Raw genomic sequence first — 41,356 nt, 5'->3', positions numbered from 1 at the left:
GCGGCGGCCGTCGCCCCTCAGCCTCGCAGTGCCGAGCGCCGGAGACGGAATCGGCCCGCCCCGTCTCCCGGAGGACCCATGGACATCGACCGCCTCGCCACCCGCTACGAGATCGCCCTGCCCGCCTGGATCGGTGACGCCCTCCGCGACGTCCCCGAGGTCCTCCCGAGCCTCGAGGACCGGATGGCCCTCGTGCACGCGCTCGCCGACCGCAACTTCCGCGAGGGGAACGGCGGCCCGTTCGCGGCGATCGTCGTCGAGCGCGACTCCGGTCGTCTCGTCTCGGTCGGAGTGAACGTCGTCCTCGGCAGCGGGGTCTCGTCCGGCCACGCCGAGGTGACGGCGCTCGGTCTCGCGCAGACCGCGCTCGGCACCTGGGACCTCGGCGGCGAGGGCCTCCCCGCGCACGACCTGGTCGTCAACTGGCGCCCGTGCGTGCAGTGCTACGGAGCGACGATGTGGTCGGGGGTGCGCCGCCTGGTCGTCGCGGGCTCCGGCCCCGAGCTCGAGGAGATCAGCACCTTCGACGAGGGCCCGATGCGCGAGGACTGGGCCGCGCAGTTCGAGGCCCGCGGCATCGAGGTCGTCGACGGCGTGCTCCGCGACGAGGCCCTCGACGTGTTCCGCGCCTACCGCGCCTCCGTCGACTCCGGCGAGGTGCTCGTCTACAACGCCCGCGCCGACTCCTGATACCGCGGCGGGTCCGGTCCTCGCATCGGTTCCGCGCCGGACGCACGGGAGCCCTGCCTCAGCGGGGCCCCGTGCGGTCCTGAGCTGCCGGCCGCTGGAAGCGGTCAGCGGCGGCTCAGCGCCACCAGTCGTCGAACATCGACAGCGGCACCTGGCGCTTGTGCTCGGTCGCGGCGTACCGCGCCTCGATCGCCTCGGCGACGGCCCGGTCGACCTCGCCGCCCTCGAGGTACGTGTCGAGGTCGGCGTAGGTGAGCCCGAGGTTCGTCTCGTCGGTCTGGCCGGGGTTGTCGTCGAGCAGGTCCGCCGTCGGCGCCTTCTCGTAGAGCCGGGCCGGTGCGTCCAGGTGCTCGAGGAGCGAGCGCCCCTGCCGCTTGGTGAGGCCGGTGAGCGGGAGGACGTCGGCGCCGCCGTCGCCGTACTTCGTGAAGAAGCCGGTGACCGCCTCGGCCGCGTGGTCGGTCCCGACGACGAGCATCCCGGCCTGGCCGGCGATCGCGTACTGCGCGATCATCCGCATCCGCGCCTTCACGTTGCCCTTCACGAAGTCGCTGATCGGCTCGTCGACCGCGTCGCCGAATGCTGCGGCCACGCCGTCGACGCCCTGGTGGATGTCGAAGACGACCTGGCGGTCCGGGCGGATGAACGTGAGGGCGAGCTGGGCGTCCTCCTCGTCGGCCTGCACCTTGTACGGCAGGCGGACCGCGATGAAGGAGGCGTCGCCGCCGCTCGCGCGGACCTGCTCGACCGCGAGCTGGCAGAGGCGCCCGGCGAGGCTCGAGTCCTGGCCGCCGCTGATGCCGAGGACGAGGCCCTTCGCGCCGGTGCTGCGGAGGTAGTCGGCGAGGAATCCGCTGCGCCGTTCGACCTCGACGGCCGGATCGACGGCGGGGGAGACGTGGAGCTCGGAGATGATCTGCTGTTGGACGTCGCGCACGGCTTCACGCTACTCCGGATGCTCCCCGGCGGCCCCTCCTCGCCGCGGACGCGCAGGCTCCCGACGCCTCCCCGAAACAGGGTCCGCCCGCCGCGTCCGACTGGCGCGGCGCCTACCCGCGCTCGGCGACGATGCGGGCGATGCGCGCCGGGACGGTGTCGTCCTGGAGGCTCGTCACGTCTCCGAGCGGGCGGCCGTCGCGGATGTCGCCGAGCAGCCGCCGCATGATCTTGCCGGAGCGGGTCTTGGGCAGATCCGGCACCACCACCACGTCGCGCGGCTTGGCGATCGGACCGATCGCGACCGCCACGTGGTCGCGCAGGAGCGCCGAGAGCGTCGTGCCGAGCGCGGCCCAGTAGGCCGGGTCCTCCTCGGCGCGGTCGACGGCCTCGTCGGAGGGGATGACGAACGCCGCGATGGCCTGGCCGGTCGTCGCGTCGGCGACTCCGACGACTCCGGCCTCGCCGACGGCCGGATGGGCGACGAGTGCCGACTCGATCTCGATCGTGGACAGGCGGTGCCCGGAGACGTTGATGACGTCGTCGACGCGGCCGAGCACCCAGACGTCGCCGTCGGCGTCGTACTTCGCGCCGTCCCCGGAGAAGAACCACCCCTGGGACGCGTAGCGGGCCCAGTAGGAGTCGCGGTACCGCTCCGGGTCGCCCCACACGGTGCGGGCGAGCGCCGGCCCGGTCCGGTCGACCACGAGGTAGCCGCCGGAGCCGTTCGGCACCCGCTCGCCGTGCTCGTCCACCACGAGGACGCCGAGCCCGGGCAGGGCTCCGAGCGACGAGCCCGGCTTGAGGGTCGAGACGCCCGGCAGCGGGCACATCACCGCGGCGCCGGTCTCGGACTGCCACCAGGTGTCGACGATCGGGCAGCGTCCGCCGCCGATCGCCTCGTGGAACCAGACCCAGGCCTCGGGGTTGATGGACTCGCCGACGGTGCCGAGCAGGCGCAGGCTCGACAGGTCGTACCGGGCGGGCACGCCCTCGGGGAACCAGGTCATCAGCGTTCGGATCAGCGTCGGCGCCGTGTAGTAGACGGTCACCCCGTACCGCTCGATGATCTCGAAGTGCCGGGCGGTGTGCGGGGTGCTCGGGGTGCCCTCGTAGATCACCTGGGTGAGCCCGTTCGAGAGCGGTCCGTAGATCTCGTAGGTGTGCGCGGTGACCCAGGCGAGGTCGGCGGTGCACCAGTGCACGTCGTCCGGCTTCGCGTCGAACGCGGCCCAGTGCGTCCAGGAGGCCTGCGTGAGGTAGCCGCCGCTGGTGTGCACCAGCCCCTTGGGCTTCCCGGTCGTGCCGGAGGTGTAGATGATGAACAGCGGCGTCTCGGAGTCGAAGGCCTCGGCCTCGTGGACGTCGCTCTGCGCGTCGACCAGCTCGTGCCACCAGACGTCGCGGCCCGGGGTCCACGGGACGTCGGTCTCATCGGTGCGGCGGACGACGAGGACGTGCTCGATCGACGCGACGCCCTCGACCGCCCGGTCGGCGCTCGCCTTGACCGGCACCGCCGCTCCGCGCCGGAACTGCCCGTCCGTGGTGACCAGGAGCTTCGCGCCGGTGTCCTCCACGCGGAACCGCACCGCCTCGGCGGAGAAGCCGCCGAAGACGAGCGAGTGGATCGCTCCGATCCGCGCGATCGCGAGCGTGATGACGATGGTCTCGGGGATCACCGGGAGATAGACGACGACGCGGTCGCCCTTACCGATCCCGAGCGCGGTCAGCGCGTTCGCGGCGCGGGAGACCTCGCGCTGGAGCTCGGCGTAGGTGATCGACCGCCGGTCGCCGCGCTCGCCCTCGAAGTGGAGGGCGGTCTTCCCGCCGCGTCCCGCGTCCACGTGGCGGTCGACGCAGTTGACGGCCACGTTCAGCCGTCCGCCCTCGAACCAGGTCGTGCGCGGCACCGAGAGCGAGCCGTCGGGCAGCGGAGCGGCAGGCTCCCAGCTGTGGGCGGTGTGCCACGGCTCCGCCCACTCGAGGCGGCGGGCCGCCTCCTCCCAGAACGCGACCGGATCGGCGGCGGCGCGCGAGTACTCCTCCGCGCCCGCGTTCGCCTGCGCGGCGAAGGCTGCGGGCGGGGGGAACCGGCGGTGCTCGTCGAGCAGGTTGGCGATCGTCCCGCTCACGCTCGGAGCTCCCTCCCCGGCGCTCACGCCCACTTCCTCACGGCGTAGCGCTGGAACACGCCGACGACGGCATCGGTGAGCTTGCCCAGCACGGCCAGCAGGACGATCGCCAGGAACACCCGGTCGATCCGGCCGTTGTTCTGGCTGTCGATGAGGCGGAAGCCGAGGCCCATCGAGGAGGCGATGAGCTCGGAGGCGACCAGGAACAGCCACGACTGGGCGAGCGCGAGGCGCAGCCCGGAGATCACGGACGGGATCACCGCGGGCAGCTGCACCGTCGTGAAGAGCCGGACGCCCGAGAGGCCGAAGGCGCGGCCCGCCTCGACGAGGTGCCGGTCGACGTGGCCGAGCGCCGTGGCCACCGTGGTGAAGACGGGGAAGAACGCGCCGATCGTGATCAGGGTGATCTTCGACTCCTCGCCGATGCCCATCCAGAGCAGCAGCAGCGGGACCCAGGCCAGCGACGGGACCGCCCGGATCGCGCCGAGCGTCGGTCCGAGGATGACCTCCCAGACGCGGGAGAGCCCGAAGAGCGCGCCGACCACGAGCCCGAGCGCCGAGCCGAGCGCGAACCCGATGAGCACGCGCTGCGTCGAGATGGCGACGTCCTGGCCGAGGTCGCCGCGCTGGGCGAGGTCGACGCCGGCCGCCCAGACCATCGCGGGCGAGGGGAAGACCGCCACCGAGACCATCCCGGTCGTCGTCGCGATCTGCCAGGCGGCGAGCAGCAGCACGGGCAGGATCGCGCCTCCCGCGACCACGAACCACCGTCGCGTGGTGAGCGGGTGGGAGCGGTCCTCGCGGAGGCGGCGCTGGGAGGCCGCGACCGACGGGCCCGCCGTCACGAGTCCGGGCTCACCCGGCATCGGCGCGGACAGCGCGCTCCGCCGCAGCACATCGGCGTCGGTCGCGGTGTCGTCGTCGCGGATCGTCATCGTCGGTCTCCTCGGATCACGGGGTCGGGGGCGGAGGGCCGGACCCTCAGGCGCCGATGGCGCTCGGGTCGGCCGCCGAGGCGTAGGTGTCGTCGAGCAGCGAGTCGAGCGCGTCGTCGACCTGCTGCTGCGAGGCGACGTCGCCGTTCTCGACGAAGATCGGGCCGATCACGGCGAGCACGTCGGTCTGCGCGGAGCCGGGGACGTTGTCGACGTCGAGGTTGCTGCGCTCGGTGATGACCGTCGTCGCCACCGCCACGTCGAGGCCGGCGACGGAGGCGAGGATGCTCGCCGTCTCGTCCTGGTTCTCGAGCGCCCAGGCGCGGGCGTGCTCGTACGCGTTCACGACGGTCTGCGCGAGGTCCGGCTTCTCGGCGAGGAAGCTCTCGGTCGCGTTGAGCAGGCCGTAGGAGTTGAAGTCGACGTTGCGGTAGAGCAGGGTCGCCCCGGCCGCCTCGGCGCCGGCCATGATCGGGTCCAGGCCCGCCCAGGCGTCGACGGAGCCGTTCTGCAGCGCCGCCCAGCCGTCGGCGTGCTGCAGGTTCTGCACCGTCACGTCGCCGATGCCCAGGCCGGCGGCCTCGAGCGCCTGCACCAGGAAGAAGTACGGGTCGGTGCCCTTGGTGGCCGCGATCTGCTTGCCCTTGAGCTGCTCGACCGACGTGATCGCCGAGCCGGCGGGGACGACGAGGGCCGACCACTCCGGCTGCGAGAAGATGTCGATCGTCCTGATCGGCGAGCCGTTCGAGCGGGCGAGCAGTGCGGCCGAGCCGGCGGTGGAGCCGACGTCGATCGCTCCGGCGCGCAGGGCCTCGTTGGCCTTGTTGGAGCCGGCCGACTGCACCCAGGCGACGGTGACCTGCTGCTCGGCGAGGGCGGCCTCGAGCCAGCCCTTCTCCTTGATGACCAGGCTCAGCGGGTTGTACGTCGCGAAGTCGAGCGTGAGCGTGCCGCCCTGAGTTCCTCCGGAGGCGGCGTCGGCGGTCGCGGCCGCCGCTCCTCCTCCGCCCTCGCCCTGCACGCAGCCCGCGAGGAGCGGGACGGCGGCGGCGGTGAGCAGACCGGCGAGAGCGGTGCGGCGGGTGAGCGGGGAGCTGGTGAACGACATGGGGGCCTCGGCTTCGGGGATGCGGTGACAGCGAGTGTGGACGCTGCAGGGGAGGGGCGGTGCGGGGAGGTGCTCGTGCGGTGGAGAGCGGGAGGAGGAGGCGGCTGGGGAGGGAGGTCGTGCCGCCCGGACCGTGCCGCCCGGGTGGAGGGATGCGGGTCGATCCGCCCGGGGTCAGTGCCGCTCGATGCCCAGCCCCGCGAGGAGCTCGGCCCGGTGCTCGGCGAGCTCCGCCGAGCCGCGGTCGCGCGGCCGCGCTCCGGGGACGGCGACGATCCGCTGGATGCGCGAGACGCCTCCGGGCTCGTCGCGCCCGAGGAGCACGATGCGGTCGGCCAGCTGGAGGGCCTCGTCGACGTCGTGGGTGACGAGCAGGATCGTCGCCGGAGCCGCCGCGTGCACGTCGAGCAGCAGGTCCTGCATCCGCAGGCGGGTCAGCGCGTCGAGCGCCCCGAAGGGCTCGTCCAGGAGGAGCACGCCGGGGTTCCGGGCGAGGGCGCGGGCGAGGGAGGCGCGCTGGGCCATCCCTCCGGACACCTCGCGAGGCCGCGAGCGGGCGTGCGCGGTGAGGCCGACCAGCGAGAGCAGCTCGTCGACGGCGGCGCGGGCCGCCGGGCGCGGGGTGCCGCGCGGCAGGCCGAGCGCGACGTTGTCGGCGATGCTCCGCCAGGGCAGCAGCCGCGGCTCCTGGAACGCCACCGCGCAGCGCGGGTCGATGCCGGAGACGGGGGCGCCGTCGATGAGGACGGACCCCTCGGAGGCGGTGTCCAGGCCCGCCGCGATGCGCAGCAGCGTCGACTTGCCGCAGCCGCTCGGGCCGAGGATCGCGATGACCTCGCCCGCGGCGGCCTCGAGCGTCACGTCGGTCAGCACGGGGGACCCGGGCGCGAAGGTGCGGCCGACCCCCTCGAAGCGCACGGGGAACGCCGACTGGCCGAGCTCGGCGTCGAAGGCCAGGCTCGTGCGGGCGGCGGGGGTGGCGGGCATGTCTCTCCGGGCAGCGGGACGGGCGGGCGGATCGTCCGATCGTACGGAGAGGCTCCCGGCGGCACAGCGGGGACCGACACGGGGAGTAACACAGGGGGTGGGACGCGGAAGGCCTCCCCGGTCCGCGGACGGGGGAGGCCTTCCGCCGGAGGGCTACGCCTGGACGAGCACGAGCTCCTCGAGGGGCAGGCGGGTGCGCGGCGCGGTCTCGCGCTCGCGGAGGGTCTCGTTCGCCAGCGCGTCGGCGTCGGCCGCGACTCCCACCGCGGCGATCGTCACCGGGTCGAAGCGCTCGTCGACGCCGAACGCGGCGCGGACGGCGTCCTTGTCGAAGCCGGCCATCTGGTGCACGTGCAGGCCCTCGTGGTGCGCCTGGACGCTGAGGTGGGCGATCGACTGGCCGAGGTCGTAGACGGCCCAGGGGCGCGGCTTCCCCTCGGAGTCGACGGTCTCGGCGAGCGCGACGACGAGGACGGCGGCGGAGCCGGCCCAGGCGCCGTTGAAGCCGGCGAGCGTCGCGACGATGCGGTCGAACCCGTCGGTTCCGCGGCGGGCGACGATGAAGCGCCACGGCTGCGAGTTGCTGGCGGACGGGGACCAGCGCGCGGCCTCGAGGAGGGACGCGAGGGTCTCGTCGGAGACGGTCGCGGACGCGTCGTAGGAGCGGGGGCTCCAGCGCTCCGCGAGGACGTCGAGGATCGGGGCGCTGGTGCTGGCGGTGCGGGAGGCGGTGGCGGACATCGCGGGGCTTCTTCCGTGCGGGGGACTGGGGGAGGGGCTCCGTCGCCCGTGGAGCCCAACCGTCCCCGCCCCGCGGGCATTCCCGCGCGTGCACGGCAGGCGCCCGCACGCGCGTTCGCCCACGGAGGAGCGGGCCGCCTCCGAGCCCCGGAACGGTACGGTGGGAGACGGCGTGGTCACCCCGCGCACCACCATCCACGACTCTGGAGGATCATCCATGGCCCAGCACTTCGACGTCGTCGTCCTGGGGGCAGGCCCCGGCGGATACGTGGCCGCGATCCGCGCCGCCCAGCTCGGCAAGTCCGTCGCCGTCGTCGAGAAGCAGTACTGGGGCGGTGTCTGCCTTAACGTCGGCTGCATCCCGTCCAAGGCGCTGCTGCGCAACGCGGAGCTCGCCCACCTCTTCCACACCCAGGCGAAGCAGTTCGGCATCTCGGGCGACGTCTCGTTCGACTTCGGTGCGGCGTTCGACCGCAGCCGCTCGGTCGCGGACGGCCGCACCAAGGGCGTCCACTTCCTGATGAAGAAGAACAAGATCGCCGAGTTCGACGGCGTCGGCTCCTTCACCGGCCCGCAGGGCCTCGACGTGCAGCTGAGCAAGGGCGGCACGGAGTCGCTGACCTTCGACGACGCGATCATCGCGACCGGCGCGAGCGTCCGCCTCCTCCCCGGCGTCGAGCTCTCCGAGAACGTCGTCACCTACGAGACCCAGATCATGACCCGCGAGCTCCCCGACACGATGGCCATCGTGGGCGCGGGCGCCATCGGCATGGAGTTCGCCTACGTCCTCAAGAACTACGGCGTCGACGTGACGATCATCGAGTTCATGGACCGCGCCCTCCCCAACGAGGACCCGGACGTCTCCAAGGAGATCCAGAAGCAGTACAAGAAGCTCGGCGTCGAGATCCTGACCTCGACCAAGGTCGAGTCGGTCGTCGACAAGGACGGCTACGTCACGGTCACCTACACCGCGAAGGACGGCACGCAGTCGACCCTCGAGGTCGACAAGGTGCTCATGTCGATCGGCTGGGTCCCCCGCACCGAGGGCTTCGGCCTCGAGAAGACGGGCGTCGAGCTCACCGAGCGCGGCGCGATCGCGATCGACGACCACATGCGCACCAACGTGCCGCACATCTACGCCATCGGCGACGTCACCGCGAAGCTGCAGCTCGCGCACGTCGCGGAGGCGCAGGGCGTCGTCGCCGCCGAGACCCTCGCCGGTGCCGAGACCCAGACCCTGGGCGACTACCGGATGATGCCGCGCGCGACGTTCTGCCAGCCGCAGATCGCCTCCTTCGGCCTCACCGAGAAGCAGGCGACGGACGAGGGACACGAGATCACCGTCTCGACCTTCCCCTTCATGGCGAACGGCAAGGCCCACGGCCTCGGCGAGCCCACCGGCTTCGTGAAGCTCATCGCGAGCAAGAAGTACGGCGAGCTCCTCGGCGCCCACATGATCGGCCCGGACGTCTCGGAGCTGCTCCCCGAGCTCACGCTCGCCCAGAAGTGGGACCTCACCGCGACCGAGCTGGCCCGCAACGTGCACACCCACCCGACGCTGTCGGAGGCGCTGCAGGAGGGCTTCCACGGCCTCAAGGGGCACATGATCAACATGTAGGGCTCGTCCCTCCACGGCCTCCGGCCCGCAGGATCCCGCTCGGCTCGTCCGCGGCGGATCCGGCGGGCCGGAGCCGTCTCCGGGGGTGCCCGCCGGGCTCCGGCGCCGCTCCCGCTACCGTGGCCCGATGGATCCGCGCCTGCTCGACCGCCTCGCCGCCGACGCCTGGCCCGCGCTCGTGCGGCGCCCCCTCGGCGCGTGGGAGCTGCGCGCCTCCGCAGGGGTCACCAAGCGCGCGAACTCGGTGCTCGCGTCCGGCGACGTCGTCGACCAGGGGGCGGCCCTCGACGCGGCGGAGGCGTTCGCCCGCGAGCACGGGATCGCACCCCTCGTGCAGATCGGCCCGCCGAGCCCCGCCGGTCTGACCGGGCTGCTCGCCGAGCGGGGCGCCGCGCCGATCGATCGGACGCTCGTGCTGACCGGATCGGTGCAGGAGGCGCTCGCCGCCCTGCCCGCGACGTCGAGGCCCGCGCCGCCGATATCCGCGCCGCGACCTCGCGTCCGGCTCGCCCCGGCTCCAGACGAGGACTGGCTCGCCCTCTGGTGGTCGGTGGACGGTCGCGGTGGAGCGGAGGAGCGTGCGGTCGCCGAGCGCATCCTCGCGGGCTGCCCCTCCTCCTACGCTCTCGCCGTCGACGGGGACGGCCCGGCCGCGACCGGCCGCCTCGCGCTCGTCACGGCGCCGGACGGCGAGCTCTGGGGCGGCCTCTTCGCCCTGGCGACCCGCCCGGACGCCCGGCGCCGCGGGCTCGCCTCCGCCGTGGTCCGCGCCCTCCTCGAGGACGCGTCCGGCCGGGGCGTCGCGCGCTTCTGGCTCCAGGTGCTCGCCGAGAACGCCGGCGCCCGCCGCCTCTACGCGTCCCTCGGCTGCCGCGAGTCGTCCTGGTACGAGTACTGGCGCTGACCCGCTCGCGGAGGAGGAGCGGGGCGCCGCGGGTCAGGCGTTCGCGAGCACGGCGCGGGCGACGGCCTCGGCCTTCGCCGCGTCGCCGGTGACGGTCACGCGCCACCACACGTCGTCGGCCAGCGCGTCGATCTCGCAGACGCCCGCCGCGCAGCCGGTGAGGGCCTTCTCGCCGAAGCCGTCGAGCGGCTCGAGCGGGATCGCCAGGCCCGAGGTCAGCGAGAGGTTCCGCCAGCCGTCGTCGCCGTTCGGGAGCGCGTCGACCGTCACGCCCGAGTAGGCGGCGCTGGAGGCGTCGCTCCAGCTGCAGGAGGCGTACCCGGCCCGGGCGGCGGCAGCGGCCGACGCGGTGGTCGGCGTCCCGGTCCCCGTCCCCGCGGTCGCCTGCGCGAGACCGGCGGCACCGGACAGCTGCTCGGCCGTCAGGACCTCGGTGCAGACGGGCGCCGTCGCGGTGACCGGCTCGTCGAGACTGCCGAGCGCGGCGGAGGCGGTGCCGGTCGCCAGCGCGGCGAGGTCGACCGCGGCGGGGGCGCCGCGCAGCTGCAGCGTCACCCAGGTGGCGCCGGCGAGCAGGTCCAGGTCGCAGCTGCCGTCGGTGCAGGAGCCGTAGGCCTCGACGCCGGTCTCGAGGCGCGGGCCCGGACGGCCGGCGAAGGCCTCGGCGGCGTCGTCGACCGCCGCCGCGGTGATCGAGGCGTCCTCGTCGTACCAGGCGCAGCGGAGCACTCCGCCGTTCTCCTCCGCGGCCTCGCGGATCAGCTCGCCCGAGGAGCGCGTCGTCACCTCGCGGCTGCCCTCGAGAGCGCTGCGGGAGACCCCCAGCGCCGAGGCCGCCCGCGTGGCGGGGAGGAGGGAGTCGCAGCCCAGGCGGGTCGAGGCCGTGGGCGAGGGCGTCGGAGTCGCGGAGGGAGTCGGAGCGGCGGTCTCGGACGCCGACGGGGTGGCCGCGACGTCCGAGCGCTCGGCCGACGTGCAGCCCGTCAGCGCGACGAGAACGGCGAGCGCGGCGGCGACCGTCGCCAGGCGCGGGAGGCGGGCCCTCACGCGGCCAGCTCGCGCTCGATCGCGGCCGTGAACGCGTCGATGTCGTCCTCCGTCGTGTCGAAGGAGCAGACCCAGCGGACCTCGCCGGTCGCCGGGTTCCAGTCGTAGAAGCGGTAGGCGGTGCGGAGCCGGTCCGCGACTCCGGGCGGCAGCGTCGCGAACACCGCGTTCGCCTGGGTCTGCTGCGTGAACTCGAGCCCGGTGATCCGGCCGGCGGCGATCGCCTCCTCGAGCCCCGAGCGCAGGCGCGCCGCCATGGCGTTCGCGTGCCGGGCCGAGCGGAGCCACAGGGGCTCCTCCTCGCCGCCGTCGCCGAGCAGGGCGAGCAGCTGCGCCGAGATGAAGCGCATCTTGGAGGACAGCTGCATGTTGGTCTTGCGGAGGAAGGTCAGCCCGGTCGAGGCCGCCGGGTCGAGCACGACGATCGCCTCGCCGAGCAGGATGCCGTTCTTGGTGCCGCCGAACGAGAGCACGTCGACGCCGGCGTCGGTCGTGAAGGAGCGCAGGGGCAGGCCGAGGGCGGCCGCGGCGTTCGCGATGCGCGCCCCGTCCATGTGCAGCCGCATGCCGAGGCCGTGCGCGTGGTCGGCGAGCGCGCGCACCTCCTCCGGGGTGTAGACGGTGCCGAGCTCGGAGGACTGGGTGATCGAGACCACGAGCGGCTGGGCGCGGTGCTCGTCGCCGAAGCCCCACGCCTCCTGGTCGACCAGCGCCGGGGTCAGCTTGCCGTCGGGCGTGGGGACCGTGAGGATCTTGATTCCGCCGACCTTCTCCGGCGCTCCGCCCTCGTCGGAGGTGATGTGCGCGGTGCCCGCCGAGACGACGGCGCCCCACCGCGGCAGCATCGACTGCAGGCCGGTGACGTTGGCGCCCGTGCCGTTGAAGACGGGGAAGGCCTGGGCCTGCTCGCCGAACTCGCGGCGGAACGCCTCCTGCAGGCGCTCGGTGTAGACGTCCTCGCCGTAGGCGATCTGGTGCGCTCCGTTGGCCGCGGCGATCGCGGCGAGGACCTCGTCGTGCACTCCGGAGTAGTTGTCGGAGGCGAAGCCGCGGACGTCGGGATCGTGCAGAGCGCTCATCCCTCCATCTTCGCAGCCCGCCGCCCGGAGGAGCCCCGGAGGCGCCCGCCGAGACACCCCTCCTGCCTCCCGCATGTTTCGGGCAGGTGAAAGGACGACGACCCGAAAGCCGATCTCCGTCAAGAAGTTGGTATCGGCTGGGAGGCAGGCCACTCTTGACGTATGCGCATGGACACGACGGAAGCTGTCCGCGACATGCCCGCCCCTCCCGGGGTGGACGAGATCGCGGCTCGCTTCGGCGATCCCGTCCTCGCGTTCGCGCCCCAGCCGAGGCTGGAGGAGTTCGCCGCGGCGCAGACGATGGCGCTCGGCCGCTTCGTCGAGATCTCGCTCTCGTACTCGTTCTACAAGAACCCGCGCAACCGCGCCGACCCCGTCAACCACGTCCCGCTGACCCCCGAGCAGAAGCGCGCGATCGAGCGCGCCGAGAACGACCACCTGCCGCCGTGGATGGTCGACCAGGTGACGCGGATGCGGTACCCGGTGCTCTGGGAGGCGGTCCGCACCTCCGTGCCGATCCCCGCCGAGCGCAGCCGGCCCCTGGAGTCCCGCCTCGCGGCCCACATGGGCGACGTGCTCCGCAACACCTTCCCGGGCCGCGTGCGCAGCCGCCGCGGCGGGATGCCGGTGGTCGCCGCCGCCCTCCGCGACGAGGACGTCGTGCGGGGCGTCCCGGTGATCGTGGACGGGGAGGCGCTGCGCGGCTACCGCGTGGACACCGATCCGGACGTGGTCGCGATCGGCGCCCGCGTCGACGGCCGCTACATGACGGTCGTGCTCGACCGGAAGATCGTGCCGGAGATCCGGATGGAGTTCGTCCGCCGCACCCCGCCGCGCCCGGCCTCGAGCCAGTCCCGGCGCTGACCGCCCCGGCGTCGAGCACCCGCAAGCAGATCCCCCGGCCGACCGCTCAGGGGCGCCCCGGCACCGCGATCCCGTGCTCGTAGGCGAACACGACCGCCTGGATCCGGTCGCGCACGCCGAGCTTCATCAGGATCTTCGAGACGTGCGTCTTCACGGTCGCCTCGCCCACGAACAGCTCGGCCGCGATCTCGGCGTTCGACCAGCCCCGCGCCAGGTGCACGAGCACCTCGCGCTCGCGGTCCGTCAGATCGGCCACTCCGGAGTGCTCGGCGGCGGCCGGCGTGCGCTCGGGCACGGACGCGAACCGCTCGATCACGCGCCGGGTGACGTCGGGGGCGAGCATCGCGTCGCCGCGGGCGACCACCTGCACGGCCTCGACCAGCTCCTCCGGCGACGCGTTCTTGAGCAGGAACCCGCTGGCGCCGGCCGAGAGCGCCTCGAAGAGGTAGTCGTCGCGGTCGAAGGTGGTGAGGATGAGCACCCGCGAGCACAGGCGCGGGTCGGCCACGATCTCGCGGGTCGCGGCCAGGCCGTCGAGGCCGGGCATCTGCACGTCCATGCAGATCACGTCGGGGCGCAGCTCGGAGGCGCGCTGCAGGGCCTCGAGCCCGGTGCGGGCCTCGCCGACCACCTCGATCCCCGGCTCCGACTCGAGGATGATGCGGAAGCCCACGCGGACGAGCTCCTGGTCGTCGACGAGCAGCACGCGCACGTGCTCGGTCATGGGCGGCCCCCGCTCGCTCGCTCCTGACGCCCCCGCGACGTCTCCGACGACGGTACCGGGTCGTCGGCGTCCGGCACGCTCGCCCGGACGGGGGACAGCGGAACCCGGGCGTGCACGAGGTAGCCTCCGCCCCTCGGCCCCATCTCGATCCAGCCGCCGACCGCGGCCGCGCGCTCGCTCATGCCGGTGTGCCCCAGTCCGCAGGAGGCGGGAGCGCTCGGGTGCGGGCCGGACCCGCCGTCGTCGGCGATCTCGAGCTCGACCGCGTCGGGGGCGTAGCGGAGGCGCACCTCGGCGTGCGCGCCGCGCCCCGCGTGCTTGCGGACGTTCGTGAGCGACTCCTGCGCGATGCGGTAGAGGCTGAGCCCCACCGTCGCGGGGATCTCGCGGGGCGTGCCGAGGGTGAGGAAGACGGTGGGCAGGCCCGACCCGCTGGACGCCGCGACCAGCTCCTCGAGCTGGGCCACCCCGCGGGTGGACGCGGCGTCGGTGAGCGGATTCGGCACCGCGTCCTCGGCGCGCAGCGCGACCAGGATGCGGTGCAGCTCCTCGATCGCCGAGCGCGCGTCGCCCTCGATGGCGCTGAGCGATGCCGCCGCCCGCTCCGGATCCCGCGCCAGCACCCGCCGCGCCGCTCCCGCCTGCACGCCCATCACGCTGACGTGGTGCGCGACCACGTCGTGCAGCTCGCGCGCGATCCGCAGCCGCTCGGAGGACACGGCCTGCCGCGAGGAGCGCTCCCGCTCGTCGTCGAGCTCGGCCGTGCGCGTCTCGAGCGCCTCCAGCCGGCGGGCCGACTGCCACGACGCCTCGCCGAAGACGTAGGCGCTGCCGAAGTAGAGCAGGTTCGAGACGACCGCGAGGGCCGACTCCGCCGCGTAGGGCGAGAGCAGGCCGGGGGAGTCGTCGACCGGCACGGAGCTGCCGAAGTACTCGCCCGTGGCGAGGGTGGTGAGCAGCCAGCCCAGCATCCCGACCGCGATCGCCACCCGGACGACGAGCGCCGTGCGCCGGTTCCGGCCCCACGCGCCGACCGTGTAGAGCGCGAGGAACAGGCAGATCTGGCCGAAGAGCGACTCCGGCACCTGGAGCACGATCCCGAGCGCGTAGACGACGGAGAGCCCGGCCGCCACGCTCGCGGGGAACCGGCGGCGCAGCGCGAGGGGAAGGGTCATCAGGACGGCCCAGTGGGCGCTGACGACGGGGTGCGCCGCGTCCGGGAAGCCCGCCGAGGAGTACAGCGCGACGGAGACGACCGTCGCCACCAGCAGGATCCCCGCGGTGACCGCGTCGCGCACGTATCCGGCCCGACTCGGCGCTCGCCGGATCCAGCCCGCGTCGAGCGGGTCCGCGGCTCCGTCACCTGAGGGCATGCGCCCCACGCTAACCGACGCCGGTCGGACGGGGCCCCGGGAGGCGGAGGAGCGCACCCCGCCGCTTCCCGGGCGCGACGTCAGTCCCGGCCGGTGATGCCCCGGGTCGAGGCGATGACGTCGCCCATCTTCTTCCCGAGGGCCTCGTAGAACATCGACAGCGGGAACTCGTCGTCCAGCACCGCGTCGGTGAGGCCGCGCGGGGCGCCGAGCAGCACCTCGTCCGGGAGCCCGCGGGCCCAGGCGGAGGCGGGGTGCGGAGTGAGAGTGGCCGCGATCAGCTCGTGCGCGGCCAGCCAGTGCGCCGTCTTCGGCCGGTCGATCGAGCGCCAGTAGAGCTCGTCGATCGCGTCCGAGAGGGCGACGACCACGTCGGCGACGGCGTCCCACTCGAACGCCAGCCGGGTGTCGGTCCAGTGCAGGACGCCGTGCTGGTGCAGCCAGGCGAAGAGCAGCTGGCCGCCGAGGCCGTCGTAGTTGCGCACCCGCGACCCGGTGAGCGGGAAGCGGAAGAGCCGGTCGAACAGGATCGCGTACTGCACGAAGCGCGAGCGCTCGGCCAGCGCCTCCTCCTCGTCGTCGCGGCGGTCCAGCGCGCCGAGGCGGCGCTCGATGGCGACGGCCTCGCGGAAGGCGGTGAGGTCGCACCGCAGCTCCTCCAGCGAGTAGAGGAAGAAGGGCATCCGCTGCTTGATCATGAACGGGTCGAACGGCAGGTCGCCGCGCATGTGGGTGCGGTCGTGGATGAGGTCCCACATCACGAAGGACTCCTCCGCCAGGCGCTGGTCGGCCAGCAGGCGCTGCGCGTCCTCCGGGAGCTCGAGACGGGTGATCCGGGCCGCCTCCGTGACGACGCGGCGGAACCGGGCCGCCTCGCGGTCGGCGAAGATCGCGCCCCAGGTGAAGGACGGGACGGAGCGCATCGCGACCGTCTCGGGGAACAGCACGGCGCTGTCGGTGTCGTAGCCGGCGGTGAAGTCGACGAAGCGCACGGGCACGAAGAGGGCGTTGGAGTAGTCGCCCGCCTCCAGCTCGGCGACGAACCGCGGCCAGACGACCTCGACGAGGACGGCCTCGACGTGGCGGTCGCGGCTGCCGTTCTGGGTGTACATGGGGAAGACGACGAGGTGGCGGCGGCCGTCGACGCGCTCGAGCTGCGGCTGGAACGCGGTGAGCGAGTCGAGGAAGTCGGGCAGGCCGAGTCCGCCGGCGCTCCAGCGCTCGAGGTCGACGACCAGCGCGTCGAGGTACGCGGCGTCGTGCGGGAACGCGGGGGCGAGGGTGCGGACGCCGGCGACGATCCGCTCGACGAGGGTGCGCGCCTCCTCGAGCCGCTCGGGCTCGGCGAGCGAGCCGTCCTGAGACTGGAGCGGCTGCAGCGCGGCGGCGGCGGCCTTCAGGTCGAGCCAGGCGGCGGAGTCCTCCACGCGGTCCTCGACGACCTCGGGTTCTCCGACGACGGTGCTCTGCACGGCTTGCGACATGGTGATCCTCCTCACGCTGGTGATACGGGGCTGCAGGAGCGGAACGCGCTCCGACTCCGAGCGTATGGGCTCGTGCGCGCGCTTTTCTTGCGTCTCGGCGGAGCGAAGCGGCGATCTCGCAGGGGCGGGCGCACGTCTCCGCCGCCCCTCTCCGGCCCCGCGGTCAGCGGTTGCCCAGGTGTTGTGCAGGTGCCACCCCCCGTCCGGGGCTAGATTCCTCACCGCTTCCGTTTCCCTCCCCTCATCGGGTCGAAGATAGGGCGACACCGTGTCCGCATCCCGAGTGCGGAGACATCCGATCGGACAGGCGCGCCGAACACCCTGGCGGCGCGCTCGATCGGCGAGCCATCCTGAGAGAGAGGATCGGAGCGCGTGACGGGACCCGAACCCGGAAGCGACCAGAGAACAGCCAGCATCGACCACCACCCCGAGAACCTCCGCCTGCTCCCCTGGCCGCAGGCGGACGCCTCCGTCCTGCGCGACACCCTCGCGCACGCGGGCGGCGGACTCGAGAGCGAGAGCGAGATCCTCGCGCGCCACGACCGCTACCTGCGCGGTTGGGCGGACGGCGACGCGTTCTTCTACGTGGTCGAGCTGGACGGACTCTCCGTCGGCTCCATCGGCTATTGGTACGGCTGCTCGCGCGGCGTCGTCGCCTACGAGGCGGCATGGAGCATCGCTCCGCACGCCCGCGGCATCACCGCGGACTCCGTGCGGATGCTGCTCGAGGAGGCGGCGGCGTTCCCCGTGCCCCGCTTCGTGCACGCCTTCGTGGCGGAGAGCGACCTGGACGCCGGCGCGACCTGCGTCGAGGCCGGCTTCGACCGGATCGACCTCGTCGAGCAGGGCGAGTCGCCGGAGCTCTACGTGGACTGGGCGTTCGACCTGGCCGCCGTGGCCTGATCAGATCCCGTGGCGCTCCAGCCACGGCCGCAGCACCGCGAGGAACTCCTCCGGGTGCTCGAGGCCGGGCAGGTGCGCCGCGTCCTCGAGCACGTGCAGCTCGGCACCGCCCACCTCGGCGGCGAGGTGCTCGCAGACCGGCAGCGACTCGGAGAGGTCGTGCGCGCCCGCCACGACGAGGGTCGGCACGGCGATCTCCCCGAGCCGCTCGCCCGCCGGCCCGGAGGGATCGATCGGGCGGGGGGCCTCCGCCTCGTGGCCGACGCCCGTGAGCGCGAGCTCCCGGACCCGCGCGAGGAACTCCGGAGCCACGTCGTCCGCGGAGCGGTCGGGACCCACGGCCCAGAGCTCCGCCTCGACGATCGCCGCGGCCTCCCGCTCGCCCGCGAGCTCCAGCGCCTCGACCTCCCCGAAGCGGCGCTCCTCCTCCGCCGTCAGCGCGGGGTAGTCGAAGCCTGCCAGGCCCGGGGCGATCACGACCAGGCCGGTCACCCGCTCCGGATGCTCGAGCGCCAGGTCGAGCGCGAGCGTTCCGCCCCGCGAGCAGCCGACGACCACCGCGCGCTCGACGCCGAGGTGGTCGAGCACGTCCAGGGCGTCCCGGCGCGGGTCGTACTCCACGTCCTCCGTGCTCGTGCCGCCCGCGCCGCGGACGTCGTAGCGGACCACCAGCCGGTCGCGCGAGAGGTCGGCGACGAGCGGGTCCCACATCCGCAGGTCGGCGATGCCCGCGTGCACGAGCAGCAGGGCGGGCGCGGAGGCGCGGCCGTCCGCCTCCCAGTGGAGGCTCGCGCCGGGGACCTCGAGATGCGGCATGCCGCACACCGTAGGCGCGTCGCGCCGGCGCTGCAACGCGCGGCCACTGCCTAGGGTGGAGGCGCGACAGCGGACGGGCCGCGGCGGGGAGGCGGCGGCGTGGAGGGCGTGCTCACCGGCTTCTCGATCATCGGGGTCGTCATCGCGGTCGGCTACCTGATCGCGCGGTTCCGGATCGTCCCGCCCGAGAGCCGGCTGATCCTGTCGCGGATCGCCTTCTTCGTCACGACGCCGGCGCTGCTGTTCACCGTGCTGTCGCGGGCCGACGTCTCCGTCCTCTTCTCCTCGTTCCTGCTCGTCTCGCTCCTGACGGTGCTGACCGTCGCCCTGCTCTACGTGCTGGCCTCGCGGCTGCTCTTCCCCCGCCCGCTGCCGGAGACGGTGATCGGGACCGCGGCCTCCTCCTACGTCAACGCCAACAACATCGGGCTGCCGGTCGCCATCTACGTGCTGGGCGATCCGCAGTGGGTGGCCCCGACGCTCCTCCTGCAGCTGATCGTCCTCGTGCCGACGATCCTGACGCTGCTCGACGTCTCGACGAGCGGGCGGACCTCGGTCGGCGCGATCCTCACGCAGCCGCTGCGGAACCCGATGATCATCGCCTCCGCCCTCGGCCTCGTCGTCGCCCTCACCGGCGTGGAGCTGCCCGCGCCCGTGCTGCAGCCGTTCTCGATCATCGGCAACGCGTCGATCCCGCTGGTGCTGATCGCCTTCGGGATGTCGCTGCGCGGGCAGCGGCCGCTGGAGGCGGGGCCGGCGCGGGTCGAGGTGGTGGTCGCGTCCGTCCTCAAGTCGCTGGTGATGCCGGCGGTCGCGCTGCTGCTGGGGCGCTTCGCGTTCCACCTCGACTCCGAGCACCTCTTCGTGGTGACGGTGACCGCCGCGCTGCCGACCGCGCAGAACATCTTCACCTTCGCCTCGCGCTACGACCGGGGCGTCGCCGTCGCCCGCGACACGGCCCTCGTGACCACGGTCGCCGCGGTGCCCGTGCTCATCGGGGTGTCCCTCCTGCTGGGCTGAGCGGAGCAGCATCCCCGGCTCCCGCTCGGTCCCGGCGGAGGCGCCGGACGGCCCGCGCATCCGCGTCGCGTGTCCCTCGTCCTGGGACGGGGCCGGTGGCGCGGGCCCGGTCGCACTCCGCCGACCGTCGCTTAGGCTCTCTCGAATGAGCACCACCACGTCCGCCGACCGCTCCGCCCGCGGCAGGCCGCGCCGCCGTCGCGGCCTCTGGATCACGCTGATCGTCCTCCTGGTCCTGCTGATCGGCGCCGTCGTCGCGGTGCTCCTCGGCGTGCGCACCTACGACAAGGCGATGACCGTCCGCGACAAGCTGACCGAGGCGATCCCGCTGGTGTCGCAGGTGACGGACAGGCTGACGACGTTCGACACCTCCGGTGCGGAGGAGACCGCGGGCCGGATCGCGACCCTCACCGGCGAGGCGCGCGACGAGACCGAGGACCCGGTGTGGCGGGTGATGGAGGTGGTGCCCGTCCTCGGGCCGAATCTGTCCGCGGTCCGCGCCGCGACCGAGATCGCCGACGACGTCTCCGGCCGGATCGTCACGCCGCTCTCCACGACCTCGCTCGACATCCTCAAGCCCGTCGACGGCAGGGTCGACCTCGCGGCGATCACCGAGCTGTCGCAGAAGATCACCGTCGCCAAGGAGGTCGTCGACGCGGCGCAGACCCGCGTCGAGGGCATCGACCGCGGCCCGCTGGTGCCGCAGGTCGCCTCCGCGCTCGACTCCTTCACTCCGCAGCTGGCCACCGCCACCGCGGCGATGGAGCAGGTCGAGCCGCTCACCGCGATCCTCCCCGACTCCCTCGGAGCGTCCGGTCCGCGCCACTACCTGGTGATGTTCCAGAACCTGGCGGAGTCGCAGGCTCTGGGCGGCGGCGCGTCGTCGGTGATGCAGCTCGACGTCGACGGCGGCGCGATCTCGATCGGCCGTCAGCTGGGCAGCGGCGACTTCCGCGGTCTGGCGCCCGTCACCGTCGACCAGAGTGCGCTCGACACCATCGGCGAGAACATGGCGACGACCTTCAACGTCTCGACCAGCCGCCCCGACTTCCCGACGGCCGCCTCGATCGCCTCGCAGTTCTGGGCGCAGAAGTTCCCCGAGCAGAGGATCGACGGCGTCCTCGCGATCGACCCCGTCGCCCTCTCCTACCTCCTCGGCTCGACCGGGCCCGTGACCCTCACCGACGGCACGGTCCTCACGAGCGAGAACACCGTCTCGACCCTGCTCAACGAGGTCTACTTCCGATACCCGGAGTCGGTCGTGGCCGAGCGCACCGACGAGTTCTTCTCGGAGGCGAGCGCGACGGTCCTGGGCAAGATCCTCGGCGGAGAGATGGAGCCGACGAAGATGCTCCCGGCGATCGTGAAGGCGGTCGACGAGAGCCGCATCCTCGCCTACAGCTCCGACGCCGACGAGCAGGCGCTCCTCGCGCCCACGCCGATCGCGGGGGTCCTGCCGCAGACGACGACCGACGGCACGACCACCGGAGTGTTCTTCCAGGACGCCTCGGGCGGCTCGAAGATGGACTACTACCTGAGCACGGCGGTCACGCAGTCGAGCGCGGGCCGGTGCGCCGCCTCCGGCGCGGTCTTCACCACCTCCGTCACCGTGACCAACACGATCTCGAAGGCGGTCGCTCGGACGCTGCCCGGCTACGTCGCCGCGGCCGGCGGGCGCGGTGCGTACCCTCTGGGCGACTTCGTCACCAACATCTACGTCTACGGCCCTCCCGGGACCACGGTGTCGAGTGCGGCCTGGGCCGACGGCACGGGCTACGGACCCGAGAGCCTCGACGACCTCGGCCGTCCCGTCTCGAAGGTCGCCGTGCAGCTCTCGCCCGGCCAGTCCGAGACGTTCGACGTGCAGTTCAGCGCCGGCGACGCCTCCGGCTTCGGCGACCAGACCGTGCGGGTGACCCCGATGATCAACCCCACCGCGGTGACGCTGAACGACGAGCCCGCCTGCGGCTGACCTCGCCTTCGCGCGCCTCCGGGTCGGTGCTGGACCAGCGCCGAGCACGCCGACCGCTGACGCGCCCCCGGGTCGGTGCTGGACCAGCGCCGCCCGCGCCGACCGCTGACGCGCCCCCGGGTCGGTGCTAGACCAGCGCCGAGCCGGGGATCGAGCTCGTCACGAGCGAGGAGGCGAGGAACGCGGTGGCGATGCAGAGCACGAACCCGATGACCGGCACGAGGAACGCGCGGCGGCCCACGAGGTAGCGCACGACCGTCACGGCCACGGCGATCAGCGTCAGCGCGGGCGGCCCGATCAGCGCGATCGAGACGCCCCAGTCGATCCGGTCGAAGTCGCAGGCGAAGTTCTGGCCCTCGCACTCCGCGGGGAAGACCGAGAGGATCGCGGCGAGGTAGCCGAGCACGATCGTGATCAGGCCGAGGGCGAGGCAGCCGAGGATCGAGAGCACGAGGTCCCAGCGGCGCCGGCGCGGCTTCCCGGCGGCGATGATCTCGCCCACCGAGCGGTAGGCGTCGGACCGGAACTCGTCGTGCGCGGCTCCGGGGCGGGCGGTCGCAGGGCGGTCGGTCGCAGGGCGTGCCGTCGCGGGTCGGGCGGCGGGGCGGGAGGCGCCGGCCGAGGCGGCCTGGGCCCGCGCGCGCTTCTTCTTCGACGAGGCCATGGTCAGAAGATCATCGGGCGGTCGTCGTCGAGGGTCGTCTCGAGGTCGAGGTCGACCACCACCGGGACGTGGTCGCTCGGGGCGTCGCCCTTGCGCTCGTCGCGGTGGATCGAGGCGCCGGTGACGAGGTCGCCGAACGCGGGGGAGCCGAGCACGAAGTCGATCCGCAGCCCCTCGTTGCGCGGGAAGCGGAGCTGCTTGTAGTCCCAGTAGGTGTAGCCCTCGGGCACGAGCGGGCGGACGACGTCGCGCAGGCCCGCGTCCTCGAAGGCGGCGAAGGCGGCGCGCTCGGGGATCGAGACGTGCGTGGATCCGGGGCCGAGGCTCGGGTCGCCCACGTCGCTGTCGAGCGGCGCGACGTTCCAGTCGCCGACCAGGGCGAGCGGCAGGTCGGGCTCGGCGGCCAGCCACTCGCGGGTGCTCGCCTCGAGGGCCGCGAGCCACTCGAGCTTGTAGAGGTAGTGCGGGTCGTCGACCGCGCGGCCGTTCGGGACGTAGAGGCTCCAGACGCGCACGCCGTCGACCGTGGCGCCGATCGCGCGGGCCTCGAGCGGGTAGGAGCCGTCGGCCGCCGCCTCCTTCGCGAAGCCGGGCATGCCCGGGAAGCCGATCTGCACGTCCTCCATCGGCAGGCGCGAGGCGATGCCGACGCCGTTCCACTGGCTGAGCCCGACCATCTCGACGTGGTAGCCGGCGTCGGCGAAGGCCTCGTGCGGGAACTGCTCGGGCTTGCACTTGAGCTCCTGCATGGCGAGGACGTCCACGTCCTCGCGCACGAGCCAGTCGACGACGCGGCCGGTGCGGGCCCGGATGGAGTTCACGTTCCAGGTGGCGATGCGCATCCTGGAAGTGTAGGAGCCGCCGCCGACACGTCTCCTGCGCGTCCTCCGCGCGTCCCGGCGGCCGCGGGCCGGGGGAGTCATCCCCTCGGCGGATTGCGGAACCGGTGTCGGTGGTCGATGGTTGTCTAGCGCCGTCCCGACCGGCCGTTCGTCGTGCCGTCCGGACGCCGCCGCCGCCCGCGCCGTGCGGGCCCGACGGGCTCCCCGGCGCTCCGCGCTCCCCAGCCCGGTCCCCTCCCCTCCCCTCCCGCTCCTGCTCCGCCCCTCCGGAGGACCCATGATCCTGCTCCGCCTCGCCTCCGCCTACGCGAAGCCCTACGCGCGCTGGGTGGCCGCCGTCGTCGTGCTGCAGCTCGTCGCGACGCTCGCCGCGCTCTACCTGCCGAGCCTCAACGCCGAGATCATCGACCAGGGCATCGGCCGCGGCGACACCGACTTCATCTGGGGCACCGGCATGACCATGCTCGGCGTCTGCGTCGTGCAGGTCGCCGCGGCGATCGGAGCCGTCTACTTCGGCGCCCGCACCGCCATGTCCGTCGGCCGCGACCTGCGCCGCGACGTCTACCGCCGCGTCGACTCGCTCAGCGGGCTCGAGGTCGGCGGCTTCGGCACGGCCACCCTGATCACCCGCGGCACGAACGACGTGCAGCAGGTGCAGATGCTCGTGCTGATGACCCTCAACTTCATGGTCTCCGCGCCGATCATGTGCGTCGGCGGCATCGTCTTCGCCCTGCGCGAGGACGCCGGCCTCTCCTGGCTGGTCTGGGTGTCGGTGCCGCTGCTGTTCGTCGTGGTCGGCTTCCTGGTGTTCCTGCTGCTGCCGCTGTTCCGCCTCATGCAGGACCGGATCGACGGGATCAACAGCGTGCTGCGCGAGCAGATCACGGGCATCCGCGTGGTGCGCGCCTTCGTGCGCGAGCCGTTCGAGTCCGAGCGGTACCGCAAGGCCAACGCGGCGATCACCGAGGTGTCGATCAAGGTCGGCAACATCTTCGTGCTGATGTTCCCCGCGATCATGATGATCCTGCACCTGGCCACCGCGGCCGTGCTGTGGTTCGGCGGGCAGCGGGTCGACGCCGGTCAGATGCAGGTGGGCTCGCTCACCGCGTTCCTGCAGTACCTCCTCCAGATCCTCACCGCCGTGATGATGGGCGTCTTCATGGTGATGATGATCCCGCGCGCGGTCGTCTGCGCCGAGCGGATCCAGCAGGTGCTCGACGCCCGCACCAGCCTCACCACGCCCCAGGGCGGAGCCCCGACGCCCGCGCGCGGCCGCGTCGAGTTCTCCGGAGTCGTCTTCGGCTACCCGGGCGCCGAGCGCCCTGTGCTCTCGGGCATCGACATCGTCGCGGAGCCGGGCCGCACCACGGCCGTCGTCGGCTCCACCGGCGCCGGCAAGACGACCCTGCTCGGCCTCGTGCCGCGCCTGTTCGACCCGCAGGAGGGCACCGTCACGATCGACGGCGTGCCCGTCTCCTCCCTCGACCGGGCGCAGCTCGCCGAGGTGATCGGGCTCGTGCCCCAGCGCCCCTACCTCTTCTCGGGGACGATCGCCTCGAACCTGCGCTTCGGCCGCCCCGACGCGACGGACGCCGAGCTGTGGGAGGCGCTGCGCATCGCCCAGGGCGAGGACTTCGTGCGGAGCAAGGAGCACGGGCTCGACGAGCCGGTCTCGCAGGGCGGCACCAACGTCTCCGGCGGGCAGCGCCAGCGGCTCTGCATCGCGCGGGCCCTCGTCGCGAAGCCGCGGGTCTACCTGTTCGACGACTCGTTCTCGGCGCTCGACGTCGCGACCGATGCGCGGCTGCGGGAGTCGCTGGCCGACGCCACCACCGACGCGACCGTGATCATCGTGGCCCAGCGGGTGTCGACCATCCGCCACGCCGACCAGATCGTCGTGCTCGACGCGGGCCGCGTCGTCGGCCGCGGCACGCACGACGAGCTCCTCGAGACGAACGCGACCTACCGCGAGATCGTCGAATCCCAGCTGAGCGTCGAAGGAGTGTCCTGAGATGGCGCGCACACGCGACTCCACCGCCCCCGAGGAGACGACGTCCCCCGAGCCCGAGTTCGAGCCCGGCGAGGGCGACGGCGGCATGTTCGGGGACGGGCCGCCCGCCCGCAAGGCGCAGAACTTCTGGCCCTCGGCCAAGCGCCTCTTCTCGCTGCTCGGCCCCGAGCGCGCCCGGATGGTCCTCGTGGTCGCCCTGGTCTCGCTGTCGGTCGTCCTCACCGTCATCGCGCCCAAGATCCTCGGGCAGGCGATGGACACGATCTTCAACGGCGTGATCGGCTCCCAGCTCCCCGCCGGCGTCCCGCTCGAGCAGATCATCGAGCAGCAGCGCGCCTCGGGCAACGGCACCTTCGCCGACATGCTGGCCAAGACCGACATCGTGCCCGGCGCGGGCATCGACTTCGTGGTCCTCGGCCGCCTGATCATCATCGTGCTGCTGATGTACGTCGTCGCGTCGGTGCTCATGTGGGCGCAGGGCTACATCCTCAACGGCCTCGTGATGCGGGTGGTCTTCGGCCTCCGTCAGGACATCGAGGCGAAGCTCAACCGCCTCCCGCTGCGCTTCTTCGACACCCGGCAGCGCGGCGACGTGATGTCGCGCGTCACGAACGACGTCGACAACATCCAGACGGCGCTGCAGCAGGCCTTCTCGCAGCTGGTGCAGTCGGTGCTCACCATCATCGGCATCGCCGCGATGATGTTCATCGTCTCGTGGCAGCTCGCGCTGATCGCGCTGATCTCGATCCCGCTCTCGGGCGTGATCGCGGGCGTGATCGGCGCCCGCTCCCAGAAGCTCTTCGCCGCCCAGTGGAAGAACACGGGCGCGCTCAACGGCCACATCGAGGAGACCTTCTCCGGGCTCGAGATCGTCCGCGCCTTCGGCCGCGACCGCGAGATGCTCGAGGAGTTCGACCGCCGCAACGACAGCCTCTACACCGCCTCGTTCGGCGCCCAGTTCGTCTCGGGCATGATCATGCCCGCGATGACCTTCGTCTCCTACCTCTCCTACGTGCTCATCGCCGTGGTCGGCGGCCTGCGGGTCGCCTCAGGTCAGCTGACGCTCGGCGACGCGACCGCGTTCATCCAGTACTCGCGCGAGTTCACCCAGCCGGTGACCCAGCTGGCGAGCATGGCGAACATGCTGCAGTCCGGCGTCGCCTCGGCCGAGCGCACGTTCGAGCTTCTCGACGCCGAGGAGCAGGAGCCGGAGACGGCGACCGCGTCGCTCCCGCAGCGCACCGACGGCCACGTGGAGTTCGAGGGCGTCTCGTTCTCGTACGACCCGGAGCAGCCGCTGATCGAGGACCTGACCTTCTCGGCGCAGCCCGGGCAGACGGTCGCCATCGTCGGTCCGACCGGGGCGGGGAAGACCACGCTGGTCAACCTGGTCATGCGCTTCTACGAGCTCACCGGAGGGCGCATCCTGCTCGACGGCGTCGACATCACGAGCCTCGCGCGCGGCGATCTGCGCTCGCGCGTGGGCATGGTGCTGCAGGACGCGTGGCTCTTCCAGGGCACCATCCGCGAGAACATCCGCTACGGGCGGTTGGACGCGACCGACGAGGAGATCGTCGACGCGGCGAAGGCCACCATGGTCGACCGCTTCGTGCGCCAGCTGCCCGACGGCTACGACACGGTGCTGGACGCCGACGGCGGCAGCGTCTCGGCGGGCGAGCGGCAGCTGATCACGATCGCGCGCGCGTTCCTCGCGAACCCGTCGCTGCTGATCCTCGACGAGGCCACCTCCTCGGTCGACACCCGCACGGAGCTGCTCGTGCAGCACGCGATGAACGCGCTCCGCACCGACCGGACCTCGTTCGTCATCGCGCACCGGCTCTCCACGATCCGCGACGCCGACACCATCCTGGTGATGGAGTCGGGCCGGATCGTCGAGCAGGGCGCGCACGAGGCGCTCCTGAAGCAGCGCGGTGCCTACTACGAGCTCTACATGACGCAGTTCCGCGGAGGAGGCGACGAGGCGGGCGAGCACGCCGCAGCGGGCGCGCTCCCGAGCGGGGGAGGGGTCTCCCCGTAGAGTAGGCGCGTGACCGACGCACGCCAGCAGCTCATCGAGTACATCGGCTCCGACGCCGTCTTCCACGGGGACTTCACCCTCACGAGCGGCAAGAAGGCGTCGTACTACGTCGACCTGCGCCGCGTGAGCCTCGACCACCGCGTCGCGCCGCTGATCGGGCAGGTCATGCTCGACCTCATCGCGCCGATCGAGCGCGTCGACGCCGTCGGCGGCCTCACCATGGGAGCCGACCCGATCGCCGCCGCGATCCTCCACCAGGGCGCCGCCCGCGGTCTCGCCTACGACGCGTTCGTCGTGCGCAAGGAGCCCAAGGACCACGGCCGCGGCCGGCAGGTCGAGGGCCCCGACCTCGAGGGCAAGCGCGTCGTCGTCGTCGAGGACACGTCCACCACCGGCGGCTCGCCGCTGAAGGCGATCGAGGCCCTGCTGAAGGTCGGCGCCGAGATCGCAGGAGTCGCCGTCGTCGTCGACCGCGCGACCGGGGCCCGCGAGATCATCGAGGACGCCGGCTACCCGTACTTCGCCGCGATCGGTCTGGCCGACCTCGGCCTGAGCTGATGGTCGACGAGGGGGGACGCGGCGGGGGCCCGGGAGGCGGCGACCACCCGGAGCCGGAGCGCCGCGGGTCCGAGGGCCGCGAGTCCGAGGGCCGCGAGTCCGAGGGCCGCGAGCCCGAGCCTGCCGGATCGGAGACCTCCGAGCCGGAACGTGCCGAGCCGGAGCGACCCGAGCCGGAGCGTCCCGTCGGCAGCAGCGAGTGGCTGCTCCAGCAGCTCAGCGGCGGCCGACTGAAGAGCATCTTCGATTCGCCCCGCCCCGTCCCTCCCGTGGAGGAGTCGCGCGCGGAGCGGACGTCCGGTCCTGCTGAGTCCGCAGCCGACGAGGCCCACGTGTCAGCGGAGGAGCGGAGCGTTGCGAGCGAGTCGGCCTCCTCCGCCGACGCGGCCGGACCGTCCTCGGGCGACTCCGACTCCGACTCCGACTCCGACCCGACGCCGCGCCGTGCCCCTGCCGCTCCGGTCGGCCTGTGGCCGGGGGAGCCCGTGCTGAGCGCGACGCCGGCCGCCGAGGAGGACGGCGGCGACCTCCCGAACCCCGCGGACGACTCCGCTCGGGTGGAGGAGCAGGACGCCGACGCCGACCGCGGAACGGTCGCGGAGCCGGAGCGCTCCTCCGGCCGCGACGGCGTCCCCGCCGAGGGACGGAGCTCTCCGGGCGGCGACACGGGAGCCCCCGACGCGGGAGCCCGCGCCACGGGAGCGCCCGAGACGGCTGCCCGCGAGGCGAGTGTCCGCGAGACGGGTGCCGGTGGGACGACTGCCCGCGGGACGAGAGCCTCCGACGCCGACGTGTCCGACGAGGACGACTCCGACGAGGACGCCTTCGACGCGTTCTTCGCCCCCCTCCGCGACGACGACGCGGAGGGCTCCGGCTCCGACGCCTCCGCCGACGCCGGCCGCACCGAGGTGCACCGCCGCGGGGCGGACTCCGTGCGCCCGGTCCTGCCGCACACCGACCCTCCCGCCGACCTGCCGACCGCCCCCGCCGGACTCCGCAGCGCCCACCGGCCGGACGACGAGCCCGATGCCGGGTCCTCGACCGACGTCGACCCGGCGGGCCGCTCCGGCGTCCCCTACCCCGCCGACGGACGCCCGGTCGGCGCGACCCCGCCGACTCCGCGCGAGCCGACTCCGCCCGCCGTCTACGAGTGGCCCGACCCGCGCGGGGACTGGGACCAGCCGCCCGTGTGGGAGCAGGTCGTCGCTCCGCATGACGAGCCCGACGAGGACGGCGGCGACGAGGAGCTGTGGCGCGAGACCGCCGGCGCCTACTCGTGGAACCTCGAGCCGGCCGCCGAGCCCGCCGACCGCGCCGAGCCCGCGCCCTTCCGCACCGCTCCCGCGGTCGCCCACGTCAACGCCGCTCCGCCGCGGAAGCGCCGCTCCGCCCGGTCCCGACCCGAGAGACGCGAGCGCGACTCGGCGCCCGCCGCAGCACCCGCGTGGCGCACGCTCAGCCGACGCCGGCTCCTGATCGGCCTGATCGCTGCGGGTGCGGTGATCCTCCTCGCCGGCCTCTTCGCGATCGGCATCGCCGTCGGGAGCGCCGGCGGCCGGGCCGAGCCGCAGGCCGCCCCGGTCGTCAGCGAGACGCCCACGGCGGAGCCGACCCCCTCGCCCACTCCGACCGCGACCCTCCCGACCGTCGGCCCGCTGCCCGTCGGCACCTGGGCCTGGAGCGCGCTCCTCGGCGGCGAGTGCGTCGAGCCCTTCGACTCCGTCTGGGCGGAGGAGTTCACCGTCGTGGACTGCGCGGGGGCTCACTCCGCCCAGCTCGTCGCCACCGCGGAGCTGACAGACGCGGTGTTCCCCGGCCAGGACGCCCTGGCCGTCACCGTCTCCTCGCTCTGCCAGGCGCAGGGCGTCGTGGACGTCGCCGCGGCCGAGACCTACGGCGACGTGCAGGTCGCCGGTGCGTTCCCCGTCACCCAGGAGCAGTGGGACGCGGGCGAGCGCAGCTACTACTGCTTCGTCGACCGGGCGGGCGGCGGCGAGCTGACCGGCTCCCTCGCCGGTACTCCCGCGGCCTGACGCGCGCCGTCCCTCGGGCCCCGGAGGATGCCGCCGGGCACCGGCCCGGTGCACCCGGCCGAGCCGCGGAGCGCCCAGTAGGATCGCTCGTCGTGCAGGAGAACGAGGCGACCCCCGCGACCGGACCCACCGCCTCCGTGGAGCTCACCACGAACGGCGTCGGCCCCTGGCAGGGGGAGCGGCCCGAGGACGACCGCCTCGACCCGGAGCTGCTGGAGCGCGGCGACGCGCGCAACGTGGTCGACCGCTTCCGCTACTGGCGGATGGACGCGATCGTCGCGGAGCTCGACCGCACGCGGCACCCGTTCCACGTCGCGATCGAGAACTGGCAGCACGACATGAACATCGGCTCGATCGTCCGCAGCGCCAATGCGTTCGGCGCGGAAGGCGTCCACATCGTCGGCCGGCGGCGCTGGAACAAGCGCGGCGCGATGGTCACCGACCGCTACCAGCACGTCCAGCACCACGAGACGGTGGCCGACCTCGTGCAGTGGGCCGCGGAGGCGGACGTGCCCCTCCTCGCCGTCGACAACGTCCCCGGCTGCGTTCCGCTCGAGACCTACCGGCTCCCCGAGCGCTGCCTCCTGCTGTTCGGGCAGGAGGGACCCGGCCTCTCGGAGGAGGCGATCGCCGCCTCGGAGGCCGTGCTCGAGATCTCGCAGTTCGGCTCGACCCGGTCGATCAACGCCTCGGCGGCGGCAGCCGTCGCGATGCACGCCTGGGTGCTGCAGCACGTCCGCTTCTGACCCCCGCGAGCCGCGGTGCCGTGTCAGGAACCGGCGCCCGACCCGCTGCCGGGCCGCCGGGACTCAGACCGCCGAATCCGGCGGGAACTCCGACTCCAGCGGCTCCGACGACAGGAGCTCGTGCACCCCGCTCAGCACCTCGTCCGGGCGGAACGGATAGCGCTCGATCTCGGCCTCGTCGCTGATCCCCGTCAGCACCAGCACGGTGTGCAGGCCCGCCTCGATGCCCGCGACGATGTCGGTGTCCATCCGGTCGCCGATCATCCCGGTGTTCTCGCTGTGCGCGCCGATCTTGTTCATCGCCGAGCGGAACATCATCGGATTCGGCTTGCCGACGACGTACGGATCCTTGCCCGTCGCCTTCGTGATGAGCGCCGCGATCGCCCCCGTCGCCGGGAGCACGCCCTCGGCGCTCGGCCCCGTCGCATCGGGATTGGTGACGATGAAGCGCGCACCCGCGACGATCAGGCGGATCGCCTTCGTGATCGCCTCGAAGCTGTAATTGCGGGTCTCGCCCACGACCACGTAGTCCGGCGCCGTCTCCGTCATGATGAAGCCCGCCTCGTGCAGCGCGGTGGTGATCCCCGCCTCGCCGATCACGAACGCGCTCCCGCCCGGCTTCTGCGACGCGCAGAAGTCCGCCGTCGCCAGAGCGCTCGTCCAGATCCGCTCCTCCGGCACGTGCAGCCCCGACCCGCGCAGCCGCGCCGCCAGATCCCGCGGCGTGAAGATCGAGTTGTTCGTCAGCACCAGGAACGGCGTGCCCGAATCGGTCCACTCCTGGATCAGCTCGGGCGCGCCGGGGAGCGCCTTGTTCTCGTGCACCAGCACGCCGTCCATGTCCGTGAGCCAGGCCTCGACTTCACTGCGGTTCGTCGCCATGGGTCGATGCTATCGGCGGCACCCCCGCGCACGACGGCGACGACCGGCGAACCGCCCGGCTCCCTCCGCTGATGCCCCTGTGGAGGGACGACCGCCGTGCGCCGGACGGCCGGACCCCGGACCCGCACAGCCGCGAGCGGGATAGCCTGGGAGGCATGAGTGGCGAGAACCTGCTGGGCCCCGAACCGACCCTCCTCCCCGACGAGCCCGCGGTCACCGCGGCCCTCGCGAAGCACGCGAACCCGGGAGCCGTCGAATTCGCCGCCCTCGCCGCCGCCCACCCGCGCTCCCCGCTGGCCTGGGCACTGCTCGCCGACAGCGTCTGGGGCATCGACGCGGCCCTCCCCTCCTACGCCTACGCCCGCGTCGGCTACCACCGCGGCCTCGACCTCCTCCGCGGAGCCGGCTGGCGCGGCCAGGGCCCCATCCCCTGGCGCCACGGACCCAACCGCGGATTCCTGCTCTCCCTCTACGCCCTCCGCCGCGCCGCCGACTCCATCGGCGAGACCGAGGAGGTCACCCGCCTCACCCAGTTCCTCCAGCAGGCCGACCCGATCGCCATCGAGGAGATCGAGCGGTACCACGAGGACGCGTTACCCCCTACCGCCGCCATCATCATCCTCGGCAACGACTAGGCGCCGCCCGGGTGCGGTTCTGGCGGCGTTGTCGTCGGGCGCCGTAGCGCCGCTACGGCTTCCTCCTCCGCCTTGCCAGAACCGCACCCGGACGCCGCCTAGCCCTGTGCTGGCGAGGTGGGCGCCGTGCCTGCGGCACGAGCGCGGGGCGCCGTGCCGGGGGCACGAGCGGCCGTGGGGGGGCTTGAGCGAGGGGCCGTGCCTGCGGCACGAGCCTGGTCGGGGGGAGGAGTCGGGCCGTGGTTGCGGCGCGAGCGTGGTGCGGGTGCTGGAGGGTCGGGCCGTGCCTTCGGCGCGAGCCGCTTCGGGCCCTGGACGTAGGACGTGCGTTCGGCGCGAGGCCGGCCTCGGGTGGCGGGTGATCTCGGCGGCGCGTGAGGGCTGCGGCAGGATGGGGGGATGGACGGCGGGGCGGTGGAGCGGCTTCTCGAAGGGCTTCCGGGAGCGGAGGCGGGGTTCCCGTTCGGGGAGGGGATCCGGGTGTGGAAGGTCGCGGGGAAGGTGTTCGCGCTCGAGTCGGAGCGGTTCGGGCGGCCGGTCGTGAGCGTGAAGGCGCTGCCCGAGAACGTGGTGCACCTGGTCGCGGGGGTCGACGGGATCGAGCCCGGCTACCACCTGAACAAGAAGCACTGGGTTACGGTCGACGCCGGCGGGACCGTCGAGCCCGAGCTGGTGCTCGAGCTCATCGAGGAGTCGCACGCGATCGTGGTCGCGAACCTGCCGAAACGGCTCCGCCTCGCCCTCGACGGCACGGCGTCCGGATCGCTGAACGAGGACGTCTGACAGCGGCCGCGACGCGCAGGGCCCGGACGCGCAGACCCCCGAACCGGCCGAGCCCGGACGCGCTGCGCCCGAGGCCCCGACGGAGCAACGGACGCCTGACGGTGCCCGCCTGCGCAGCGCCTGGACGCGCGGGTGCCCAGGACCCGCGAGGGGGCTCCGACGCCTGACGGCGGCTGGACGCAGGACGCCCGGCGACGCACCACGTCCGGGGCGTGCGACGGCCCCGGATGCACGGAATCCCCCGCCGCAGCAGGGGATCCCGGAACGTCTCGCGCGCGGAGCGGCTACAGGCCGTAGGAGCGGAGGTACGCGGCGGTGTCGTGCCAGCCCTCGACGGCGAAGCACTCGACGCCCATCGCCTTGACGGGGTAGTCGTTGCCGTCCGGGTCGAGGCGGTCGCCGACGAAGATCATGTCGTCGAGAGGGATGCCCGTCAGCTCGGTGAGCTTGTTCATCCCGTACGCCTTGTCGATGCCCTTGCGGGTGATGTCGACCGACGTCGAGCCGCCGGAGCGGACCTCGAGGTCGGGGAGCACGGCCTGCACGGCCTCGCGGAGGGTGTTCTTCTTCTCGCCGTCCGGGTCCCAGGCCTGCTTGACCTCGACGGGCGCGGACTGGCCGAGGGCCGAGAAGGTGATCTGCGAGTCGCGGTCCTCGAGGATCGGGCCCCAGGTCTCGGACTCCCAGTAGCCGAGCTCCTTCGCCTTCTCCTCGACGGCGGCGAGCGCGCGCGACTTCTCGTCCTCGGTGAGGTTCTCGGCGTAGATCTGCGCCCAGTCGCCGTTCTCGTACCGGTAGTACTGCGTGCCGCAGGTGGGCATGAGGTGCAGCTTCGCGAGCACCTCGGGGTCGGCGCCCTCGAGGCGGTCGAGCACCTGCATCCGGAACTGGCCGATCTGGCCGCCCGAGATGATGCACACCTCGGTGGCCTGGAGCAGCTTCACGAAGAGGTCGGCCATCGCCGGGTCGACGGGGGACTTCGAGGCGGCGAGGGTGTCGTCGAGGTCGAAGGCCATCAGGCGGGGCAGGGTGCTCATGGAACTCGTTTCACGGTCTGCGGACGGGGCGGTAACGAGGATACGGGGCGCCGCCGGAACGCGCGCGCGGTCGGCGCGAGCGGGCTCCGAGCGCAGACTGGGGGCATGACCGCCGCCACAGCGCACGACGGAGGACGCCGCTCCCTCCCGCGCACTCTCGCCCGCATCCTCCTGGGCCTGCTGCTCGTCACGGCCGGCACGGCGCACCTGACGGTCGCGCGTCAGGCCTTCCAGGCGCAGGTCCCGCCGTGGCTGCCGGCCGACCCGGACCTGGTGGTCGTCGCGTCGGGCGTCGTCGAGATCGCGCTCGGGCTCGCGCTCGTCGTGCTCGTGCGGTGGCGCGTGATCGTGGGAGTCGTGGTGGCCGCGTTCTTCGTCGCGGTCTTCCCGGGGAACATCTCGCAGCTGGTGACGCGGACGCCGGCGTTCGGCCTCGAGACGGACGCGGCGCGCGCGGTGCGGCTCGTCTTCCAGCCCCTGCTGGTGATCTGGGCGCTCTGGTCGACCGGGGCGTTCTCGGCCTGGCGGGCCCGCCGGTCGCGACGCCGCGGCGACTGAGCCGCCGGTGCGCCACCCGATCATCCTGCGATCCTCCGGAACGACGAACGGCGGTCGGCGGGAGAACCCGCCGACCGCCGCCCGTGCCCTGCTCGGCTAGGCCGCGAGGCGGCGTCGCGCGACGACCAGCGCGAGACCCGACAGCAGCAGCACGAGGGCTCCGCCGATCAGGCCGGCCGCGTCGGCGCCGGTGTTCGCGAGCGAGCCCGGGCCGGAGCCTCCCGCGACGGGGGCCGCCGTGGTGGTGGGATGCGGCGACGGAGCGGTGGTGGGCTGCTCCGTCGGGGTGCCGGGCTCGGTCGGCGCCGGGGTGACCGGGACCTCGGCGGCGGGCTCCGTCGTCAGCGACCAGTTGGGGTCGTAGAAGTCGGCCTGGTCGATCACGCCGCGGGCGGTCGACCAGTCGATGAGGAGCTGGCGGATCTCGAGACGCTCGTCGTAGACGAGCGGTGCCTGCGCGACGGCCGGGTAGGCGCCTCCGCCACTCTGGCGGTAGTTGTTGACCGCCATCACGAAGCGCTCGTCGTCGGCGACCGGGGTGCCGTCGGCGTGGGCGAGACCGCGGATCCGCGAGCCGGCGGGCTGGGAGACGTCGATCACGTAGTCCAGGCCCGAGATCGCGTCGTAGTTGTAGTCCGGGATGCCGTCGGGGCGGTCCTCGGTCGTCGCGTTGGTGCCGGTCTCGGGGTCGAACACGGCGCCCTCGGCGGTCTGCACGAAGTAGCGGGCCGAGAACTCGAGGTAGTCGCGCACCTCGGCTCCGGTCAGCTCCACTCCGCGGAGGGTGTTCTCGTAGATGTACAGGCCCGCGATGTCGCGGATGCTGACCTGCCCCTTCGGGAAGACGGCGGTGCGCGAGAACGGCGACGCCTGCGAGATCACCGGCAGGTCCGCCCACTCGGTGCCCTCGAGCGCCGTCTCGACGGTCTCGGCCTGGACGGTGTTGATGAAGTCGATGATCGGGGTGTCCTCGTAGCGCGAGGTCGCGGCCGAGAGCTCCTCGACCGAGTCGGCGACGGGGGTGTTCACGTACTCGATCGTGGCGGCGTGCTGCTCGGCGAGGGCGTCGACCAGTGCGGGCGACTCCTCGGCGATGTCCTTCGCGTAGACGGGCTGCGTGACGGGTGCGTTCCCGGCCGACCAGTCGACCTCGAGGGCGCCCGCGGCGTCCGGCACCAGGTTCAGGGTGACCTCGGTGAGGCCCTGCGCCCAGAACTCGGGCTGGGTGACCAGCACCTGCTCGCCGGCGACGTTGGTGAACAGCGTCTGCGGCAGGTCCTTGTGGCTGTGGCCGGCGACGACCACGTCGATCCCGGGGACCTGCGTCGCGATGTTGTTGACGACGTCCTCGTTGAGGTCGGCGGCGTCGTACTCGGCGTCCGGCACCGTGCCCTGGCCGGTGTGCGCGAGGACGACGACCACGTCGGCCTGCTCCTGCACGATCGGGACCCACTGCTTCGCGGCGGCGACCATGTCCTGGAACTCGAGGACGCCGTCGACGTACTGCTTGTCCCAGACGCGGACGCCGGGGGTGACGAGGCCGAGGACGCCGACGGTGACCGTCTTCCCGTCGATCTCGCGCTCGATCAGCGTGTAGGGGTCGTGGTACGGCTTGCCGGTGGCGACGTCGACGACGTTCGCGCCCAGCAGCGGGGCGTTCAGGTCGCCCTCGTACGCGCTGAGCATGTCGAGCCCGTAGTTGTACTCGTGGTTGCCGACGACCTGCGCGTCGTAGCCGATGGTGTTGAACGCGGTGGCCATCGGGTGCGTCGTCTCGCCGGAGAGGACGCCTGCGGCGCCGTCGCCGAGGCCGTAGTAGTAGGTGAGCGGCGTGCCCTGGATCGCGTCGCCGTTGTCCATGACGAGCACGGACTCCTCGCCCTTCTCGGCGCGGAGGCGGTCGACCTCGGTCGCGACGCGGGTGAGGCCGAGCGCACCGTCGGCCGGGTACGGCGCGTTCGCGAAGTAGTCCCAGTCGTAGACGTGCCCGTGCGTGTCGGTCGTCGACACCAGGGTGAGCTCGACGCCGTCGTCGAGAGGGGCGGCCGAGGCGATCGGAGCGGCGGTGGCGGCTCCGAGTGCGACGACGGCGAGGAGGCTTGCGGCGCGGAGTCTGCGCATCGTGGTCCTGTTCGCGTGATGAGTGGAGTGTGAACGTCCTCGAATCTATGCGCCGAGTGTGAACTGCGCATGACGGGATCGAGAGCATTGCTCGGCGATGCGTCGGCGGGACCGACGCGGAGCCGGGGGGAGTCCGCGGGGCCGGCCCGCGGCGAAAGAGTCCGCCGGGTCGACCCCGAGCGCAGGAGCCGTCCTCCGGCCCCTCCGCTAGAATCGAGCGGCTGGTCGCGCGGAGGCGGCACGACTGCCGCGCCGCACCCGCCCACCCCCGCCCCTCCCGTCGAGAAGGACACGCCATGCCAGCAATCGTCATCACCGGCGCCCAGTGGGGCGACGAGGGCAAGGGACGCGCCACCGACCTCCTCGGCAGCCGCGTCGACTACGTCGTGAAGTTCAACGGGGGCAACAACGCCGGGCACACCGTCGTCGTGGGCGACGAGAAGTACGCCCTGCACCTTCTCCCCTCCGGCATCCTCACCCCGGGCGTCGTCCCGGTCATCGCGAACGGCGTCGTCGTCGACATCGAGGTGCTGTTCCACGAGCTCGAGGCGCTGAGCGCCCGCGGCGTCGACGTGTCGAAGCTGCTCGTCAGCGCCAACGCGCACGTCATCACCAGCTACCACCGCACCCTCGACAAGGTGACGGAGCGCTTCCTCGGCAAGCGCCAGATCGGCACCACCGGCCGCGGCATCGGCCCGGCGTACGCCGACAAGATCAACCGCGTCGGCATCCGCATCCAGGACCTCTTCGACGAGAACATCCTCCGTCAGAAGGTCGAGGGCGCCCTCGACCAGAAGAACCACCTGCTGGTGAAGGTCTACAACCGCCGCGCGATCCTGGTCGAGCAGGTGCTGGAGGACCTGCTGCAGTACACCGAGCGCCTGCGCCCGATGGTCGCCGACACGTCGCTGGTCCTCTCGCAGGCGCTCGACGCGGGCAAAACGGTGCTGTTCGAGGCCGGCCAGGCCACGATGCTCGACGTCGACCACGGCACCTACCCGTTCGTCACCTCCTCCAACGCGACCTCGGGTGGAGCGGCCACCGGGTCCGGAGTCGCGCCGAACCGCATCGACCGCGTCATCGCGGTCATCAAGGCGTACACGACCCGCGTCGGCGCCGGACCGTTCCCGACCGAGCTCTTCGACGAGTGGGGCGAGTACCTCCGCCGGCAGGGCTTCGAGTTCGGCACCACGACCGGCCGCCCGCGCCGCTGCGGCTGGTACGACGCCCCGATCGCCCGCTACTCGGCGCGGATCAACGGGGTCACCGACTTCGTCCTCACCAAGCTCGACGTGCTCTCGGGCCTCGAGACCATCCCCGTCTGCGTCGCCTACGACGTCGACGGCGTGCGCCACGACGAGGTCCCGGTCTCGCAGAGCGACTTCCACCACGCGAAGCCGATCTACGAGGAGTTCCCCGGCTGGCAGGAGGACATCTCCGGCTGCCGCGAGTTCTCGGACCTGCCGCAGACCGCGCAGGACTACGTGCGCGCGCTCGAGGCGATGAGCGGCGCCCGGTTCTCGGCGATCGGCGTCGGCCCGGAGCGCGAGCAGGTCGTCGTGCTGCACGACCTGCTCGACTAGAAGCGGCGAGGAGCCGGGTCGGGCAGCCCTCTCGGAGGCGGCCGACGTGTTCATAACCGAGGAAGAACGTCGGGGACCTCGCGGAGTGACGCGGATCCCGGGCCCTCTCGACGAATCCTTCCTCCGGTGTGGACACGACCGCCGCCGAGCGCGCCGGATAATCGGCGCATGCAGATCTACGCCGACCTCCCGGCCGTCCGCGCGCGGCAGATCCTGGCCGACGCCCTCGCTCTCGGCGTGGCCGTCGTGGCGATCGCCGCGGGGATCGCGGTCGGCTCGCTGATCGCCGGCCTGGCCGAGATCGGCCGTCGGCTCGAGAGCGCCGGCAGCGGCTTCGGCTCGACCATGAGCGACGCCGGGACCACCCTCGGCGGCATCCCCCTGCTCGGCGACGCCGTGCGCGCGCCGTTCGACGAGGCGAGCGGGGCCGGCTCCGTGCTCGCCGCCGCCGGACGCGACCAGCAGCAGCTCGCGAGCGCCCTGGCCGTGGTCGCCGGGCTCGCCGTCGGGGGCCTCCCGCTCCTGCTCCTGGCCGTGCTCTGGCTCCGGCCCCGGCTCCGCTTCGCCCGCCGGACCGCCGAGCTGCGCGCCCTCGGCTCGACCGGCGGCGGAACCGAGCTGCTGGCACTGCGCGCGCTCACCCAGGCGTCCCCCCGCGACATCCTCGCCGCGCACCCGGAGGCCGCCGCGGGCTGGCGGACCGGCGACCCTGCCGTCACCGCCGCGCTGGCGGCCCTCGCCCTCCGCCGGGCGGGACTCCGGCCCCGCTGACCCCGCAGGACCATCGCGGGTCCGCCGGAGGGATGATGCCGCGAGCCACTGCGGACGACGCCGGCGACACGGGTGCCTCCGTAGCGTCGAGGACATGCAGAACCAGACCTCCTCCGTCGTGGCGCGCGTCGAGGGCGTGCGCAAGCTCTACGGCAGCACGCCGCCCGTCGTCGCCCTCGACGACGTCACGCTCTCGATCGAGCGGGGCGAGTTCACCGCGGTGATGGGCCCCAGCGGATCCGGCAAGTCGACGCTCATGCACGTCCTCGCCGGCCTCGACACCGCCTCCTCCGGCCGCGTGTTCCTCGGGGACGCCGAGATCACCTCGATGAGCGACGCCGAGCTGACCGTGCTCCGCCGCCGCAGCGTCGGCTTCGTCTTCCAGGCCTTCAACCTCGTCCCCACGCTCGACGTGCGCGGCAACATCCGCCTCCCGTTCGAGCTCGACGGCCGCTCCGTGACCGGCGACGAGGAGCAGTGGATCGCCCGGCTGATCGAGTCCCTCGGGCTCCGCGAGCGCCTCACGCACCGGCCCCACGAGCTCTCGGGCGGGCAGCAGCAGCGCGTGGCGATCGCCCGTGCCCTCGCCACCCGGCCGCAGCTGATCTTCGCCGACGAGCCCACCGGCAACCTGGACTCGCGCACCGGTCGCGAGGTCCTCAGCCTGCTCCGGGCCTCCACCCGCGAGTACGGCCAGTCGATCGCCATGGTCACCCACGACCCGATCGCGGCGGCCTATGCCGACCGCATCGTCTTCCTCCGCGACGGGGCCGTCGTCGACGACCGCCGCGGGATGAGCGCCGAGGAGATCTCGCGCGCGATGCTCACGATGGAGGGCGCGGCATGAGCGGCGTGCGCACGGGCTCGAGCCAGGGCGGGGGCGCCATCGTCACCGTCGCCGCACTCGCCGCGGCGTTCGGCGCCGTGCTGGTGCAGGTCATCGCCGACATGGTCGCGGCCTTCGCGGCAGCGGGGATCGACGGCATCGGCCAGGTCGCCCTCATGCTCGGGATGGTCGGCGCCGTCTTCTTCGGCATCGCGGTGTTCGTGGGCGGGATCGTCACGGCCAACGCGGTCTCGACCGTCATCGCCGGGCGCACCCGCGAGATCGCCCTGCTGCGCCTGCTCGGCGCCTCCGGCCGGTCGCTGCGCAGCGGGATCGTCCGCACGGGCCTCCTGCAGGGGCTCCTCGGAGCGGCGATCGGCCTGGTCGCCGGCGTCGCTCTCGTGGCGCTCGCCGCGGAGCTCGCCATCCGGAGCGGCACCCTGCCCCGCTTCGACTACCCGCTCGTCTCGCCCGGCCTCGTGCTGCCGCTGATCGCCGTGGTCGCCTCGACGGTCATCGCCTCGTGGTCCGGATCGCGCCGCGTGCTCGCGGTCGCGCCGTCGCAGGCCGCCGGATCCTCCGCCGAGCCCCGCTACGAGGAGCTGCGAGGTCGCACCGCCCGCAACGTCACGGCGATCGTCTTCGTCGTGGTCGGCGCGCTGCTGCTCGCCGGCGGCGTGGTGTTCGGGCTGGCCAACCCCGGCGGCGTCCTGCTCGGGCTCGTCGGAGGCATGGCGTCCTTCACCGGCGTGATCCTCGGGGCGCCCGTCCTGCTCCCTCCGCTCACGGCCCTCGTGGGCCTCGCCTTCGGCCGGGGCCCCGTCGCCCGCCTGGCGTCCGCCAACGCCGTCCGCAATCCGGCGCGCAGCGCCCGCGCCGTCATCGGACTGGTCATCGGAGTGTCGCTGGTCACGATGTTCGCGGTCGCCGCCGCCACCTTCGGCACGATCATGGAGCGCTCGGGCGAGACGAACCCCGAGGTGATCGCGGCGTTCGAGCAGTTCATCCAGGTGAGCACCGCGGTGATGAGCGTCCTGCTCGGCTTCTCGGTCGTCCTGGCCGCCGTCGGCATGGTCAACACGCTGTCGCTCAGCGTGCTGCAGCGCCGGCGCGAGCTGGGCCTGCTCCGCGCGCTCGGCTTCACCGGCTCGCAGGTGCGGTCGATGGTGGTGCTCGAGGCTGCGCAGATGATCATCGCTGCCGCGGTGCTCGGCATCGTGCTCGGGATCGTCTACGGCTGGTGCGGCGCGATCTCGGTGTTCGGCTCGCTGCCGGGCATCGGACTGATCCCGCCGACCGTCCCGGTGCCGACCCTGGTGGCGGTGCTCGTGGTCGGTGTCGTGATCACGGTCGTCTCGGCCGTGCTGCCCGCCCGCCGCGCCACGAAGGTGTCGCCGGTCGCCGCTCTCGCCGTGGCCTGAGAGCCGGCGCCGCGGAGGACCCGCAGCCCGAGGATCGGCGCCCCCACCACGGAGGACCCGGTGGCCGAAGGGCCGGCGCCGCGCAGAACCCGCAGCCGGAGGGCCGGCGCCCTCACACCACCGAGAACCCCGCGGCGAGGGGCTCCCGCCCGCTCAGCGCGAGCAGGAGCTCCTCGCCGCGTCCCGCTCGAGCGGCCAGCCCGCCGGTCAGCGCGCAGCACGCCTCGACGGCCTCGCCGGGCAGCACGTGCGGGATCCCGGTGGCGCGCGAGAGGTCGAGCGTGTGCACGACCAGCTCGAGCAGCCGGGTCCGGAGGTACTCGTCCAGCTCGATCGCGTGGCCGCCCACGGCGACGAGGCGGCCGGGACGCTGAGCGGCGATCAGCTCGACCGCGCGGCCCGCCGCCTCCGCCAGCGCCCGAGCCGACCATCGAGGATGCTCTCGACTACTACGCCGCGCTGGCCGGGAACGTCGCCGACCCCGCGGCGGTGGCGCGGCGCGGGGTCGAGGCGG

37 protein-coding genes are annotated in these 41,356 nt (G+C 73.1%); 19 read left to right on the top strand and 18 right to left on the bottom strand.

The features are described 5' to 3' along the window. Nucleotides 1-78 precede the first annotated feature (78 nt). Nucleotides 79-690, top strand: coding sequence for a nucleoside deaminase (locus C5C82_RS11545; protein ID WP_181027247.1), 612 nt, complete (start codon nucleotides 79-81; stop codon nucleotides 688-690). 115 nt (nucleotides 691-805) lie between these two features. Here the strand turns inward: C5C82_RS11545 and nadE are convergent, their stop codons facing one another. From nadE to C5C82_RS11515, 6 genes are all read right to left on the bottom strand, one after another. Continuing rightward, nucleotides 806-1,627, bottom strand: coding sequence for an ammonia-dependent NAD(+) synthetase (gene nadE / locus C5C82_RS11540; RefSeq protein ID WP_104222821.1), 822 nt, complete (start codon nucleotides 1,625-1,627; stop codon nucleotides 806-808). A 112-nt stretch (nucleotides 1,628-1,739) separates the two neighbouring features. Further along, nucleotides 1,740-3,758, bottom strand: a complete 2,019-nt coding sequence (acs, locus tag C5C82_RS11535) for an acetate--CoA ligase (RefSeq protein ID WP_104326232.1) — start codon at nucleotides 3,756-3,758, stop codon at nucleotides 1,740-1,742. 23 nt (nucleotides 3,759-3,781) lie between these two features. Then, a complete protein-coding gene (locus C5C82_RS11530; RefSeq protein ID WP_258066088.1) occupies nucleotides 3,782-4,693 on the bottom strand; it encodes an ABC transporter permease in 912 nt (303 codons plus the stop codon). Between the two features lie 46 nt (nucleotides 4,694-4,739). Next, nucleotides 4,740-5,801 carry an aliphatic sulfonate ABC transporter substrate-binding protein gene (locus C5C82_RS11525; RefSeq protein WP_104250694.1) on the bottom strand — a complete coding sequence of 354 codons (1,062 nt, stop codon included), beginning with the start codon at nucleotides 5,799-5,801 and terminating at the stop codon, nucleotides 4,740-4,742. Between the two features lie 174 nt (nucleotides 5,802-5,975). Beyond that, nucleotides 5,976-6,788, bottom strand: coding sequence for an ABC transporter ATP-binding protein (locus tag C5C82_RS11520; RefSeq protein ID WP_104234373.1), 813 nt, complete (start codon nucleotides 6,786-6,788; stop codon nucleotides 5,976-5,978). Between the two features lie 153 nt (nucleotides 6,789-6,941). Then, on the bottom strand, nucleotides 6,942-7,529 hold the full coding sequence (locus C5C82_RS11515) for a nitroreductase family protein (protein WP_104258177.1): 588 nt from the start codon (nucleotides 7,527-7,529) through the stop codon (nucleotides 6,942-6,944). A gap of 217 nt (nucleotides 7,530-7,746) precedes the next feature. Between C5C82_RS11515 and lpdA the strand changes: the two genes are divergently transcribed. Beyond that, the gene (gene lpdA, locus C5C82_RS11510; protein ID WP_104222818.1) at nucleotides 7,747-9,147 is read left to right on the top strand and encodes a dihydrolipoyl dehydrogenase; all 1,401 of its coding nucleotides are present in this window, start codon (nucleotides 7,747-7,749) and stop codon (nucleotides 9,145-9,147) included. Nucleotides 9,148-9,274: 127 nt separating this feature from the next. After that, a complete protein-coding gene (locus C5C82_RS11505) occupies nucleotides 9,275-10,051 on the top strand; it encodes a GNAT family N-acetyltransferase (RefSeq protein ID WP_104258191.1) in 777 nt (258 codons plus the stop codon). Nucleotides 10,052-10,084: 33 nt separating this feature from the next. Here C5C82_RS11505 and C5C82_RS11500 read toward each other — a convergent pair whose 3' ends face one another. Both C5C82_RS11500 and C5C82_RS11495 read right to left on the bottom strand, forming a co-directional pair. Then, the gene (locus C5C82_RS11500) at nucleotides 10,085-11,098 is read right to left on the bottom strand and encodes a hypothetical protein (RefSeq protein ID WP_104258176.1); all 1,014 of its coding nucleotides are present in this window, start codon (nucleotides 11,096-11,098) and stop codon (nucleotides 10,085-10,087) included. Next, nucleotides 11,095-12,177 (bottom strand): low specificity L-threonine aldolase, encoded by a 1,083-nt coding sequence (locus tag C5C82_RS11495; RefSeq protein ID WP_104256598.1) that lies wholly within the window; start codon nucleotides 12,175-12,177, stop codon nucleotides 11,095-11,097. Before C5C82_RS11495 ends, C5C82_RS11500 begins: the two co-directional genes overlap by 4 nt. Before the next feature lie 168 nt (nucleotides 12,178-12,345). Here C5C82_RS11495 and C5C82_RS11490 point away from each other — a divergent pair, with 168 nt between their 5' ends. Then, a complete protein-coding gene (locus C5C82_RS11490) occupies nucleotides 12,346-13,041 on the top strand; it encodes a hypothetical protein (RefSeq protein ID WP_146078511.1) in 696 nt (231 codons plus the stop codon). A gap of 46 nt (nucleotides 13,042-13,087) precedes the next feature. Here C5C82_RS11490 and C5C82_RS11485 read toward each other — a convergent pair whose 3' ends face one another. The 3 genes from C5C82_RS11485 to C5C82_RS11475 all read right to left on the bottom strand — a co-directional run bounded on the left by C5C82_RS11485 (nucleotide 13,088) and on the right by C5C82_RS11475 (nucleotide 16,622). Beyond that, nucleotides 13,088-13,765 carry a response regulator transcription factor gene (locus C5C82_RS11485; protein WP_104234377.1) on the bottom strand — a complete coding sequence of 226 codons (678 nt, stop codon included), beginning with the start codon at nucleotides 13,763-13,765 and terminating at the stop codon, nucleotides 13,088-13,090. Next, nucleotides 13,762-15,138, bottom strand: a complete 1,377-nt coding sequence (locus C5C82_RS11480; protein ID WP_104234378.1) for a sensor histidine kinase — start codon at nucleotides 15,136-15,138, stop codon at nucleotides 13,762-13,764. Before C5C82_RS11480 ends, C5C82_RS11485 begins: the two co-directional genes overlap by 4 nt. A gap of 80 nt (nucleotides 15,139-15,218) precedes the next feature. Further along, entirely contained in the window at nucleotides 15,219-16,622 is a 1,404-nt protein-coding gene (locus C5C82_RS11475) for a DUF6421 family protein (protein WP_104258174.1), read from the bottom strand. Between the two features lie 372 nt (nucleotides 16,623-16,994). Here C5C82_RS11475 and C5C82_RS11470 point away from each other — a divergent pair, with 372 nt between their 5' ends. Next, a complete protein-coding gene (locus C5C82_RS11470) occupies nucleotides 16,995-17,525 on the top strand; it encodes a GNAT family N-acetyltransferase (RefSeq protein WP_104234380.1) in 531 nt (176 codons plus the stop codon). Here the strand turns inward: C5C82_RS11470 and C5C82_RS11465 are convergent, their stop codons facing one another. Continuing rightward, nucleotides 17,526-18,341 carry an alpha/beta fold hydrolase gene (locus C5C82_RS11465; protein WP_104355102.1) on the bottom strand — a complete coding sequence of 272 codons (816 nt, stop codon included), beginning with the start codon at nucleotides 18,339-18,341 and terminating at the stop codon, nucleotides 17,526-17,528. It abuts the gene before it with no gap. A 99-nt stretch (nucleotides 18,342-18,440) separates the two neighbouring features. On the opposite strand from C5C82_RS11465, the gene C5C82_RS11460 reads away from it, so the two are divergent. Further along, the gene (locus C5C82_RS11460; protein WP_104258171.1) at nucleotides 18,441-19,361 is read left to right on the top strand and encodes an AEC family transporter; all 921 of its coding nucleotides are present in this window, start codon (nucleotides 18,441-18,443) and stop codon (nucleotides 19,359-19,361) included. A gap of 145 nt (nucleotides 19,362-19,506) precedes the next feature. Next, nucleotides 19,507-21,333, top strand: a complete 1,827-nt coding sequence (locus tag C5C82_RS11455; protein ID WP_104222808.1) for a DUF4012 domain-containing protein — start codon at nucleotides 19,507-19,509, stop codon at nucleotides 21,331-21,333. 127 nt (nucleotides 21,334-21,460) lie between these two features. Here C5C82_RS11455 and C5C82_RS11450 read toward each other — a convergent pair whose 3' ends face one another. Continuing rightward, entirely contained in the window at nucleotides 21,461-21,997 is a 537-nt protein-coding gene (locus tag C5C82_RS11450; protein WP_104258170.1) for a hypothetical protein, read from the bottom strand. 2 nt (nucleotides 21,998-21,999) lie between these two features. Next, nucleotides 22,000-22,839 (bottom strand): exodeoxyribonuclease III, encoded by an 840-nt coding sequence (locus tag C5C82_RS11445; protein WP_104258169.1) that lies wholly within the window; start codon nucleotides 22,837-22,839, stop codon nucleotides 22,000-22,002. A 277-nt stretch (nucleotides 22,840-23,116) separates the two neighbouring features. On the opposite strand from C5C82_RS11445, the gene C5C82_RS11440 reads away from it, so the two are divergent. The 5 genes from C5C82_RS11440 to C5C82_RS11420 all read left to right on the top strand — a co-directional run bounded on the left by C5C82_RS11440 (nucleotide 23,117) and on the right by C5C82_RS11420 (nucleotide 30,225). After that, nucleotides 23,117-24,850, top strand: coding sequence for an ABC transporter ATP-binding protein (locus tag C5C82_RS11440; protein ID WP_104258036.1), 1,734 nt, complete (start codon nucleotides 23,117-23,119; stop codon nucleotides 24,848-24,850). A 1-nt stretch (nucleotide 24,851) separates the two neighbouring features. Further along, nucleotides 24,852-26,888: an ABC transporter ATP-binding protein gene (locus C5C82_RS11435; RefSeq protein WP_104355101.1), complete on the top strand. Its 2,037-nt coding sequence runs from the start codon at nucleotides 24,852-24,854 to the stop codon at nucleotides 26,886-26,888. Nucleotides 26,889-26,897: 9 nt separating this feature from the next. Continuing rightward, nucleotides 26,898-27,446 carry an orotate phosphoribosyltransferase gene (gene pyrE / locus C5C82_RS11430; RefSeq protein WP_104222804.1) on the top strand — a complete coding sequence of 183 codons (549 nt, stop codon included), beginning with the start codon at nucleotides 26,898-26,900 and terminating at the stop codon, nucleotides 27,444-27,446. 332 nt (nucleotides 27,447-27,778) lie between these two features. After that, the gene (locus C5C82_RS11425; RefSeq protein WP_146085983.1) at nucleotides 27,779-29,479 is read left to right on the top strand and encodes a septum formation family protein; all 1,701 of its coding nucleotides are present in this window, start codon (nucleotides 27,779-27,781) and stop codon (nucleotides 29,477-29,479) included. A gap of 92 nt (nucleotides 29,480-29,571) precedes the next feature. Continuing rightward, nucleotides 29,572-30,225, top strand: coding sequence for a TrmH family RNA methyltransferase (locus C5C82_RS11420; protein ID WP_104250680.1), 654 nt, complete (start codon nucleotides 29,572-29,574; stop codon nucleotides 30,223-30,225). Nucleotides 30,226-30,288: 63 nt separating this feature from the next. On the opposite strand, the gene C5C82_RS11415 is transcribed toward C5C82_RS11420, so the two are convergent. Next, complete coding sequence (locus C5C82_RS11415; protein ID WP_104225721.1) at nucleotides 30,289-31,107, bottom strand: HAD-IIA family hydrolase; 819 nt, start codon at nucleotides 31,105-31,107, stop codon at nucleotides 30,289-30,291. A 155-nt stretch (nucleotides 31,108-31,262) separates the two neighbouring features. Here C5C82_RS11415 and C5C82_RS11410 point away from each other — a divergent pair, with 155 nt between their 5' ends. Then, nucleotides 31,263-31,742, top strand: a complete 480-nt coding sequence (locus C5C82_RS11410; RefSeq protein ID WP_104234388.1) for a DUF3151 domain-containing protein — start codon at nucleotides 31,263-31,265, stop codon at nucleotides 31,740-31,742. Between the two features lie 399 nt (nucleotides 31,743-32,141). After that, complete coding sequence (locus C5C82_RS11405) at nucleotides 32,142-32,525, top strand: MmcQ/YjbR family DNA-binding protein (protein ID WP_104258040.1); 384 nt, start codon at nucleotides 32,142-32,144, stop codon at nucleotides 32,523-32,525. A gap of 284 nt (nucleotides 32,526-32,809) precedes the next feature. On the opposite strand, the gene C5C82_RS11400 is transcribed toward C5C82_RS11405, so the two are convergent. After that, the gene (locus C5C82_RS11400; protein WP_104222786.1) at nucleotides 32,810-33,562 is read right to left on the bottom strand and encodes an HAD-IIB family hydrolase; all 753 of its coding nucleotides are present in this window, start codon (nucleotides 33,560-33,562) and stop codon (nucleotides 32,810-32,812) included. 105 nt (nucleotides 33,563-33,667) lie between these two features. On the opposite strand from C5C82_RS11400, the gene C5C82_RS11395 reads away from it, so the two are divergent. Then, nucleotides 33,668-34,120 (top strand): DoxX family membrane protein, encoded by a 453-nt coding sequence (locus C5C82_RS11395; protein ID WP_104239678.1) that lies wholly within the window; start codon nucleotides 33,668-33,670, stop codon nucleotides 34,118-34,120. Between the two features lie 96 nt (nucleotides 34,121-34,216). On the opposite strand, the gene C5C82_RS11390 is transcribed toward C5C82_RS11395, so the two are convergent. Beyond that, nucleotides 34,217-36,241, bottom strand: coding sequence for a bifunctional UDP-sugar hydrolase/5'-nucleotidase (locus C5C82_RS11390; RefSeq protein ID WP_104355099.1), 2,025 nt, complete (start codon nucleotides 36,239-36,241; stop codon nucleotides 34,217-34,219). A 296-nt stretch (nucleotides 36,242-36,537) separates the two neighbouring features. Between C5C82_RS11390 and C5C82_RS11385 the strand changes: the two genes are divergently transcribed. The 4 genes from C5C82_RS11385 (at nucleotide 36,538) to C5C82_RS11370 (ending at nucleotide 40,842) form a co-directional block, all read left to right on the top strand. After that, nucleotides 36,538-37,824, top strand: a complete 1,287-nt coding sequence (locus C5C82_RS11385) for an adenylosuccinate synthase (RefSeq protein WP_104250676.1) — start codon at nucleotides 36,538-36,540, stop codon at nucleotides 37,822-37,824. Nucleotides 37,825-37,992: 168 nt separating this feature from the next. Beyond that, nucleotides 37,993-38,595: a hypothetical protein gene (locus C5C82_RS11380; protein ID WP_104225708.1), complete on the top strand. Its 603-nt coding sequence runs from the start codon at nucleotides 37,993-37,995 to the stop codon at nucleotides 38,593-38,595. Nucleotides 38,596-38,689: 94 nt separating this feature from the next. Continuing rightward, on the top strand, nucleotides 38,690-39,442 hold the full coding sequence (locus tag C5C82_RS11375) for an ABC transporter ATP-binding protein (RefSeq protein ID WP_104222781.1): 753 nt from the start codon (nucleotides 38,690-38,692) through the stop codon (nucleotides 39,440-39,442). Further along, complete coding sequence (locus C5C82_RS11370; RefSeq protein WP_104355098.1) at nucleotides 39,439-40,842, top strand: FtsX-like permease family protein; 1,404 nt, start codon at nucleotides 39,439-39,441, stop codon at nucleotides 40,840-40,842. The genes C5C82_RS11375 and C5C82_RS11370 overlap by 4 nt, the downstream gene beginning before the upstream one ends. 112 nt (nucleotides 40,843-40,954) lie before the next feature. Here the strand turns inward: C5C82_RS11370 and C5C82_RS11365 are convergent, their stop codons facing one another. Beyond that, nucleotides 40,955-41,191, bottom strand: coding sequence for a hypothetical protein (locus C5C82_RS11365; protein WP_104355097.1), 237 nt, complete (start codon nucleotides 41,189-41,191; stop codon nucleotides 40,955-40,957). Nucleotides 41,192-41,356 lie beyond the last annotated feature (165 nt).

Origin of the sequence: Rathayibacter sp. AY1D5 (assembly GCF_002932515.1) — a bacterium.
GTDB lineage: Bacteria > Actinomycetota > Actinomycetes > Actinomycetales > Microbacteriaceae > Rathayibacter.
Note: the sequence above shows the minus strand (reverse complement) of the source record. Positions and strands in the feature narration are given on the sequence as shown.

Coding starts and splice junctions, on each gene's coding strand:
- C5C82_RS11370 (WP_104355098.1), top strand. CDS start 39,439: ATGAGCGGCGTGCGCACGGGCTCGAGCCAGGGCGGGGGCGCCATCGTC.
- C5C82_RS11495 (WP_104256598.1), bottom strand. CDS start 12,177: ATGAGCGCTCTGCACGATCCCGACGTCCGCGGCTTCGCCTCCGACAAC.
- C5C82_RS11375 (WP_104222781.1), top strand. CDS start 38,690: ATGCAGAACCAGACCTCCTCCGTCGTGGCGCGCGTCGAGGGCGTGCGC.
- C5C82_RS11445 (WP_104258169.1), bottom strand. CDS start 22,839: ATGCGCATCGCCACCTGGAACGTGAACTCCATCCGGGCCCGCACCGGC.
- C5C82_RS11395 (WP_104239678.1), top strand. CDS start 33,668: ATGACCGCCGCCACAGCGCACGACGGAGGACGCCGCTCCCTCCCGCGC.
- C5C82_RS11480 (WP_104234378.1), bottom strand. CDS start 15,138: ATGCCCTCAGGTGACGGAGCCGCGGACCCGCTCGACGCGGGCTGGATC.
- C5C82_RS11545 (WP_181027247.1), top strand. CDS start 79: ATGGACATCGACCGCCTCGCCACCCGCTACGAGATCGCCCTGCCCGCC.
- C5C82_RS11390 (WP_104355099.1), bottom strand. CDS start 36,241: ATGCGCAGACTCCGCGCCGCAAGCCTCCTCGCCGTCGTCGCACTCGGA.
- C5C82_RS11400 (WP_104222786.1), bottom strand. CDS start 33,562: ATGAGCACCCTGCCCCGCCTGATGGCCTTCGACCTCGACGACACCCTC.
- C5C82_RS11385 (WP_104250676.1), top strand. CDS start 36,538: ATGCCAGCAATCGTCATCACCGGCGCCCAGTGGGGCGACGAGGGCAAG.
- C5C82_RS11530 (WP_258066088.1), bottom strand. CDS start 4,693: ATGACGATCCGCGACGACGACACCGCGACCGACGCCGATGTGCTGCGG.
- C5C82_RS11520 (WP_104234373.1), bottom strand. CDS start 6,788: ATGCCCGCCACCCCCGCCGCCCGCACGAGCCTGGCCTTCGACGCCGAG.
- C5C82_RS11475 (WP_104258174.1), bottom strand. CDS start 16,622: ATGTCGCAAGCCGTGCAGAGCACCGTCGTCGGAGAACCCGAGGTCGTC.
- C5C82_RS11440 (WP_104258036.1), top strand. CDS start 23,117: ATGATCCTGCTCCGCCTCGCCTCCGCCTACGCGAAGCCCTACGCGCGC.
- C5C82_RS11380 (WP_104225708.1), top strand. CDS start 37,993: ATGCAGATCTACGCCGACCTCCCGGCCGTCCGCGCGCGGCAGATCCTG.
- C5C82_RS11415 (WP_104225721.1), bottom strand. CDS start 31,107: ATGGCGACGAACCGCAGTGAAGTCGAGGCCTGGCTCACGGACATGGAC.
- C5C82_RS11450 (WP_104258170.1), bottom strand. CDS start 21,997: ATGGCCTCGTCGAAGAAGAAGCGCGCGCGGGCCCAGGCCGCCTCGGCC.
- C5C82_RS11435 (WP_104355101.1), top strand. CDS start 24,852: ATGGCGCGCACACGCGACTCCACCGCCCCCGAGGAGACGACGTCCCCC.
- C5C82_RS11505 (WP_104258191.1), top strand. CDS start 9,275: ATGGATCCGCGCCTGCTCGACCGCCTCGCCGCCGACGCCTGGCCCGCG.
- C5C82_RS11485 (WP_104234377.1), bottom strand. CDS start 13,765: ATGACCGAGCACGTGCGCGTGCTGCTCGTCGACGACCAGGAGCTCGTC.
- C5C82_RS11405 (WP_104258040.1), top strand. CDS start 32,142: ATGGACGGCGGGGCGGTGGAGCGGCTTCTCGAAGGGCTTCCGGGAGCG.
- C5C82_RS11490 (WP_146078511.1), top strand. CDS start 12,346: ATGGACACGACGGAAGCTGTCCGCGACATGCCCGCCCCTCCCGGGGTG.
- lpdA (WP_104222818.1), top strand. CDS start 7,747: ATGGCCCAGCACTTCGACGTCGTCGTCCTGGGGGCAGGCCCCGGCGGA.
- C5C82_RS11515 (WP_104258177.1), bottom strand. CDS start 7,529: ATGTCCGCCACCGCCTCCCGCACCGCCAGCACCAGCGCCCCGATCCTC.
- C5C82_RS11455 (WP_104222808.1), top strand. CDS start 19,507: ATGAGCACCACCACGTCCGCCGACCGCTCCGCCCGCGGCAGGCCGCGC.
- C5C82_RS11465 (WP_104355102.1), bottom strand. CDS start 18,341: ATGCCGCATCTCGAGGTCCCCGGCGCGAGCCTCCACTGGGAGGCGGAC.
- C5C82_RS11525 (WP_104250694.1), bottom strand. CDS start 5,801: ATGTCGTTCACCAGCTCCCCGCTCACCCGCCGCACCGCTCTCGCCGGT.
- C5C82_RS11410 (WP_104234388.1), top strand. CDS start 31,263: ATGAGTGGCGAGAACCTGCTGGGCCCCGAACCGACCCTCCTCCCCGAC.